Source organism: Bdellovibrio sp. HM001 (assembly GCF_055397275.1).
Genome location: NZ_AP029174.1, coordinates 1,028,504 through 1,085,583, shown reverse-complemented (window position 1 = coordinate 1,085,583; position 57,080 = coordinate 1,028,504). Strand labels below are relative to the sequence as shown.

The 57,080-nt window shown below is 48.3% G+C and carries 57 protein-coding genes and 1 tRNA gene (2 of these 58 running past the window's edge); 24 read left to right on the top strand and 34 right to left on the bottom strand.

The window, feature by feature from the left end:
• On the top strand, nt 1–3,225 hold the 3' portion of the coding sequence (locus ACZ5ZZ_RS05280; RefSeq protein ID WP_464141593.1) for a hypothetical protein. The gene continues 1,470 nt to the left of window position 1, outside the view; the window shows 3,225 of its 4,695 coding nt (coding positions 1,471–4,695); the start codon falls outside the window, past its left edge; the stop codon is at nt 3,223–3,225.
• A 294-nt stretch (nt 3,226–3,519) separates the two neighbouring features.
• Here the strand turns inward: ACZ5ZZ_RS05280 and ACZ5ZZ_RS05275 are convergent, their stop codons facing one another.
• From ACZ5ZZ_RS05275 to ACZ5ZZ_RS05250, 6 genes are all read right to left on the bottom strand, one after another.
• A complete protein-coding gene (locus ACZ5ZZ_RS05275) occupies nt 3,520–4,395 on the bottom strand; it encodes an endonuclease I family protein (RefSeq protein WP_464134109.1) in 876 nt (291 codons plus the stop codon).
• A 99-nt stretch (nt 4,396–4,494) separates the two neighbouring features.
• Nucleotides 4,495–5,433 carry a rhomboid family intramembrane serine protease gene (locus ACZ5ZZ_RS05270; protein WP_464141591.1) on the bottom strand — a complete coding sequence of 313 codons (939 nt, stop codon included), beginning with the start codon at nt 5,431–5,433 and terminating at the stop codon, nt 4,495–4,497.
• Nucleotides 5,430–6,647 (bottom strand): RDD family protein, encoded by a 1,218-nt coding sequence (locus tag ACZ5ZZ_RS05265; protein ID WP_464141589.1) that lies wholly within the window; start codon nt 6,645–6,647, stop codon nt 5,430–5,432. The genes ACZ5ZZ_RS05270 and ACZ5ZZ_RS05265 overlap by 4 nt, the downstream gene beginning before the upstream one ends.
• 39 nt (nt 6,648–6,686) lie before the next feature.
• The gene (locus tag ACZ5ZZ_RS05260; protein WP_464141587.1) at nt 6,687–7,304 is read right to left on the bottom strand and encodes a hypothetical protein; all 618 of its coding nucleotides are present in this window, start codon (nt 7,302–7,304) and stop codon (nt 6,687–6,689) included.
• A gap of 183 nt (nt 7,305–7,487) precedes the next feature.
• Nucleotides 7,488–8,696: a S41 family peptidase gene (locus tag ACZ5ZZ_RS05255; RefSeq protein WP_464117739.1), complete on the bottom strand. Its 1,209-nt coding sequence runs from the start codon at nt 8,694–8,696 to the stop codon at nt 7,488–7,490.
• Between the two features lie 68 nt (nt 8,697–8,764).
• Nucleotides 8,765–9,199 carry a helix-turn-helix domain-containing protein gene (locus ACZ5ZZ_RS05250; protein WP_464141585.1) on the bottom strand — a complete coding sequence of 145 codons (435 nt, stop codon included), beginning with the start codon at nt 9,197–9,199 and terminating at the stop codon, nt 8,765–8,767.
• 134 nt (nt 9,200–9,333) lie between these two features.
• On the opposite strand from ACZ5ZZ_RS05250, the gene ACZ5ZZ_RS05245 reads away from it, so the two are divergent.
• Entirely contained in the window at nt 9,334–10,188 is an 855-nt protein-coding gene (locus tag ACZ5ZZ_RS05245) for a substrate-binding periplasmic protein (protein ID WP_464141584.1), read from the top strand.
• A 51-nt stretch (nt 10,189–10,239) separates the two neighbouring features.
• Here ACZ5ZZ_RS05245 and ACZ5ZZ_RS05240 read toward each other — a convergent pair whose 3' ends face one another.
• On the bottom strand, nt 10,240–10,731 hold the full coding sequence (locus ACZ5ZZ_RS05240) for a Dps family protein (protein WP_464141583.1): 492 nt from the start codon (nt 10,729–10,731) through the stop codon (nt 10,240–10,242).
• Nucleotides 10,732–10,998: 267 nt separating this feature from the next.
• Between ACZ5ZZ_RS05240 and ACZ5ZZ_RS05235 the strand changes: the two genes are divergently transcribed.
• The 6 genes from ACZ5ZZ_RS05235 to ACZ5ZZ_RS05210 are packed head-to-tail and all read left to right on the top strand — an operon-like array spanning nt 10,999 to nt 19,188.
• The gene (locus tag ACZ5ZZ_RS05235) at nt 10,999–14,955 is read left to right on the top strand and encodes an NHL repeat-containing protein (RefSeq protein WP_464141581.1); all 3,957 of its coding nucleotides are present in this window, start codon (nt 10,999–11,001) and stop codon (nt 14,953–14,955) included.
• Between the two features lie 16 nt (nt 14,956–14,971).
• A complete protein-coding gene (locus tag ACZ5ZZ_RS05230; protein ID WP_464141580.1) occupies nt 14,972–15,574 on the top strand; it encodes a tetratricopeptide repeat protein in 603 nt (200 codons plus the stop codon).
• Entirely contained in the window at nt 15,571–16,341 is a 771-nt protein-coding gene (locus ACZ5ZZ_RS05225; protein ID WP_464141578.1) for a motility protein A, read from the top strand. The genes ACZ5ZZ_RS05230 and ACZ5ZZ_RS05225 overlap by 4 nt, the downstream gene beginning before the upstream one ends.
• Nucleotides 16,341–16,958, top strand: a complete 618-nt coding sequence (locus ACZ5ZZ_RS05220) for an OmpA/MotB family protein (RefSeq protein WP_464141576.1) — start codon at nt 16,341–16,343, stop codon at nt 16,956–16,958. The genes ACZ5ZZ_RS05225 and ACZ5ZZ_RS05220 overlap by 1 nt, the downstream gene beginning before the upstream one ends.
• Nucleotides 16,955–18,634, top strand: a complete 1,680-nt coding sequence (locus ACZ5ZZ_RS05215; RefSeq protein WP_464141574.1) for a hypothetical protein — start codon at nt 16,955–16,957, stop codon at nt 18,632–18,634. Before ACZ5ZZ_RS05220 ends, ACZ5ZZ_RS05215 begins: the two co-directional genes overlap by 4 nt.
• Entirely contained in the window at nt 18,631–19,188 is a 558-nt protein-coding gene (locus tag ACZ5ZZ_RS05210; protein ID WP_464134086.1) for a hypothetical protein, read from the top strand. The genes ACZ5ZZ_RS05215 and ACZ5ZZ_RS05210 overlap by 4 nt, the downstream gene beginning before the upstream one ends.
• A gap of 63 nt (nt 19,189–19,251) precedes the next feature.
• Here the strand turns inward: ACZ5ZZ_RS05210 and ACZ5ZZ_RS05205 are convergent, their stop codons facing one another.
• The 3 genes from ACZ5ZZ_RS05205 to ACZ5ZZ_RS05195 all read right to left on the bottom strand — a co-directional run bounded on the left by ACZ5ZZ_RS05205 (nt 19,252) and on the right by ACZ5ZZ_RS05195 (nt 21,321).
• Nucleotides 19,252–19,791 (bottom strand): hypothetical protein, encoded by a 540-nt coding sequence (locus ACZ5ZZ_RS05205; protein WP_464117745.1) that lies wholly within the window; start codon nt 19,789–19,791, stop codon nt 19,252–19,254.
• A gap of 191 nt (nt 19,792–19,982) precedes the next feature.
• On the bottom strand, nt 19,983–20,471 hold the full coding sequence (locus ACZ5ZZ_RS05200; protein ID WP_464141572.1) for a hypothetical protein: 489 nt from the start codon (nt 20,469–20,471) through the stop codon (nt 19,983–19,985).
• Between the two features lie 76 nt (nt 20,472–20,547).
• Nucleotides 20,548–21,321, bottom strand: coding sequence for an AMP nucleosidase (locus tag ACZ5ZZ_RS05195; protein ID WP_464117749.1), 774 nt, complete (start codon nt 21,319–21,321; stop codon nt 20,548–20,550).
• 79 nt (nt 21,322–21,400) lie between these two features.
• Between ACZ5ZZ_RS05195 and ACZ5ZZ_RS05190 the strand changes: the two genes are divergently transcribed.
• Both ACZ5ZZ_RS05190 and ACZ5ZZ_RS05185 read left to right on the top strand, forming a co-directional pair.
• Nucleotides 21,401–22,294 carry a pirin family protein gene (locus ACZ5ZZ_RS05190; RefSeq protein ID WP_464141570.1) on the top strand — a complete coding sequence of 298 codons (894 nt, stop codon included), beginning with the start codon at nt 21,401–21,403 and terminating at the stop codon, nt 22,292–22,294.
• A 16-nt stretch (nt 22,295–22,310) separates the two neighbouring features.
• A complete protein-coding gene (locus ACZ5ZZ_RS05185; protein WP_464141569.1) occupies nt 22,311–22,739 on the top strand; it encodes a hypothetical protein in 429 nt (142 codons plus the stop codon).
• Nucleotides 22,740–22,769: 30 nt separating this feature from the next.
• On the opposite strand, the gene ACZ5ZZ_RS05180 is transcribed toward ACZ5ZZ_RS05185, so the two are convergent.
• The gene (locus ACZ5ZZ_RS05180) at nt 22,770–24,476 is read right to left on the bottom strand and encodes an ABC transporter ATP-binding protein (RefSeq protein WP_464141567.1); all 1,707 of its coding nucleotides are present in this window, start codon (nt 24,474–24,476) and stop codon (nt 22,770–22,772) included.
• Nucleotides 24,477–24,752: 276 nt separating this feature from the next.
• Between ACZ5ZZ_RS05180 and ACZ5ZZ_RS05175 the strand changes: the two genes are divergently transcribed.
• From ACZ5ZZ_RS05175 to ACZ5ZZ_RS05160, 4 genes are all read left to right on the top strand, one after another.
• Nucleotides 24,753–25,562, top strand: a complete 810-nt coding sequence (locus ACZ5ZZ_RS05175) for a hypothetical protein (RefSeq protein WP_464117757.1) — start codon at nt 24,753–24,755, stop codon at nt 25,560–25,562.
• 114 nt (nt 25,563–25,676) lie between these two features.
• Nucleotides 25,677–25,982: a KH domain-containing protein gene (locus ACZ5ZZ_RS05170; RefSeq protein WP_464117759.1), complete on the top strand. Its 306-nt coding sequence runs from the start codon at nt 25,677–25,679 to the stop codon at nt 25,980–25,982.
• 149 nt (nt 25,983–26,131) lie between these two features.
• Nucleotides 26,132–26,896 carry a TIGR02147 family protein gene (locus ACZ5ZZ_RS05165; RefSeq protein ID WP_464141565.1) on the top strand — a complete coding sequence of 255 codons (765 nt, stop codon included), beginning with the start codon at nt 26,132–26,134 and terminating at the stop codon, nt 26,894–26,896.
• Entirely contained in the window at nt 26,893–27,498 is a 606-nt protein-coding gene (locus ACZ5ZZ_RS05160; protein WP_464141563.1) for a hypothetical protein, read from the top strand. The genes ACZ5ZZ_RS05165 and ACZ5ZZ_RS05160 overlap by 4 nt, the downstream gene beginning before the upstream one ends.
• On the opposite strand, the gene ACZ5ZZ_RS05155 is transcribed toward ACZ5ZZ_RS05160, so the two are convergent.
• Entirely contained in the window at nt 27,499–28,176 is a 678-nt protein-coding gene (locus tag ACZ5ZZ_RS05155) for a hypothetical protein (protein ID WP_464141561.1), read from the bottom strand. It abuts the gene before it with no gap.
• 179 nt (nt 28,177–28,355) lie between these two features.
• On the opposite strand from ACZ5ZZ_RS05155, the gene ACZ5ZZ_RS05150 reads away from it, so the two are divergent.
• A complete protein-coding gene (locus ACZ5ZZ_RS05150) occupies nt 28,356–28,745 on the top strand; it encodes a hypothetical protein (protein ID WP_464134063.1) in 390 nt (129 codons plus the stop codon).
• 144 nt (nt 28,746–28,889) lie between these two features.
• Here ACZ5ZZ_RS05150 and ACZ5ZZ_RS05145 read toward each other — a convergent pair whose 3' ends face one another.
• Nucleotides 28,890–30,338, bottom strand: coding sequence for an NADP-dependent isocitrate dehydrogenase (locus tag ACZ5ZZ_RS05145; RefSeq protein ID WP_464141560.1), 1,449 nt, complete (start codon nt 30,336–30,338; stop codon nt 28,890–28,892).
• A 101-nt stretch (nt 30,339–30,439) separates the two neighbouring features.
• Here ACZ5ZZ_RS05145 and ACZ5ZZ_RS05140 point away from each other — a divergent pair, with 101 nt between their 5' ends.
• The 3 genes from ACZ5ZZ_RS05140 to ACZ5ZZ_RS05130 all read left to right on the top strand — a co-directional run bounded on the left by ACZ5ZZ_RS05140 (nt 30,440) and on the right by ACZ5ZZ_RS05130 (nt 34,516).
• Entirely contained in the window at nt 30,440–31,330 is an 891-nt protein-coding gene (locus ACZ5ZZ_RS05140; protein WP_464141558.1) for a LysR family transcriptional regulator, read from the top strand.
• Between the two features lie 419 nt (nt 31,331–31,749).
• Entirely contained in the window at nt 31,750–32,955 is a 1,206-nt protein-coding gene (locus ACZ5ZZ_RS05135; RefSeq protein ID WP_464141556.1) for a tyrosine-type recombinase/integrase, read from the top strand.
• A 79-nt stretch (nt 32,956–33,034) separates the two neighbouring features.
• Nucleotides 33,035–34,516 (top strand): hypothetical protein, encoded by a 1,482-nt coding sequence (locus ACZ5ZZ_RS05130; RefSeq protein WP_464141554.1) that lies wholly within the window; start codon nt 33,035–33,037, stop codon nt 34,514–34,516.
• 82 nt (nt 34,517–34,598) lie between these two features.
• Here the strand turns inward: ACZ5ZZ_RS05130 and ACZ5ZZ_RS05125 are convergent, their stop codons facing one another.
• Both ACZ5ZZ_RS05125 and ACZ5ZZ_RS05120 read right to left on the bottom strand, forming a co-directional pair.
• Nucleotides 34,599–35,411, bottom strand: a complete 813-nt coding sequence (locus ACZ5ZZ_RS05125; protein ID WP_464141552.1) for a DUF5677 domain-containing protein — start codon at nt 35,409–35,411, stop codon at nt 34,599–34,601.
• 52 nt (nt 35,412–35,463) lie between these two features.
• Nucleotides 35,464–35,895, bottom strand: a complete 432-nt coding sequence (locus ACZ5ZZ_RS05120; RefSeq protein WP_464141551.1) for a Mov34/MPN/PAD-1 family protein — start codon at nt 35,893–35,895, stop codon at nt 35,464–35,466.
• A 512-nt stretch (nt 35,896–36,407) separates the two neighbouring features.
• Between ACZ5ZZ_RS05120 and ACZ5ZZ_RS05115 the strand changes: the two genes are divergently transcribed.
• A complete protein-coding gene (locus tag ACZ5ZZ_RS05115) occupies nt 36,408–37,169 on the top strand; it encodes a tyrosine-type recombinase/integrase (RefSeq protein WP_464141549.1) in 762 nt (253 codons plus the stop codon).
• Nucleotides 37,170–37,264: 95 nt separating this feature from the next.
• Nucleotides 37,265–37,567 carry a hypothetical protein gene (locus tag ACZ5ZZ_RS05110; RefSeq protein WP_464141547.1) on the top strand — a complete coding sequence of 101 codons (303 nt, stop codon included), beginning with the start codon at nt 37,265–37,267 and terminating at the stop codon, nt 37,565–37,567.
• 476 nt (nt 37,568–38,043) lie between these two features.
• On the opposite strand, the gene ACZ5ZZ_RS05105 is transcribed toward ACZ5ZZ_RS05110, so the two are convergent.
• From ACZ5ZZ_RS05105 to ACZ5ZZ_RS05070, 8 genes are all read right to left on the bottom strand, one after another.
• On the bottom strand, nt 38,044–38,649 hold the full coding sequence (locus ACZ5ZZ_RS05105) for a hypothetical protein (RefSeq protein ID WP_464141546.1): 606 nt from the start codon (nt 38,647–38,649) through the stop codon (nt 38,044–38,046).
• Nucleotides 38,650–38,693: 44 nt separating this feature from the next.
• Nucleotides 38,694–39,290, bottom strand: coding sequence for a hypothetical protein (locus tag ACZ5ZZ_RS05100; RefSeq protein ID WP_464141544.1), 597 nt, complete (start codon nt 39,288–39,290; stop codon nt 38,694–38,696).
• A 15-nt stretch (nt 39,291–39,305) separates the two neighbouring features.
• Nucleotides 39,306–39,674, bottom strand: coding sequence for a helix-turn-helix domain-containing protein (locus tag ACZ5ZZ_RS05095; RefSeq protein ID WP_464141542.1), 369 nt, complete (start codon nt 39,672–39,674; stop codon nt 39,306–39,308).
• 208 nt (nt 39,675–39,882) lie between these two features.
• Nucleotides 39,883–40,842 carry a hypothetical protein gene (locus tag ACZ5ZZ_RS05090; RefSeq protein WP_464141540.1) on the bottom strand — a complete coding sequence of 320 codons (960 nt, stop codon included), beginning with the start codon at nt 40,840–40,842 and terminating at the stop codon, nt 39,883–39,885.
• 64 nt (nt 40,843–40,906) lie between these two features.
• On the bottom strand, nt 40,907–41,668 hold the full coding sequence (locus ACZ5ZZ_RS05085) for a hypothetical protein (RefSeq protein WP_464141538.1): 762 nt from the start codon (nt 41,666–41,668) through the stop codon (nt 40,907–40,909).
• Nucleotides 41,665–41,913, bottom strand: a complete 249-nt coding sequence (locus ACZ5ZZ_RS05080; RefSeq protein WP_464141537.1) for a helix-turn-helix transcriptional regulator — start codon at nt 41,911–41,913, stop codon at nt 41,665–41,667. The genes ACZ5ZZ_RS05085 and ACZ5ZZ_RS05080 overlap by 4 nt, the downstream gene beginning before the upstream one ends.
• A 265-nt stretch (nt 41,914–42,178) precedes the next feature.
• Nucleotides 42,179–43,051 (bottom strand): IS3 family transposase, encoded by an 873-nt coding sequence (locus ACZ5ZZ_RS05075; RefSeq protein ID WP_464142365.1) that lies wholly within the window; start codon nt 43,049–43,051, stop codon nt 42,179–42,181.
• Nucleotides 43,030–43,422 (bottom strand): transposase, encoded by a 393-nt coding sequence (locus ACZ5ZZ_RS05070; RefSeq protein WP_464140406.1) that lies wholly within the window; start codon nt 43,420–43,422, stop codon nt 43,030–43,032. Before ACZ5ZZ_RS05070 ends, ACZ5ZZ_RS05075 begins: the two co-directional genes overlap by 22 nt.
• Nucleotides 43,423–44,205: 783 nt before the next feature.
• On the opposite strand from ACZ5ZZ_RS05070, the gene ACZ5ZZ_RS05065 reads away from it, so the two are divergent.
• Nucleotides 44,206–44,787 carry a hypothetical protein gene (locus tag ACZ5ZZ_RS05065; RefSeq protein WP_464141535.1) on the top strand — a complete coding sequence of 194 codons (582 nt, stop codon included), beginning with the start codon at nt 44,206–44,208 and terminating at the stop codon, nt 44,785–44,787.
• A complete protein-coding gene (locus ACZ5ZZ_RS05060; RefSeq protein ID WP_464141533.1) occupies nt 44,784–45,326 on the top strand; it encodes a hypothetical protein in 543 nt (180 codons plus the stop codon). Before ACZ5ZZ_RS05065 ends, ACZ5ZZ_RS05060 begins: the two co-directional genes overlap by 4 nt.
• Before the next feature lie 19 nt (nt 45,327–45,345).
• Here the strand turns inward: ACZ5ZZ_RS05060 and ACZ5ZZ_RS05055 are convergent.
• The 5 genes from ACZ5ZZ_RS05055 to ACZ5ZZ_RS05035 all read right to left on the bottom strand — a co-directional run bounded on the left by ACZ5ZZ_RS05055 (nt 45,346) and on the right by ACZ5ZZ_RS05035 (nt 50,145).
• Nucleotides 45,346–45,418: transfer RNA gene (locus tag ACZ5ZZ_RS05055), tRNA-Arg, on the bottom strand.
• Between the two features lie 254 nt (nt 45,419–45,672).
• Nucleotides 45,673–47,697: a hypothetical protein gene (locus tag ACZ5ZZ_RS05050; RefSeq protein ID WP_464141531.1), complete on the bottom strand. Its 2,025-nt coding sequence runs from the start codon at nt 47,695–47,697 to the stop codon at nt 45,673–45,675.
• Between the two features lie 176 nt (nt 47,698–47,873).
• Nucleotides 47,874–48,521 carry a TPM domain-containing protein gene (locus tag ACZ5ZZ_RS05045; RefSeq protein ID WP_464133951.1) on the bottom strand — a complete coding sequence of 216 codons (648 nt, stop codon included), beginning with the start codon at nt 48,519–48,521 and terminating at the stop codon, nt 47,874–47,876.
• A 270-nt stretch (nt 48,522–48,791) separates the two neighbouring features.
• Complete coding sequence (locus ACZ5ZZ_RS05040) at nt 48,792–49,547, bottom strand: TPM domain-containing protein (protein WP_464141529.1); 756 nt, start codon at nt 49,545–49,547, stop codon at nt 48,792–48,794.
• Nucleotides 49,548–49,554: 7 nt separating this feature from the next.
• Nucleotides 49,555–50,145 (bottom strand): LemA family protein, encoded by a 591-nt coding sequence (locus ACZ5ZZ_RS05035; protein WP_464133947.1) that lies wholly within the window; start codon nt 50,143–50,145, stop codon nt 49,555–49,557.
• A gap of 193 nt (nt 50,146–50,338) precedes the next feature.
• Between ACZ5ZZ_RS05035 and ACZ5ZZ_RS05030 the strand changes: the two genes are divergently transcribed.
• Nucleotides 50,339–51,904, top strand: a complete 1,566-nt coding sequence (locus ACZ5ZZ_RS05030) for a pseudouridine synthase (RefSeq protein ID WP_464141527.1) — start codon at nt 50,339–50,341, stop codon at nt 51,902–51,904.
• Here the strand turns inward: ACZ5ZZ_RS05030 and ACZ5ZZ_RS05025 are convergent.
• The 4 genes from ACZ5ZZ_RS05025 to ACZ5ZZ_RS05010 form a co-directional block, all read right to left on the bottom strand.
• Entirely contained in the window at nt 51,901–52,338 is a 438-nt protein-coding gene (locus tag ACZ5ZZ_RS05025) for a hypothetical protein (protein ID WP_464141525.1), read from the bottom strand. The two genes, ACZ5ZZ_RS05030 and ACZ5ZZ_RS05025, sit on opposite strands and share 4 nt — an antisense overlap.
• Nucleotides 52,335–53,213, bottom strand: coding sequence for a phosphatase domain-containing protein (locus ACZ5ZZ_RS05020; protein ID WP_464117782.1), 879 nt, complete (start codon nt 53,211–53,213; stop codon nt 52,335–52,337). The genes ACZ5ZZ_RS05025 and ACZ5ZZ_RS05020 overlap by 4 nt, the downstream gene beginning before the upstream one ends.
• Nucleotides 53,214–53,285: 72 nt before the next feature.
• Complete coding sequence (locus ACZ5ZZ_RS05015; protein WP_464117784.1) at nt 53,286–53,999, bottom strand: TrmH family RNA methyltransferase; 714 nt, start codon at nt 53,997–53,999, stop codon at nt 53,286–53,288.
• A gap of 21 nt (nt 54,000–54,020) precedes the next feature.
• On the bottom strand, nt 54,021–55,229 hold the full coding sequence (locus ACZ5ZZ_RS05010; RefSeq protein ID WP_464117786.1) for an acyl-CoA dehydrogenase family protein: 1,209 nt from the start codon (nt 55,227–55,229) through the stop codon (nt 54,021–54,023).
• 174 nt (nt 55,230–55,403) lie between these two features.
• Between ACZ5ZZ_RS05010 and ACZ5ZZ_RS05005 the strand changes: the two genes are divergently transcribed.
• Nucleotides 55,404–56,504, top strand: coding sequence for a competence/damage-inducible protein A (locus ACZ5ZZ_RS05005; protein ID WP_464117788.1), 1,101 nt, complete (start codon nt 55,404–55,406; stop codon nt 56,502–56,504).
• Between the two features lie 3 nt (nt 56,505–56,507).
• Here ACZ5ZZ_RS05005 and ACZ5ZZ_RS05000 read toward each other — a convergent pair whose 3' ends face one another.
• On the bottom strand, nt 56,508–56,873 hold the full coding sequence (locus ACZ5ZZ_RS05000; protein ID WP_464117790.1) for a hypothetical protein: 366 nt from the start codon (nt 56,871–56,873) through the stop codon (nt 56,508–56,510).
• 163 nt (nt 56,874–57,036) lie between these two features.
• Nucleotides 57,037–57,080 carry the 3' end of a S1 RNA-binding domain-containing protein gene (locus ACZ5ZZ_RS04995; protein WP_464141523.1) on the bottom strand. 1,150 nt of this gene lie beyond the right edge of the window, so the window shows 44 of its 1,194 coding nt (coding positions 1,151–1,194); its start codon lies off the right edge, out of view; it ends in the stop codon at nt 57,037–57,039.

The window sequence follows — 57,080 nt, the reverse complement described above, 5'->3', positions numbered from 1 at the left end:
GTGCCACCGGAAGTCTCAATTATAGCTCCAGTCACCGTGGCGGACATCACCAACTCCGTGGACCTAAGCGGAACCTGCAGCGATGGTGGCGCTACAGTTAAAATTTCTGGATCCTATTCCGGTGAAACCACTTGTACGGCACAAAGCACCTGGTCCAAATCCTTCGCGCTGGGAAATGTCCCAAACAACACAACCATCACCGTCACGGCTGAGCTGATGCTGGCAGGCACGGCTCAAGCTTCGGCAACAAGATCTTACACCATCAATCGCCATGTCACCCCGACATCCCCCGTGGCCAATGGCTATGTGGGCCCGACCTTCACCATGCGCGGGACCTGCTACCCGAACACTGCCACGATTAACATCACGGCTCCAAATCCTGCGACTGTCACTTGTACCAACGGGGAATGGCAGTCCGTTCAAACCGTGACCGGAAACAACGAAGACGTCATTAACATCGCCGGAAATCTTGTTTTCAATTCGACCCAGCAGGATTCCTTTGCCTTCACTGCCAAACTTTCCACCCAAGCAACGCTTGCCACCATCTTTGGGGCGCCTGTTGGGAAATCCTCTGAGGCCAGCCATGCCTTCACGGTCAGCGGAGTTGGCATCAGCGCCTTTAAATATAAATTCGGTAAAGATGCCGTCTGCTCGAATTCCTCGGGTTATAGCGCTGAAATCAGCTCCTCCACTGGCATCTTCGCCAGTCAAAGTACCAACGCCGACGGCGACAATATGGTGCTCTGTGTGGTGGGACTTAACGGACTCAATGGCCTCTGGCAGGACTATTCCATCGCCACCACCCGCACTTGGAAAAAAGCTTTACCAAAATCCGTGAACTTCAGTGCCTCCAGTAAAAAGTTTACGGAAGGTCAGACCGCCATCGCAGTGAGCGTGACTCTGGATGCCGTATCCACGGTTCCAGTCCGTGTTTACTACAATCTTTCCGGGGATGCGATCTACATGGTCGATCACAATCTGGGACTGGGTTACATCGAGGTTCCTGCAGGTCAGCTTTCAGCGCAAATCACCTTTGATACTCTGAACAACACAATGGATTCCAACGACAAGGATCTGGATGTCTATATCACGCACACAGACCAGCCAGACTTTGTCGTTGGCATTAACTCACGACAAAGATTCGTCATTAAAAATACAACCAACAGTTACAAAAAAATCCTCAGTTTCGCTCACGGCTCTGACTACACGCAGCCTTCTTTCCTGGCCCTGGCTGATGACGGTAAAATCCGCGTCTGGGGCGAGGCCAATGCGACCACCGCAGGAATCACAATCACCCAGGCGGGTACAAACTTTAAACAAGTCACTGGAACGCGAATGAATTTCTGCGCCCTGAGTGAGGCTAATCAAGTGTACTGCGGTGGCGTGGGCGGCCTCAGTGGCACCATTGTCGACTCCGGTGTGACTTACAAGTCCATCAGTCTGAAATACTACACAGCCTGTGGCATCACCTCCGACGACAGGGTTCGCTGCTGGGACGTTTCGGCGTCTCCTATCACGCCTTACTATATTGATGACGGTGTGGTGAAGTTTAAAAAAGTCGTGGCTGCTCAATCTTCCACGATCTGTGCGATTTCTCTGGCTGATGATTTGTACTGTTATGGCAATAACACCTATAAACAAATCGCCAACAATGGTACGGCCTCCTATAGCGTCCTGACCCAGGTCGACCCTGGGGTGAAATACAGTGATGTGACTTCTTATACCTATGTCTGCGGCATCACCCGCGACACTCAGCAAATCAAATGCTGGGGGCGCAACAATCTTTACCAACTGGGCAACGGCTCGACGATCAACAATCCAACGCCGACGGTTGTGAATTCAACTACGAAATACCTGCAAATCAGCGGATCTGACAATCACGTGTGTGCAATCACTGAAAACAATGAACTGAAATGCTGGGGTTCCGGAATCAAGGGTGGTTACAACAGCGCACAGACAGACCGGACCTATATGACACCGACTCTGCTGAATACGAACATCGTCTGGAAGACCATTCAGACCAACGATGGCTCCATCTGCGGCTTGTCGGACGATGATATGCCTTACTGTTTCGGCGATGGTACGAACTATGGGGATATCCCTAAAACGGCAACTCCAGTCCTTGAGGCTGTCGATCTTTACTCATCCTATCGCGACTTTGCCACGGCCTATGGCCGCGTCTGCGCCATCCGCAATGATGGAGGAGGCTACTGCTCTATGCTGGGTCATCCCCTCTTGCGAGCTCAGCCCAATGTGGACTTCAGCAGCGGCAAAGTCATATCCTCTCGAGGTGTGATCTGCCTGAGTCTTGCGGATTCTTCCTACTGCACAGGGGTGAATACCAATGGACTTTTGGGCGACAACGACACGACGAATACTAAATTGGATCTGGTACACACGGGAGGCCTGGCAATTCAAGCCCTGGCCACGGCGGAAAACTACTGTGTGCATGCCATCAACAGCGCTGGCAGCTTGTACCGATGGGGCTCTAGTTCCGCGCCTGTATGTGCCTCCGTCTCCAGTCAGATCCCGACATTGGTGGCCACCAGCGTGAAGTTCAAACCCATCATTCAAAGTACGACCTACGCCGCGTGCGCCCTGAGTTTAGACAATGAGGTGTATTGTTGGGGATCTGGCTCGATCATGCGCACAGGCGCAAGCTCAACCCCCATCAGCGTGGATCCAGGCTATAAATACACTGACATTAAACTGAGCGACGACCGCTTCTGCGGTATTCTGGAAAACGCTCAAGTGCGGTGCTGGGGTACGGGTTCAGCCGGGAAACTGGGACACAACAGCACTGCCAACTCCACAGGCACCCTGACCGATGGCGGTCGCACTTACAGCCAACTGGTGCTGGGCAACTCGATTGCCTGCGGGATTAGTGGAACCAATCTGGAATGTTGGGGCGGTGGCTTTAGCAATGTCCCTGTGGTGGTGAACAGTCCGACCAGCTATAAAGAAGTCGCTGTTGGCAACGGAGAACTGATCGCTCTGACAACGGATGGCGCCGTGCACTTCTGGCAACTGGGTGACTACTTGAATCCACCGACTGTGATTTCTGGCGGTGTGACCTTTGCAAAACTCAAAGCCACGAATTATTCCGGCACCACCAGGTCGATGTTCTGTGCGCTCACAACCGCAGACAAACTTTATTGCCGAACTCCAATGGGTGCGGGCACCTCGATCAATATGCTGCACCAGGTTCGCGCTTCCCGGTTCTAGAAAAAGAAAAAGGCCACTGTTTCCAGTGGCCTTTCTTAATCTAATTAAAATAGAGGTGAGAACATCATGCTCCCCGAGACCTTCCGTGGTATCACCCCTCCCGTAAAAATGATTGCAGCATAACAAAAACACGATTGCAAGAGTCTTATTACAGATTTTTTAAGAATTTCGCCCCTGCGCCAAAAAATCCACCCTATTTTGCAAAGAACTTAAGCAAACGGCCCCAAGCCTGCCCCGAAAACGAAAAAAGCCAGCTCAACGCTGGCTTTTGAAGCTCATCAACTTTAATGAGTCTTAGAAATCATTTAATCGGTCGGCCAATTCTGGGAAGTCCACGAACGGATTTCTGTTGCCCTGAACTTTGTAGATTTCGATATTACGTTTCATCTCGTCTTCATCAACAGGGTCTTCCTGATTCCATTTACGCAGAACTTGCTCCTGCTGAGGGTCGATCGGAAGATCATAGCGCAAAGAGAAGTAGAACAAGGCACGGGCCACGTTCCCACGGTGGTTTTGTGGTGGTTCAAACACCTCATCAGAACCCGAAGTTCCGATACCGAAGCGAGATTCCGGGCATTTCAAATCCATCAGATCTTTCGTCACTTCACCAAAAGGATGATTGCCGCGAATCGCATTGAGCTGGGAATCTGTCGGGAACAAGTGATGCAAGTCAGACTTTTGAACATCATCCGGGAAACGGCGTGTGAATTTACTTTGAGGCCAGGTGTGCTCAACATTGATCACCGTGTTATTCGGAATCTTGCCAGGAGAGGGTTGAGAGCTCTTGAAATCCTCAGGGCCACGTTCGGTGTTGCAATAAACATCGCGAACCGCGTACTGATTGCCTTCTTTCACCAAGTAGTAGTTCCCCATTAAAAACACTCTTGCGGCATTGTACCCGATCGCCGTGTGAGCATAGCAACGACCTTGTCCCTGTGGGCAGGCCTTCACGATTTGATCGTAAGAACCTTTCACCAGCATATGATAGTTGCGCATCACAGTTTTGATTCGATTTTGAAGGGTCTCACCGGAAGCCCCCGCTTTTAGATCGCGATAGAACTCTTCCCCGTAATATGGGACCAGTTGAGAAGACGGCGCCGCATTCGCAACACCAACAAAAGATAACAATGTAAAAACAATCACTGACTTAATGAGCAGCATTTGCTTCATTCAGGTCCACCATTCGGTTTGGGGGTGATCTACAGCCTCTGCGAAGTAAGATGTCCTAACCGTAACGATCCTGTCAACGGGTATATAGAAATTACAAGATCAATTTTGCGATGCAGGTTGAATCGAGCGCCCACGATAGGCCCAGCCAAGGACCGCTCCTAAAACACTGCCGCCGATATGAGCGGCGTAGGCCACGCCCCCGCCAATCCCCTCAGGGGTCGCCCAAAGATTCGCCACATCGACCACCAGGAATAAAGGGATAATCAACAAGGTCGGTAAAAAAATCGCGCCATAGTGCCCGGGCATGGGCGAGGCAAAGTATAGAAAACGAACTCGCGCTCGCATTTCCGCCAGACAATAAAATGCCAACAGCGCACTGATAGAAGCACTCGCCCCCACCATCGGCACAGTTCCATGCAGATCTGAAAGCAAAAAGCCCATGCCTCCAGCAAAGCCACCCAACATATAGACGATAAGCAAGACTCCACTGCCGGCCATCACTTCCACCGCCGCGCCAATAAGCACCAGGAAACCCAAGTTGGAAAGAAGGTGCATCCAGTTGGAATGAGAAAACTGATAGGTGAACCAGGACAGCGGCCCTTTGGCACCGGAGCTTAAGCCAAAGCGATACAACAGCTGCTCTTGATACTTCTTACGAAACTCAGAGATATCTTTACGCCACGAAGTCACTTGCACCTCGTCCCCGCGATAGGTCAATGCCTCAGCCTTTTGCAGAAAACGGGAATCCCGAAGCGCATAGGCTCCAAGAAGCCCCATGTGATCCGTGTTCGATGAACCCATCTGCAAGACCCATTCAGGTTTGGCATAAAGATCTTGGGCTGGCAGAGTTTGCAAATACTGATAATAAAGGCGTCCCGTCAAAATCAGCCCGTCTTTCTGCAACACGGGTGAAGAACTCAGACTTGAACCCACTCCGCTGAAAATCAAAATAAAAATGAAAACGTTCAGCACCGCCAGTGTGATAGTCAGCGGATAGCGGGAATAGTCCTTAAAATCTTCTGGACATGGAATGATCATGGAACCTCATAGCGCTCTTTAAAGTCATCGATCCAGGTTCCCGGATCAACACTGGCCGGAGCCCGGCCCTTTTGAGGTGTGAATTCAGTGTCGCGCAAAGCCCAGACCGAGCGCACATAGCGCTTTTCCAGTGCGGATTTCATGACTGGATTTTTCTGCATTTGTGCAATCGCTTTTAAGCTTCCCACATAGTCCTGGGCAGCAAAAAGATCCTCTGACTTCAGGAACTGCGTCACCAGCAAACTGGAATCCGCCATTTCAAGATCCTCAAGATCACCATCTTCTGCCATATAACGAGCCAAAGCGCAGGTTGCAGAAGAAGAGTCTTCACAAACCTTGGCAAAGTAGGCCTCCTGGGCTTTACCGTCTGCCAGTAAATATTTCGCCAGATAAGCCAGGGGCTGAGAATTCACCGGGTCTCCCCACAGGGCCACGTCGGCTTCTTTTTCCAGACACTCGCCCGAAATTTCATTGAGCAGGAATAACGACAAGGCGGTATCCAATCGCGCCGCCCCCTCTAAGCCCTCAGTCCCTTTGACTTCCCGACAGGCGGTCACCGTTGATTTTTCAACGGTGGATTTAAAGGCTCCAGTTTGCAGACCATGATAGGCCTTCATGAAGCCCAGAACTCCAAACAAAGCCAAAAACAAAAAGCTCATGCGCATCCACGAGGATATAAAACGAGACTCGATAGGCATCGGCCCGTCATCATGTTCTTTCTTAAGCGTGATGACCAGCGTGTCTGCTGCGCGGTCCGGAAAGGCCCGGCGGAACGGATGACTAAGGATTTCCAAAAACGGCAAGGCCAGAAGCAAGAATCCAAAGCTCCAGCACACGGAACGGATCAAACACTGTGCGTAAGTCAAACGAGGCTGATAGATCGGATAAGAAATCACCCTGATCTGCATGAACAACTGTCCTGGTGTCGCTTGCCAGAAGTACAAAAACACTGACTGCAGGATGGTGACCAGCACAACAATGCAACTGATAACCAGTGACGCTGCAATCACACCCTCCGCAGACTGCATATCCAACAAAAAGAATGTTTTTGTCTGACGAACCAAACCGGCAATCAACAGACTGATGATAGGAGAAAAAACTAAAAAATCCAGTATCAACGCCACAAACCTGTCCGCCACGAAAGCGACAGGCACGGAACTGGATTTCGGATAATGAGGCTTCACTTCAGGAGCCGATAGATCTGGAAACACCATAAGGATCGTATCGGCTTGAAACAGGAAACACTAAAGAGATTAGTGCGCGAAATGGATCGCCTGGACCCGGCCCTGATCGTCAGTCACGAACTGAGCTTTGCCGACGATCTCTTTGGAGGAGTCAATCAGACTATAGACTTGCTCCCCGGCTGAGTTCTGCGCCAAGCTGACTTCCGCAAACTGCACACCAAAGGCCTCGGAATACTTCTTCAGGAATTCCGCTTTATCCTGGATCTGCATGGGCTGTTCGCCGGCTTGAGCATCAATGAATTCAAGACTTTCAATACGGCCCTCGACGGTTTTCATGCCGTACTTGCCTTCCAGGAAACCAAATACCAGCTCATCACGCAAAGTCGGCGCTTCCGCCAGGCTTGCCGCCACGGTGGATTTTTCCCGCGCCATGCGCTTGGCAAGATCATGCTCCCACTTAACGTCTTTGGCAAAACTGGAAGGTGCGAAGCTTGCAACCCCACGATTTCCCGTCGTCGCCACACCCTGATCCGGACTGCGCACCAGCCATTGATTCAGGAAAACTGTCATAATCAAAACAGAGGCAATGGACAGAACCAGGACCGCTTTTTGTTCTTGCGCTTTGTCCTGCAATCTTTTTCTTACAGATTGTGCTTTTGGAAATTCGATCACGTTTGCGTTCCTCATTATTTCACCCCTCAGAAGTCACGACAGTTCGAGTCCTGATGACTTCCATTGCGAAGGGCATGCCGTTTAAAAACCGCACTTATTCATTCTAGCTGAACAAGGCCTGAACAGACGTACAAAAGATGTTAGACGTATCATTCTGATCATCTCATCCTGACACATAAAAATCCAAATTCCGAGGGTCTAGTCGAGGGCCTTTTTTTCCCAGGAATCAATCCCCGCCTGCATTTCCGGCAAATGATAATACAGGACCCGGTCCAACTCCACGCCCTGACCCTCAATGCGATGCTTCTTCTGGCTCAGGTAAACTGCTTCAGGAATGGAGACTTGCACCCCTGGAGCCACTTCATCCAGTGGATACCAAACTCCCACCAGAAGCTGCCCGCGACTGGGGCTTCCCAACAACGGCGCTTTTCTGAATTCTTTTAATGCCTGTGCAACCATTTCCGCCACGGAGGAACTCTTTCCATCCACCAAAACCCGCACATCCCCTTCATAGCAGTTTGTCCGAGCGAATGTTTTTAAAAGAACTTCGCTGTGCGCATCCAAAACCGCCAACTGCGCCTGATCATCCAGTTCATTGGGCAGTTCCGCAGAACTTTTCACCGTCACACGCGGACGTTCCAGACTTCCCACCAACTCGGGTCTGCACAAAAACAGGGATAAAAATCGAAGGCCCGCAACAAAGTTTCCTCCGGCATTTCCGCGCAAGTCCACAACCACTCGCTTGAAAGAGCGAAGATCTGCTTCAAGCTTTTGCATTTTTTCATCTGCGAAGAAGGCGGCACGGAATGACGGCACTTTCAAGACCGCCTGCCCTGGAGCCCTTGCTTCCAGAGTCATTTCTTCAGAACGGATAATCGACCGAGGTTTCATTTTCACGGAAAACTCTTTGTCTTTGCGAAGAATCAGGTAAGAGCCCGGCTCAGTCTGAGCGTCCCAGGGATTGGGTTGTTCCGCGTTGATTGTCTGAATAATATCCCCACGGCGCAGCCCCAAAGCCTCGGCTGGAGAGTTGGGATGCACCTTGAAGATCACGAGCTCTCCATCCACAAACTGGCTTTCAATGCCCGTTTCCAGACTTTCCCCCCGCCAGATACTGGCGACCTCTTTGGAATCATAAACTTCCAGATGGGACACTTTTAAAAGGGCCAGCACATTGTTCATGTCTTTGATGATCAGCTTTTTTTGAGAATAAGGCGTGACCAGACGACTGCGACGATGGCAGGTCTTTTTCCAGTTTTTTATTTTGGCATCATCCAGGAATATTTTTTGCGACACCAGATCGCAAAGCACCGGGTACGGGTTTACAAAACTCTTTTTTAGAGTGAAGTGGTAGGCCGCATAGGCACAGCCAAGTGCAAGTAGAATAGCGAAGAAAGTACGGGTCATCTTAGTCCTGTAAAAGCAAAGACCGAGTGTTTTATCACCCGGTCTTCGTTTTTCAATTCAAAAGGAGACTAAGCCGCCACTTTCTTCTTGCGAGCCGCAGAAGGATCAATGTGGTATTGCTTTACTTTACGATACAAGGTTGCTCGACCAATGCCCAAAGCTTTAGCAGCTTCAGTCAGGTTGCCTTTGTATTGAACAATCGCGTTTTCGATGGCTTGAGCTTCAAGCTCTTCCATTTTTTGTACGCTAGTTGCTGTTGCAGTCGGTGTTGGGAACTGAATAACGTTGCCGCCACCCACGTCAGAGTTGATCGGGCTTGTGCCAGAAGCCAAAGCCGGAACACCTGCTACCAGTTGCTGTCTGAAAAATGCATTATCAAGCCCTTCTCTGAACTGTGCAGAAGAATATGCTTGAACTGTCACATCGTAATTCTCCCAGTACTTCTTTGTGTTCTCGATGGTTTCCTGGTTATCGCTCACCACGATCATAACTGTACGTGACATTTAGTCCTCCCCTTTTGAAACATTATCAAAGCTTAATTGACTCACTTTGTACCTATCGGCGTATCACGCTGAGAATTAAGGGCCAGTTGCAAATATTTTTTGAGACACTTTAAACAGTCCAAAACACTGGACTTTTGTCGGTCTTCAAAATGCCTCTTGACCGCTATTTCTATTTAAAGGGTGTTATCGAAGTCCTCATTTACATCTGTCGGGGCTTTGATATAGTGTCCGGCACCAGACCGGGATACACCTTGAACAAAGTACTTCTAGTTTTTCTTACAATGGCCCTGATCGGCCCTGGAGCCTTTGCAGACACTCTGCGCGTGAATGTCTATGATTTCCCACCCCACATCTTTGTGGAAAAGGGCACCCCTCGGGGGCCGGGCATCATCTTTTTTCAGAAGTACTTAAATCCCCCACCGGGGGTGACAATCCAATGGATCCCAACTCCGTTTGCAAGGGTTCTGCAGGATCTGCAAAACAACAAAACCGATGCCGCCCTGTTTTTGGCACGCACCCCGGAGCGTGAAAAATTCCTGCGCTTTTCAAGCGTCGCCCTCTTCACAACCTCCTCGGCCATCATCGTTCGTCGAGACTCCCCTCTGGCCCGGGTCCGGTCCTTGGCGGACTTCCAAGGTCTGACGCTGGGGCACTCAAAAGACTCCATTACCCCCCATGAATTGATTGAACAGGGAATCAAGGTGGAATCCCTTAGTGGCGAAGATGTTATCGAACGGAACATTCAAAAGTTGCGTTCTCATCGACTGGATGGAATTTTTATCCCCACCGCCTCCAATGGAGAATACATTCTGCATAAACTTAAGGCGGAAAAAGAATTCCAGATCTTTGTGGTGCCGAACTCAAAACTGAATCTGCATATCGCTTTTCGCAAGAACATCGATGAGCAGACTTTTCAAAGAATTGAAAAGGCCCTGAAAAAGAATCAGACCGCTTACCCCAAGATCCTGGATCTGCAACTGGGAAAATAAAAAAGCCTCCGCTTGCGGAGGCTTTTGACCAAGTATGGTGATTTTAAAGAACTACTCCAGCAAACTGCGAAGCATCCAAGCCGTTTTTTCGTGAAGCTGCATTCTTTGGGTCAACAGATCCGCACTGACTTCATCCCCGGCCTTTTCAACCAGTGGGAAGATGGAGCGCGCCGTACGCACGACAGCTTCCTGTCCTTCCACGAGCTGTTCAATCATCTCCGTCGCAGAGGGAACACCAACGGGTTCTTCGATGCTGGTCAGTTTCGCAAATTCTTTATAAGTACCCGGAGCCGCGACACCCAAAGAGCGGATACGCTCAGCGATCAAATCCACGGCGGTTGCCAATTCTGTGTATTGGCCTTCGAACATCACGTGCAGTGTTTGGAAGTGAGGTCCCGTAACGTTCCAGTGAAAGTTATGGGTTTTAAGATAAAGAGTGTAGGAATCCGCCAGCAAACGGGACAAGCCATCAGCGATTTTCTTTCTGTCCTTTTCGTTGATGCCAATATTAATGCCTACACTGCTGCTATTTTTCTTTGCCATGGGATGTTCCTTTCACACGTTGAAACTTCTAGAGTTAGCTTTCCAAGAGTAAACTATTTTTTCCTGGGACTGTAGTGATGTGTGGACCTTTGGGAGGCATCCTCGACTTTTCCTGACAGCTTCCTCACGAAACTGATCCCCCAAATGTACTAAGCAAACCTAAGTTTAATTAAACGTTTGCAAGTCTCAGGACCTAGGTACCTGAAAATGTGAATTATCGTGTGTTGCTCTCTCAAGATGACACATTTTAGGTCCGATCTTCTTACTATGAGATCAAATTTTCTTTACACACACTTGAATATGGCTCGAATCTCGCTCACCCTGGCAATGGTCCTTCTCTCGGGCTGTACTGGCGGCGGCGGCAGCAAGTTCAGCGACCTCTTGGATGTGGATCCTCAGCAAGCCGGTGTGGTGGATATCACGGCATTAACTCCCACAGGCTCACCAGTTGTCATGAGCTCTACCAGCGAAACCACCTTCGCCATCACCGTGGACCCTCAAGCTGGCAACAATCTGACCTATGTCTGGACCTTGGACGGAGCCCAACTGAGCTCCACTAACTCGTTCCATATTCTGTCGGGGGCCTCGCTTCCGCCTGGAGATCACACCCTTGCAGTCTCGGTCACAAATGGAAAATCCACGGACAGCCACAGCTTTGTTATTCACAGAAATACGCCTCCGGTAATCACCGCACGAAGTCCTGCAGCCACCGGAGCCTCTGTCACCTGTGGCTCTGGAAGTCTTGCCCTGTCCGTGTCCACTTCTGATGCAGATAACGATGCCAGAACCTATACCTGGAAAGTCAACGGGATGGCGGGCACGACTTTCTTCGTCAATCAAAACTCCAACGGTGCTGGTGCCACGGCTGATTTCGTCCCGAACTGCACTTTGTCCGGCACTGCCACAATCAGTGTCGAGGTCCGAGACGGGCATGATGTCACCAGCATCTCTCCGGCCTGGACTGTTTCCATCATCAACTCCGGCGTGGCCAATATCGGTGGAGTTTCCCCCAACTCCAGTCCTTATGTCATTATCCCCTCCTCAGGATCGAAGGTTTTCAACATGCTGGATGTGACCGGAGTTCCACCGATCTCCTACAGTTGGGAACTGGAAGGCACCCCTCTTCCAGGAGAGGTCAGCACCTCTTTAACTTTGCATGCCTCGACTCTGGACCCTTTGCCGGGACTGGGGCCTTACACCCTGACCGCCAAGGTTTCTGACGGCACGGGGGCAGAATCAAGCTTCAACGTGCAGGTGTTGCTGAATAAAGCCCCGGTTCTTTCCGGCCCGGCTCCTTCCGCCACTTCTCTGGCACGCAACTATGACACTCCCAATATGACCTTCTCGGTGAACAGCACTGATGAAAATGCCGATGTCCTTCGCTACATCTGGATTATCGACGGTGCCACCTATGAACCTCCCTTCAGCGGACTCCCAAACTATCTGAGCATCAACAACGCAAGCCCGCACCAGCTGATCTTTAATCCGAATTTATCCCTGGTGGGAAGTCACACGATCTCGGTCCGTGCCAGAGAGGATCGCGCCACGGATTTTGAATTTTCCAACACCAACACCTGGACAGTTCAATTCAATCACTTCAGTGATGCCTGCAATCAGTTGCAGGCCGGACAAATCTGCACGCTGGTCGGCGCTCCCGGTATCATGACAGACACCAACAACGACGGCTGGATCAACGCCCTGACCGAACCCTACAAACTGCGCATCAACTACAGCCTGATTCACAAAGTTCTGAACAATGACGGACTGACGGTTGTGAACAACTTTTTCTTCTCTGATTCCTCCAATCACGCTGTCTGGTATTACAACAGATCCGACAAAGCCCAGTCGGTCCTGGGAAAAACCCTGCAGCCCGGGGAAATCAAGATGCTCGTCGGTAATGGTGCCAGCGGACGCTCTGTCGACAGCAGTCCGTCTTACAGCTACAATCTCTACAAGCTCAGTTCCCCCCAGGGAATGTATTATGATGGCACTGCCAACATGCTTTACATTGCCGATCGGGGAAATCACCGCATCGTTCGCATCGACAGCAACGGACAAGGTCTGCGCGTCTTTGGCAATGAAACCAACTTACAGTGTGCTGCAGGATTCACCAACTGCAATACCGATAATGAACTGGCCACAAATCATGTGTGCGGTGGCCCGGTTGAAATGGCCTTTGATAACACCGCAAAGCGCATGTACGTAACCTGTTCCAGTACTCATGCCATCAAAGAGGTCAACATCACCAACGCCAATCCGGCAACCTGGACGGCGCGAATTCTTGTCGGACGACTGAATGGTTCCAATCAATCCACCGCCGCGACTACCAATGGAACAACGCTGGCTGCTGGCACAGGTCAGGTTAACACACCCTGGGCTTTGGCTATGGACAGTCAGCGCAACCTTTACTTCACACAATCCAACGGCGGCGCTTGCTATGTTCGGGCCATCAACCTAAACAGTGCCGGTGGCATCACGCTGCCAAACTCTGCGGGTTCGGGCACTCAAGTGTTGGCACAGAATCAGGTGCTCAGTGTGTTTGGGCAAAGCACTTGTTCCGCCCCTGCGGGGGGCACACAAGTTCCCAACACAGTCCGATACTTCTATCCCCGGGGACTGGCCATTCATGAGGTGGCTGGAGTCCTTGAGGGCTTTTTCGTCACCTCCACCGATGCTCACCGTGTGATTTATTCCAATGCTCGCAACACCACCAAAACCTTTGGAAGCGTCGCTGTAGGGGCATATCTGTCACAAACGATCTGGGGTAACGGCACCGGAAACTACAGTGGAAACACGAAGCCCGCGAGTACCAATACCGTGTTTAACCCCTATGGCATTACCATCGACAACAACTCACTGATTCTGGTCGACTTTTCAAACAACCGCCTGCGCACTCTGGATATTGGTACAAACGACGGAAACATCGACACTCTTCTTACGATTACAGACCCCAAATCCAACTCGTCTCCAGACTCACCTGCGGTAGACGCTGCCAAAGCCCGTTTGAACTTTATTTCCGATCTTCTTTTCAGAAGCAGCGACAACAGTCTGCTGGTGGCTGATACAACAGAAGCGGGACTCAACATGCCAACCCATTTCCAACCCGACGGAAAGACAACCGAAAACAATCGCGTGCGCAAGCTGGATCTGAGCACTGGACTGCTCGACACAGTTCTGGGAATGGGCTACGGAACCTACACCAACATGCAAAGCGCCCACGAGGTTCTGCTGCATGGACTGCGCGGCCTGGGGCTGGTGGCCGACAATCTTCTTGTCCTGGACCGTCACTGGGTTCCGGGGGGCACAAGATCCTGTGGTTTCTATCTATACAATCAGAACAGCCCGTCTGGCACATTCTACGGCAGCCCTGTCGACAACGGAAAAGTCGGCTTGATTGCAGGGAACTACACCCAAGGTTGCGGCACGGAATCCGCCAATGGAACCGCAGCGGCCGCAGCTCGCATGGAACCCTTTTCGATGACCACAACCCAGGATGACACGATCTACTTCACCCAGTTCCGCCGACACTGCATCATGAAGGTGGATGTGACCGGAAATCTGACTGCGGTCGCAGGCCTTTGTGGCGCGGCCGGGAACGCCGAGGGCGCTCTGACCTCTGCCCGCTTCGAGTATCCTCTTTCCATCGTCAAAGACCCAAGATATCCGACGAACATGCTGGTGATTGACCAGTCCAACAAAACAACCAGCGAAATCAAATACATCAATCTGTCCGGCAGTGATGTTGAAATCGCCGGAGTCAGCGCCCTATCCAATGAGGTCAAAAGAATCATCACCATCAACGACGGCTATGCCATTGGTTTGACGGTCTATGCAGACCCCAGCGATCCCGGCAAAGACATGATCTGCTACACCAGTGGATCAGGCATGAATACGATTAATGCCACGAATACGAACACCACTAATTCGAACTTGCTGACGGTCGCTGAAAACCCTGACGGACAAGTGGGGTTCCATCGTGTCACCTGCGTGAAAAGATCTGATGGCGCCAAAGAAATCGTCATCGGGGCGGACAGCTCGGCCGTTCGCGCCGGCAGTCAGCTGACGACCGAACATGAGGGGTTGGGTATTGATTCCAGCTCTGGCATCAAAAAAATCAAGGCCTCTTTGTTCACCCCTTACGGCCTGACCTTCGACAGCGAGGGTAATCTGTACATCGGTGAACGCGACGGCAAAGTGATCAGAAAAGTTAAAAAATGGTGGTAATCAAGGAGTGTTTACAATGAGACGCGGAAATTTCGGAACAATCATCGCAACCATCCCACTGCTTTTGTCCTTCACCGGGTGCGCATCACCGGGACTGCACGTCCAATCAGAGCCAGGAGGCGCAGACGTGTACTTCAAGTCCTCAGAAGGCACCTTGACCAAGATCGGGACAACTCCGCTCAGCGTTGATGCGAACAGGCTGCCACCTTCGCGCAATGCCTTTCAGATCACTCTTTCAAAAGACGGCTACCTGTCCGAAAACTTTGTCATCCCTGCTGCGAAAGTGCCACAGGATACCCAGATCTCGGTGTCCTTGCGCGAAAACAATAAAAAAACCGAAGATCGCCTGGATCACGTCGCCAGCAACGTGGCCTTGATCCAACAGCAAATCCGCAACAAGGATCTGGAGCGCGCCGAGCAGACACTGCAACTGATGGTGACCCAGTATCCAGACGTGGCGACCTTCCATGAACTTCTGGGAAATGTGTTTTATCTAAAAAAAGATCTGACACAGGCCCTGAATTCTTACAAACGAGCGGCAAATCTCAATCCAAAAAACATCGAAACACGCAACATGATTCAGCGTCTGAGCCAGTACCAATCCGGAGGTGAACTGTGAGCATCTTCCCTCTTTCCATCCTGGTGGCCGTCGGCTTCTTTTCGGCAGCCATCATGTATCTGAAACAAAACGTCCATTCCTACCTGGATATCGTCGCGCTGCTGATGGTTCTGGGAGGCACCTTGTCCGTCGGTATGATGACCATGCCCTGGGATCTGCGCAAAGACCTGAAACTGGCACTGCAGAAACTTTGGAAAAAGACGGCCCCGAACTATCAGTCCGCTCTGGAGGACTGCCTGGCCACCCTGAAGGGGCAAGTGCCCACCACAACTGAGGGACAACTGCACCGTCGCATTCTTTTGGATGGGATGGAACTGCTGTCTCTGGGGGTGCCCTCGGAACGACTGCAAAAAATTCTTGAAGAACGTGTGCATCAATACGGTCGCCGCCAAAAGAAAATCGCCAATGCCCTGCGCAGTCTGGCGAAATATCCTCCGGCATTCGGCCTGATGGGAACAGTTCTTGGGCTGGTGAACGTGATGAATGGTGTATCAAAAGGACTTTCCGGAAAACAAACTGCCTTTGAAATGGCCCTGGCACTGGTCGCCACCATGTATGGACTGGTGCTGGCCAATCTGGTTCTGAATCCTGCGGGCGAACTGATTCAAAAGAAAGCCGCTGATGAGGAGGATCTGGGACATCTGGCAGTTCAGACACTGCTGCTGATGGCCGAGAACACACCTTTGCTGGAGGCCCAGGAAACATTGAATTCCTATGCTCCAGAGGAGCAGCAACTTCATTTGAACTCGACAGGATTGGAGAGCTAATGAGACGCACTGACGAAGTCGATGTGGATAGTGAAGGTACATGGGCGATCAGCTATGGTGACATGGTCACCCTGCTGCTGACCTTCTTCATCGTGTTCTTCTCTATCAATCCCAACGAACAAGAAACCGAATATCGCAACGGGGTGCGAATGGCTTTGCTAAAACATCTGCAGAGTCAGGAGGACCACAGCGTCGCTTATGACCAGGGAAATCACATTCTGGTGGAGTTCCCGGGCATCTCATTTTTTGATTCAGGAAAAATTGAAATGACGGACTCTGGTCGTCTGGTGCTGCAGGAATTCATCAAGACCTATCTGCCGTATGCGGGTCAGTACAAGGTCGGAATTCGGGCCTTTACAGACCATAAAAAAATCAATCCCCGGAAGAATCATCGCTTCAAAGACAATCTGGAACTCAGCGCTCTGCGCTCCATTGCGACAATGCGTATCCTTCAACGTTCTGGTGTGCCCCTTGAACGAATCCAGGTGGGTGGTTACGGAGAGCTGACCGTCACCGCCGAAGAACTGGCAAAAATCAGCCCTAACGTCAGAGCCCCGGCCTCAACGCTGGATCTGGCCCGCAAAATTGTTTTGGTAATCCAACCGGAGGTTCTATGAAACGTTTTATTCTCAGCAAGATGCTGATCCTTATTGCTGCGGTGCTAGGCTGTTTCCCGGCCGTGGCCCAGAATTACAAACACCCACGGGTGGTGGAGCTGGAAAAATCCCTTTCACAAGAGGCCCTAAGTCTTCTGAAAGGACGCTTCCCCCAACATCCCTTTATCGTGACCGTGGCCATCGATCCTCTGATGCGGGATGTGCAAAGAAAAACCTCGGACAAACTTCCTTACTATGACCTGCGCGACGAAGAAATTCTCGACGAATGGGATGACCCAAATCTGTCCAATGCCGCATTGTTAACACGAGTGAAAAAAACGATCGTCAGTGTCTCTGTCCCCAACACTCTTTCAGAAGATGAAGTTGGCGAACTGAAGTCGGCCCTGGCAAAAAATCTCAGCCTGGTGGAAGCCCGCGACACCGTCGAAATTCAGCGCCGTCAATGGAGCCGTCTTGAAGACAATCAGACTCTTTTCAATGTCTGGCTGCCCTTGGGCCTTGCGGCTCTGTTGTTAATTATGGCCGGCATCTGGGGAGCAACTTGGTTCGGCGCCAAGCGCCTTTCAGGCTCACTGCAAGAAGGCTTCCGCGAAGCAGGCAAGAATGCCTCTGCGTCTTCGACGGCTCAGACAATGCCAATGCCGACGCTTGAGACTGCTGAAAAAAATCCGGGCCCCTATCGCAGCGGCGACATCCGTTTCAACGATCCCATTAAGACACGCGAGACCCTGCACGCGGGCATTCAGATTCTAAAGGACAACGCCTCGTTCCCAAATCTGGAAGATATGATGTTACTGCAAAATTTTGCTGAAGAATACCCGGCCTCTTTCGGAGCCTTCCTGGTGGAGTTCCCTTTCGACTGCCGTCAGCAGATTTTCAGTCTTTCATTTGGGGACACTTGGCTGCGGGCTTTAAGCGAGCCCGGAGAAGTCGACAGCCACTGCATCGACATTCTGAACAAATGTCTGCGCATCACGCGCAATGAACTGCAAAAAGAATGGCAGAACCTGCTGATCATGATCTGGCGCCTGGACACTCGCCGCACTGAATTCTTTAAAGGCCTTCCTCGCACCGAAGCGTTCTCAATCCTGGCTCATCTGCCTCGTTCGTTCTCATTACAGGTGGCTCGTGAAGTTTACCCGGGAGCCTGGGGTGTTCTGTTGGATCCATCTCACACTCCGGCGCCCCTTAAAAGCGATCGCATCGCGGCTTTGTGCCAGCGTGCTTTGGAATTAGCCCCTTTGCAAAACGTGCAGATGCTTGAGCGCTACAAAAACCAGAAGGATCTTTTAAGCTACCTGAAGATCGTCGATCCGCAGATTGAAAAAGAGATCTATCAAGCTTCTGGCAATCTGAATCTGACAGAAATGCGCCCGGCATTCTATCCCGTCTTTGAATTGACTGAAGCACAGATGGATATTCTGGTTCCGCGAATCAAAGTGGAAGAATGGGCTCTGGCTATGTTCAACGTGTCTCGAATCGAACGCAAAAAAGTGGAAAGTCGTTTTTCAGATCGTCAGCGCATGCGCTATTTTGAACTGCTAAAACACTTCGATATGCAGACACCAGCCACACAACGTATTGGTGATGCCCGCGAGCGCGTGGCCCATGCGATGAAAACACTGCCCACAGAAATTGCAACGATCCCGACAAACGAGCAGGAACAGGCTGCATGAGAAAACTAAAAATCACCCTTATCTCTCTGGGCTTGTTACTGGGAGCCTCACAAAGTCTTGCCGAGGGGAAGCTGGATCTGATGTTTGGCGGATTTACCATCAATGCCAGCACCGACAACGGCTCTGGCAGCATGTCCGGCGTCGGCAGCTATCTGGTAGCATATCGCTATCCCCTATCTTCGTCCTTGGAGCTGGGGTTGGGATATTCCCTGAATGCCACAGAAACCTTTGGTGGTGATCTGGGCTACGGGCCGGATCTGGGACTTGCCTACTTCCCTTTAACCACCACGTCGACCACCGAGTTTCACAATAAGGACACAGCCATCAGAATCAGCCCCTTATGGCGACCGTACTTTTCTTTGTCCTTTCATCAGCGCCAGTTCCAGTCCACACAGACTTCTTATGGCGGATTTGGTTTGGCCGTCGGAGCAGAATACCAATGGCGACCGGATCTGAGCGTGAAAGCCGAAGTCCGGGGCTTGGGCCTTTCCGGCCCCTCCAATAGCAAGGCCACCGAGTTTGACGGTTTTGTCGGCCTCAGCCTGCCGCTGTAAACACAAAAAAACCCGTCTTGTTAAAGAGACGGGTTTTTAGTGGTTCAAATTTTAAGAAGAATACTAGCGACGGCCGGATTTGATCTTCACTTGAAGCTTGGAGATCAAGTGAACCGCCATTTTTTCCTGAACTTTACACATTTTAAGTTCGTCGCGGCGGTAAGATCTTTGAGAAGGAGTCAAAGTTCCTGTCTCAAGTTCCATCTCGTAATCCAACTTGGAAGAACGGATGCCTTCGAGCTCTTTCGTCTGAGTTTTGAAAAGCTTCGTCACGCCAGAAAGAGGAGCTACTTCGATCCACTCTTCTTTTCCACGGTACCAGCTGACCATTCTCAAAAAGCGAGCTTTATTCTTAGCCAATGTGAACTTCGGGAAACCTGTGTCTGGAAGTTCCAGGATGTTTTCCACTTCATCCAGATTCAGGTCATCTTCTTCACCTTCCATCAGAAGGTTGTCAGACAGGCTCGCCAGTAGAGCGGTTTCCTGTTCTTCATCGACATCTACGTCGAAGGCCGATTTTTTCACCTCTTTTTCGTTGTCTAGGTCAGAGTCCAAATCTGTGTCGATTTCGTCGGCGTGCATGTTAGTGCCTGGATTGATCAAAACGAGCCTCCCCAATAGTGCTTTTAAACGTCTAGGTGATTTAAAGTGGCCCAGTTATATCGCAACTTTTGAAATGACACAATATGTTAATTGCATGAAAAAAGGTGAATTTTGCAGAAATACGGACTCGAAATCGAGAGCTTTTTGCATTTTCATATCCAATTTTCATGCTGAAACTTTGGGCATCTTCTTTATCTCACCGCAATCACATCCACGCGAAAGCCTCCGGGCTTTTTCCAAAAATGTGAGTTCGACGCTTTAATCTGAATTCGATAAACAGGCCGTCCATTCAGCCATGTTTCGCGCACACCACCGGACTTTAATTCTCCGGGCAGTCGCTGCTCCGGCCACTCTCCGGTTCCATCCGCATACTGAATGACAACGTCTTTGATCTCGATATTATTTCGCGTTCCAACCAAACGAATACGAACAATACGATTCAAATCAACGCGAGGAAAAAAGTCGAAGGTGCGAGTACGAAACCGCCCCGTGTCCCCACCACCTAATGAATAAGGAATCTCCTGTCGAGGTGGAGGTTTCGGTGGAGGATTGGGATTCGGACTGGGCTCCCCAGGATAGGGTTCATCCGGCAACGGCAGAGGCAGATCCTGCTGCGCCTGCGCCCCCAGAGTGGCAAAAAGACTTATGACTGCAAACAAAACAAGAATCCATTTCCCCATCGCGGCCTCCTTAAGTCTTTGAACCTAGTCGAGCGCAACGGGGTTTGGAATGGAAGATGGGTGAAACTGTCTGAAATCAATCCCAGCGCATGTGTTTCACGGATTCGCCGGAATCACGCAGCTCACGCAAAGAATCAATGCCGATAGCCAAATGCTTCTCTACAAAGTTGGCGGTCACTTTCCTGTCACTTTCTTCGGTCTTAACTCCGTCTGGAATCATCGGGTTGTCAGACACTAGCAACAAAGCCCCGCGTGGGATCTCATTCACAAAGCCTGTCACAAAGATCGTGGCAGTTTCCATGTCCACGGCCATAGCACGTGTCTTGGTCAGATAGTCCTTGAAGTTTTCGTCATGTTCCCACACACGACGATTGGTTGTATAAACCGTACCCGTCCAATAATCACAGCTGTGTTTTGCAATCATGGTGGAAACGGCCTTTTGCAGACGGAAGGACGGCAATGCCGGGATTTCTGCCGGAAGGTATTCATTACTGGTTCCTTCGCCACGGATTGCCGCGATCGGAAGAATGAAGTCACCCAGTTGGTTCTTTTTCTTGATACCACCGCATTTACCCAGGAACAAAACGGCCTTGGGATTGATTGCAGACAACAAGTCCATGCAAGTCGCGGCCAGGGCGCTGCCCATGCCGAAATTCAGAATGGTGATGTTTTCAGCCGTAGCACTCTGCATTGGTTTGTCCAAACCACGCACGGGGACATTAAACTGCTCAGCAAACATTTTGACGTAGTTGCCGAAGTTCGTAAGCAAAATATACTGGCCAAATTCATTCAGTGGCACGCCTGTGTAGCGAGGCAACCAGTTATCAACGATTTCTTTTTTTGTTTTCATGCTACTCCCATTATTTTTCTTCAATTGGTAAATTGGTTTAAGCTAACATGATAATCCACAGAAGAAAAGGGGTCCGATTATGAGTTCTTCGCAAAATCACATTCTGATGGAGATTCCTCCCCGCCTGGTGTCCGTGGGCGGCCCGCAGGTTCACCGACTGATTCCCTATGCCAAGAAAAGAATGGTAGGCCCTTTCATCTTTTTTGATTATTTCCCGGCCACGGACTTTGCCGCAGGTGACGGACTCAATGTCCGCCCTCATCCCCATATCGGCCTTTCCACCCTGAGCTATCTGCTGGAAGGTCAGGTGCTTCACCATGACAGCCTGGGCAACAGGCAAGTTTTACTGCCTGGCGATGTCAACTGGATGACTGCAGGACGCGGCATTTCCCATTCCGAGCGCCTTCCTGAGTCCGTCCAGGGTAAAGCCCACCGTCTGCACCTGCTGCAGTTCTGGGTGGCCTTGCCACTGTCGGAAGAAGATCGCCAGCCCAGCTTCACCCATCATGAAAAGTCCCTTATTCCCAACTTCCAGGTCGATGGTGCCAACGTCACCCTGATTGCGGGCGAGGCCTTCGGCAAAAAATCCCCCGTCGATGTCTATTCCCCGCTGTTCTTCATGGATGTAAAGCTTGGGCAGTCTGACACCTTCACCTTTGATCCGGGCGATCAGGAACTGGCGTTCTATATCATCAAAGGCCGACTGGACATCGATGGCAAAGAGATCCCACCTGATGACTTTGTCGTCCTGGAGCAGGGCTCGTCCTTGAAGGTCACAGCCACCGAGGACACACAATTCATCGTTCTGGGAGGAAAACCCTTTCCGGAACCGCGTTATATCTATTGGAACTATGTTTCATCCTCGCGTGAAAAAATCGAAGAAGCCAAAAAGCAATGGCGAGAGTTGACCTTCCCCCAGGTTCCCGGGGAAGCTGACATTATACCACTTCCTCCCGAGCCCGCTGGCTCTTAAGATGAAGGAGAGTCGCTTGTTTAAATACGTTTTTATTTCCATCACACTTCTGGCCTTAGCAGGTTGTTCTTCGGCCCCCAAGGACTCCTCGGCACAAAATGAAGAAACCTTTGTGCCCAATTGGGAAACTCATGCGCGCGACGCTGAAGTGATGTCTGGCAAAGGGCCGGAGCCCACTTCAGATTCTTCGCTCAGCAGCCCCCAGAACCAGGTCAGCGAACAAGCTTTGGAAACCCAGCAATTTGCCACCATTCATTTTACCAAACTGGGAAAAGAACTAAAGGCGGGTCAGGGAAAATATTTGAATGAGCTCTTCAGGATTCTGAAAATTACAGGGGCCCAACAGGCCTCGGCTCTTCGCCAGATCCGCTCCCTGTATGAGGGCTCTTCCAGTCCCGCTCAATTCAGCCAGGATCTGTGGAGCTGGCACCAGCGACGCCACTAAAAAAGGCCGGTTTCTCAACCGGCCTTTTTCTTATAACACCAGCTCTTTGGGAACACCCTTGGGGATCGCTCCCAATAATTTTTTGGTATATTCATGCTGCGGATTTTCATAGATGCTTTGAGCCGTGTTGTGCTCGACAATCCTGCCTCCGAACATCACCGCCACCTCATCGGAAATAAATTTCACCACCGACAGATCGTGCGAAATAAAGATATAGGTCAGATTCATCTCATCCTGCAAATCCAGCAGAAGATTCAGAATCTGCGCCTGAATGGAGACATCCAAAGCCGAAACCGACTCGTCACAGACGATGAAATCCGGGCGCACCATCAAGGCGCGCGCAATACTGATGCGCTGTCTTTGTCCGCCGGAAAACTCATGAGGATAACGATTCATCATCGAAGGATTCATGCCGACTTTCTTCAACATCTCTGCAGCGATTTCACGGCGCTGGTTATTATTGTCCCCGATATTGTGAATCTGCATCGGCTCCATCAGAATGGTCCCAATTGTCATGCGCGGATTCAACGAAGCATATGGATCCTGAAAGATGATCTGCATTTTCTTACGAACAGGCATCAGTTGACGGGCATCCATCGCCGAAATGTCCTGGCCATCATAGATAATCTGTCCGCCTGTGGGTTCAATCAGCCGCAGGATCGTGCGCCCCAGCGTCGTCTTACCGCAACCAGATTCACCCACCAGTCCCAGCGTTTGGCCTTTTTTCACCTGGAAACTGACACCGTCCACGGCTCTGGTCCAAGACTGCACACGCCCCAGCAAACCACCAGTGTGAGGGAAGTGAGTTTGCAGATCCTTGACCTCCAAAAGAACCTTGTCTTCTCGAGCCACTGCCGGAGCCCTCACTTGCGCCTGAACCGGAGCTTTGATCTCCTCACCCTCGGCCGTCATAAAATCACTTAATGTCGGCAGACGTTCCGGGTTCTTTTCCAGGGACGGACGGCAAGCTAAAAGACCCTTGGTGTAGGGATGTTGGGGCTTTTCGAAGATGTCCTTCGAACGCCCGCGCTCCACGATTTCACCCTTATTCATGACGATCACTTCGTCGGCGATGTCCGCCACCACCCCCAGATCGTGGGTGATAAACAATAAACTCATGCCGGTTCTTTGCTGAATCTCTGCTAAAAGATCCAGGATCTGTTTTTGAATCGTCACATCCAACGCCGTCGTCGGTTCATCACAGATTAAAACATCCGGATTGCAGGCAATGGCCATGGCGATCATGATTCTTTGGCGCTGCCCGCCGCTGAACTTGTGAGGATAGAAATAAAGTCTTTCTTCAGGACGTGGAATGCCCACCTGCTTAAGCAGGTCCAGTGCTTTTTCCAGAGCCTGAGGCTTGCTCAGCCCTTGATGCAACATCAGGGTTTCTGTGATCTGGTCAGCCACGGTCAGGACCGGATTCAAACTGGTCATTGGCTCCTGGAAGATCATGGAAATACGCGCGCCACGGATGCTGCGCATTTTCTTTTCCGAACACTTCAACAGATCCTGACCTTCAAACAGGATCTCACCTTGGGTGATTTTACCGGGATTTCCAATCAGCTGCATGATGGCCAGCGACGTGATACTTTTACCCGAGCCGGATTCCCCTACCAACCCCACTGTTTTACCTTTGGGAATGGCAAAAGAGATGTCTTTCACGGCTTTGACCAGACCATCTTCGGTCTTAAATTCGACGGCCAGGTTGCGGACTTCAATGATATTTGTGCTCATAAATTTCGACCTCTGGATAGAGACTTTAGCACCACTCCGGTGGAAAAGGTCCACTGTTCCCCCATCCCTGAACTTTGGTCAATAAAAAGGAATCGTGAGTCTTAATTGGTTTTCAGTACCGTGTTTGACTCAGAATAGAACACCCTGTTGTTCGAACGTCCCTCCAACCTTGGAGGGAACAAAAAAACTCTCTTTTGGTACAGAAAGTCCAAGCATGAGCCGAAGAGGGACTTATCAACCACACCTTTAGAGGACAACTTAACTCGGAGACTGGACATGAAGTTTTCATCTAGAATCGCCGCACTGGTTGCAATCACTGTGCTTTATTCACCGACCGCCCCGGCCACGCGTGGCAATACCGAGGCTGGCATCTGCACGGATTGTTTTGTGAACACACCAGCAGGCCCTCGCATGAAAGACAACATGCAGTTTGTCGCGACAGTTATCACCGACATCAATAAGAACCTAAAATGGGGCCCGAAGTGCAACAACTTCGCCAGTGGAACTGAGTTGGGTCAGTGGGGGCACTATATCCGCGAGGACTATCTAAAGGGTTCTTACCCGAACCTTGAAAAGGGTTCACCGGACATTCACCGCGTCTGCCCGACTTATTCCAAAATGAAACCGACTGACAAAGCCAACTTCTGGGTGTTGGTCTTTAATGCCATGGCCAACTATGAAAGTACCTGCAACAAAAACGCACCCGCCAAGGGTCCCAATGGCAGTCTGTATGGTCTGATGCAGCTTCACGTTGGCAAGGAGGGTGCTTACGCCAAGGACTGTAGCAACGGCGACAGCAAATATCCTTCGGATACGTTCTCTTGCACCTTCAGTATGTTGGATGGCCAGCTTCGTCGCGACGATGCCCTGTTTAGCCGCAAATCCTATTGGGATGTCCTGCGCCCTCAAGCCAAAAGTGGAAAATCCAAGAAGATCGCTAAATCAATTTCAGCTTACACTCCTTGCCACGATGAGAAACGCTTGAACGCCAAGAAGCGCAGCGAGTTTGAAGACAATGAAGAAATCTTCCAAGCTCTTGATGTCATGGATGTGCCAGACACTGGCTTTGGCATCTACGACATCTAAACTTCTGAGCCCTGTTTGAACTTTCGCTTCAAACAGAATACGGTACTGGTTTTCACAAGCTCCTTGAGTTTCATTTTCTTGATCCAGAAAATGAACTTAAGGAGTATTTGACCAATGAATGATTCTGCTATTCCCGTATTTAAGATGCGTCCGCTACCGATCACGACCTCCCCTTTAGCCCGAGAAGAGATCCGCAGCCTGCTTCAGACCATCGCACAGAATCTATGTAACAACCAAAACAACATTCAGGTCAGCTACGTCGAAGGTGACAAAACCACAGTCTATCGTATCGAAGTCCCCGAGGATCTGCGTGGGCGTCTGATTGGCGCTAACGGAAAAACCATCAACGCTCTTCGCGTGCTTCTGGCTGCCGTCGCAGGCACTCACGGCTTTCGCGCTGTGATTGATCTGGTACTTTAAGGCTTAGCGCGCGCCGTCAAGGTCGCTCCCAGAGCGGCCTTGGTGTTCGATTATAATGTACGAACAATTATCCGAACATGTGTACTGACATCTTTGCAATCCCTCACATTTACCGTGTACTTGTGAAACACGAGTTGATAAGAGGTCAGATGCCCATGAAGACTTTGAATAAATTTTTCCACAAGAAGTTTGAAGAACGTCGAGCTGCCAACCCACGTTTTTCCCTACGCGCCCTCGCCCAACGGGTGGACATATCCCCAGGACATCTCTCTGAAATCTTCAATAACAAGCGCCCCGTATCATCTGCGAACTTTGAGAAGCTCATCACAGGATTGCGCTTAAGCCAGGAAGATCACGATGCGGCCCTGCAGCTGTTTGAGGCTGAGAAAAACCGCAAGAAAGCCACCTATTCGATTGAGCGCGTTCTGACAAAGACCGAGTTTTCGGAAGTGTCTGGCGTGGATTTCTTTTTGGTGCTTGCGGCAATGGATCTGCATGCAGACCTGTGTGACATTGAAAGTATTTCAAACGAAACCGGCGTCAGCATAGAAAAAACAGTTCTGATCATGGACAAGCTGGAACAACTGGGATTGGTTGAGCGCCACAGCGATGAAACTTTCTCCAAAGCCGTGCGCAGCCTGTCTTCTGAAAGCGACATCCCGAACTTCGATGTGCAAAAATTCCATATGGAAGCCATGCGAAGAAGTTCTGACATCTTCCATAAGGTTCCTACCGACCAGCGTGATATGGTTTATGTGACCATGGCGGTAAATCCAAAGAACCTGCCTGCTGCCAAGAAAGAACTTGAGAAGTGCTGGAAGAAGGTTTACAGCAAACTTTCCCAAGGTGAGTGCACCGAAGTTTATACTCTGGGAATGCAGCTGCTTCCCGCAACCTCCAAGGAGATGGCATGAGATATCTGATCGTTTTTGCTTTCCTTTTGGCAGCTCCCACGGCCTTTGCACAGTACGTGGTTCGTAACGGCGGTTACGTCGTCAGCTGCCGCAACCAGGTCCCTTTGGCCTTGGAAGTCGCTGAGGCTCAGGCGCAGGGTCTGACCATGGACTACTCTTCCGCTCGCTCTTTCCAGGCAAAAGTCAGTGATCTGATTGGGCGCATTCGCCCTGTGAATTCGGAAAAGGCCGCGAAGTACACCCGCTGGCTGCAACAGTGGCCACAACAAGTTCGCTGGCATGCTCGCATTGAGATGACAGGCCCGAACGATCAGGGGGCCATCCAATTAAAGCCCGGCTGTCGTATGCGTATTGCGATTGTTCAGACCAACGAAAGTCGTTTTGGTTTCCAGGAGTATGCGATTGATTCTCTGCTGTGGCAGTCTTTAGACGAAGATCAAAAAGCGGCTTTGGTCATGCACGAGTTCATCTATCGTGACATTCTCGAAGAAAACCCAGACTCCAATTCAAGCTGGGTTCGTCATATCAATACGCGAATTCACTCGCTGGACTTCCAGTTCCGTGATCGCCGAGCTTTCACAGATTTGATCAATTCCTTTTAATTATCGGCAGCTGGTGGAAACCAGCTTCTGAAATTCCGCGTCTGTCTTAAAGCGGAAGATCACATCCCCGTCACTCATATAACGGAAAAGATCCTTGTTACGCAAGGAACAGGTTCTTTGCCCATCACGCAGGACAGAATTTCCAGCGCTGTTCTGCGACGGATCCTGATTGAGCGCAAACCCCACATCCAGAATCTGCCCTCTGTAGCCGGTGATGGTAACGCCTCCGCCATTTTTCTTTGAGACCTTATCCACCGTCACCTTGCTCGCACCTGAAATCGACTTCAACACGGCTTTGTTCATATCAAAGACAAAGCGATCTCCGGTGACGTGCTCAATGATCAGCTCTTGGGTTTCCTCGTTCCATTGATAGTTCATTTTAGTTTGCTTGCGCGGGAACATGTAGAAATCACGCGCCCCGAACTGCCCGTCCGTGCCGTAAGCGTTAAACACCATGAACATACCGTCGGCGGTTAAAACATAATCACGGTAAACCATATCCTTGTAAGCATCGGTCGGTGACACCGACAGCATGCAGATTTCAGCCTGATCCAACCAGGCTCGCTGAAGCAAGGTGCCCCCTTTGGTTTCTGCCATGGGCTGACAACTTTCTGGGGCCGGGGCGGCTTGGGCCATCGCTGTAAGGAACAGTGCTGTCGCGAAAAGTACCACTTTCATCAAGACCTCCTGCAATCGGTGACTTTCAGATTACAAGTGTCACCCAAGCGGTCAACGAGCCAAGACCTTAAGATGTTTCTGAGAAAAACGTCGAACAGATAAAAAGCGCAGTTCCGGCCTAAAGTTTGACTGGCCCTGCTGCCAAAGGCCCAATTGATTTACCACCAAGGAGGTCATCCGTGAAATGCTTGAAAACTCTCGTGTTCTTAACTTTACTTGCTCCACTGGGCGCGGCCGCCCAGGTCGAATCGCGCATGGATTTTGGGATGCTTCCCGTGTCTGCAACACGCACCCGTGACATGCTTTTGACTAATTACAACTCCACCGTACTTCGTGGCATTTCACATACAATTTCTGGTGACAGCTTCTCGGTTCAAAGCGATTGCCCTGAACAACTTCGCTCTGGGTTGTCCTGCCGCTATCGTATCACCTTCTCATGTTATCGCGAAGGGTACCAGTCCGGGACCCTGGCCATCTTCACGTCCGATAAAGACTATGAAGTGCATCTATCCGGAGTCTGCAATCGCATCCACACTCCGGAACCTCGCCCACCGGCTCCTCGCCCTTAAAAGGGCCTCTTTGAAAGGCGACTGGGGCGACCACAGTCCCCACAGGGAAGCCCGCGAAGGCCCACTTTTTCAAGGGGCCCTCTCAGCGCGGTTTCTTTGGCATGTTTCGTGGCGAAATAGACCGTTTCGCCACTGTAGGAGTATTTATTGTCCCTGTCCAAGCGAGTAACCCTTTTCCCCGTCAAAAAGATAAAGATTCTCTGTCTTAATCACATCGATATTGGTGCGGCTCAATTCGCGCATCAACATCCACAAGACGGCATGGTTGCTGACTCCCTGCTCTTTTGCCACCAGACGACATCTCCAGTGGTCGGTTTTGAAGGTCTCTTTCATGCCCTGCGGAAACACCTTCACGCCTCTGTTGGTGATCATCTGCAACGACAGAGGAAGGCTTTCAATAGCTGATTGCAATCGCTGCGCCAGAAGGTCCGGGTCACGGTTGTCTTCTTGCACAAAGACATCGACACCGACAAGTTCTTTACGAGCGGCCGCTATATTCTTTTTTTCATACTTCAGATTCAAAGGGGCCTCATCGGAGTAGGCGGCTTTTTGCAGCTTCACCGGCTCCTCACCAAGGCGCTCCGCGACCGCACTGGAGAATTCCCTAGTCCCGACTTTCTTCTTACTGACGCCCTCTTGGTAGATGTCATAAGTATGAACACCATCTTCCATCGTCTTCAGCCATGCATTATGAATCTTTTGCGCCACTTTGCCCTGTCCCATGTGCACCAACATCTGAACCGATGCCAGGATAAGACCGCTGGGGTTGGCCAAATCCTGTCCTGCCCGTCGGGGGGCTGAGCCGTGAATAGCCTCAAACATGGCGCAGTTTTCACCGATGTTCGAAGAGCCCGCAAGCCCCACCGATCCGGCGATTTGCGCGGAGATATCGCTGAGAATATCGCCGTAAAGGTTCGGTGTGACGATCACGTCGAATACTTCTGGCGTATCGGCCATTTTTGCAGCGCCGATATCGACGATCCAGTGTTCTTTCTCCAGAGTCGGATACTCGGCTCCGATCTCATCAAACACCTTATGAAAAAGACCATCGGTCATTTTCATGATGTTGTCCTTGCTAAAGCAGGTCACTTTTTTGCGGCCCGAGCGTCTGGCATATTCAAAAGCATAGCGCACAATTTTTTCACAGCCCGGTCTGGTGATCAGCTTCAGGCATTGATAGACCTCATCCGTCTGACGGTGCTCGATACCGGCATACAGGTCTTCTTCGTTTTCTCGAATGATAACCAAATCCATACTGGGGTGTTTGGTCTTTACAAAAGGCGCATAGGAACGACAAGGCCGCACATTCGCATAAAGCCCCAGAGCCTTTCGAACAGTCACATTGAGACTTTTAAATCCCCCACCCTGAGGCGTCGTAATAGGAGCCTTTAGAAAAATCTTGTTATCAACCAGTTTGTTCCACGATGACTCTTCAATACCAGCATCAAGTCCGCGGCGATAAACCTTCTCCCCAATCTCAATGGTGTCAAAAGCCAGGTCGGCCCCTGCCAGCTCAAGTATACGAAGGGTCGCTGCCATAATCTCAGGTCCGATACCGTCGCCGTGGGCGACGGTAATTCTTGGCGTGCTCATTTGATGATCTCCTTTTCTGAGGCCATTTTGGAACATTTCAAACATTATTAAAAATAGATAATTTAGTTCATTGTTATCTATAAAATAGATATAATAACGGAATGCAAAGGCTCAACCATCATCACCTTTATGTCTTCTGGATCTTCTCACGAACCTCCAGTTTCACCCGAACAGCCGAAGCCCTGTCGATTGCCCAATCGGCAGTCACCTCGCAGATCAAGCTGCTCGAGGAGGCTTTGGAGCTAAATCTGATTGACCGAAAAAATCCCCGCCGTCCTCAGATTACAGAAGAAGGACGAAAGGTGCTGGAATACGCAAATTCAATTTTTGAATCCAGCCGCGAACTGATTAACTGGGCCACCAAGGGGTCCCTGCCCAACAAACGAACTCTTCGTATCGGGGCCATTTCCGGGCTGTCGAGAAACTTTCAGTTTGAATTTATTCAGCCGTTAATAAAAGACGCAAATTTGAAATTCGAGATAACAACAGGAGACCAGGAGAATCTGATACGCCTGCTGGTCGAGCACAAGCTCGACGTGGTTCTTTCCTCGCGCAACGCAGATCCGGACCACAAGATTCAGCTTCATTCGCATGTCATCACCAAGTCCCCTTTGCTGCTGGTCATGCGAAAGCAGTCGAACAACAAAAGAAAAAAAGATCTGAACTCGATCCTGACCACGCATGCGCTGTTTACACCCGGAAGCCACTTTGAAGCCAAGCCCGAGCTGGACGCCTATCTTGAAAAATTCAAACAACTGCGAATTGCCGGAGAGATCGACGATGTGGCCTTGTTAAGAATTCTGGCACTTCGATCAGGTGAAGTCGTGGCCATGCCAGAAATGGGCATCCAGAGCGACCTTGCCTCCGGAGAAGTTGAGGTTCTTCTAAAAATCTCCCAGATCGAGCAGAGATTCTACGCCATCACCAGACAAAAAAAAGAACCAAACGCCGACGTCCGCCATCTGATAGCCAAAATGAAAAAAGATCTATAAGCAAAGGCCTCCATCTAGGAATAAGCAGTCGGCAGTTGTGCCCGCGCTAAAAAGGGCCAGTGGCACTTTTTAGTGTCGAGCGCCTAGGAAAAGAGCGCTCGATCCGCGATTTTCCGCGTCCCGCCGGAGCAAGCATCCAAGATCGAAGCAGAATTAAAAGGAAAAAGAGAAGAAGGATGGTGCAGTCGGCAGGACTCGAACCTGCAACCCCTTGGTTCGAAGTCTCTGGTACGTTGAATAGTGCTGACAACACTTGAATACGTCTGAAGCACTATTCGTTCACAATTTCAATTACTTAGTTTATTTCAGCCAGGCTCAAGGCTATTCAAGTGACGTCTGCAAACTTCATCTTTTTGGACCCTCTATAGACCCTCAAGTCATTTAGAAGGTCAAAAAGTCAAATGGTTGAGGAGGTCACAATGCCCGTAGTTCTGTTCAATGCGAAGATGGTCGAAAGCATAAAACCACCGTCAGATAAAAAGGTCGAAGAATACTTTGATGAGAAAGTTACGGGTCTCTGTCTCCGCGTTTACTCAAGCGGCACTAAAACATGGACAATACGGATTAAGAGAGGCCAGGATAAGCGAAGGCTGTCGCTTGGTGATGCAAGAGTACTTCCCCTTGCTGACGCCAGAGAGCGAGCCTTAGAGCTCTTGCTGGCCACACTCAAAGGTGACGATCCCCTGAAAGAAGATATTCCCGTTCTTACATTTAAAGAACTTGGCATGGAATACATTGAAAAATACTCAAAGCCCAACAAACGTTCATGGAAAGAGGATCTTCGGAAGTTTGAAGTTGATCTGGTTCCGGTCTTTGGAAGTCGACCGATAGATCAGATCTCCCGTCGTGACGTCATTAACTATCTTGATCGCTTGGTTAAGGAAGGCTTTACGATCAAAGTGAATCGTAATCATGGTCTTTTACGAGAGATCCTGAACTTCGCAGTTGATCGTGAATATCTCAAATCTTCTCCTGCTTCCGGAATTAAGAAAAGAATCAAAGAGTTTTCTAGGGATCGTGTATTAAATGACGAGGAGCTAAAAAAAATATGGATTGCTATTGGCAAAATGAAGTCTCCGTCAAAGGAGTTCTTTCAGCTCTATATCATGACCGGACAACGAGGAACGGAGGTGAAGCAAATACTTCGAGAGAACATCGATATTGAAAGATTGACGATCGGAATTCCCAAGGAGGTTTCCAAGAACAAAAAACACCATATTCTACCCATCACACCTGAAATCAAATTGTTGATTGACGTAGCTATTAAAAACTGCAGAGAGTCTAAATGGCTAATACCAAGTCCCTTCACATATAGACGAGACAAAACATCAGGAGACTTTCCAATCAAGAACATCCAGAAAGCAATTCAAAGGCTTCGGAAGACCTCAGGGGTTGATTTCAATGGCCATGATTTCAGGCGGACAATGGCTACTTGGCTAGCAGCAAATGGAACAGAAAGGATGACTATTTCAAAGCTTTTGAACCACTCCGATCGCTCCATTACGGCAGTTTATGACAGGTACTCTTACGATAGAGAAAAGAGATCCGCTCTTGAGTCTTGGAGCAAGTTTTTATGGCATTTAGACGATCCAAAGAAATCGTTACCGCCATGCGTTGTTGATTAAAAATTCATCACTTAGGTGGATATTATGATACAAATTCGTGAAGTTGCAAATTTGCCCAGTGACAAAGATGGAGGGTTGAATGCCACAGGATTTGGTAAAAAATTATGATGCTGATCTAGCAAAATTGCCGATAGTCCAAGCCCAAGGCATTCAGCTTGGCTTCTTCTCAAAACGGAAGAAGCACTTCATTGATCTGCTTGGTGATAATTCAAATCCAGAGTTTAAACTTGATGCCAATGGACTCTATTATGAGTTTGATGAACCTATGTTTGTCACTGCAATCACAGTTGGAGCTGCCCAAGAAGACGGTATTCGCCTAAAATATGAGGTAAAAGATTTCGCAACTAGAGAATTCAAGCGCATTTCCGACAACTTTATTGAAGAACATGACGATCTTTCTCGCTGCACAATCAACCAATTTATTACTGGGTTTAAAGTGTCTGCGAACCGTATTGGCTTTTTCTCGTCGAGCGAAAAAGTAAGCAAAATCCAAGTTGACCTGGTATCGACGAAGGACCTTCTCGATCTCCCGGATATTTATGACCAATATCTAATCCTGCAGGGGAAGCTTACCTCTGACACAAAAAAGGCAGTTGCGGCTGTTGAGACTCAACGGCTGGAGTTAGAAAGTAAAATCACAGCACACAACGATGATGTTACTAAATCAAAATTAGCTCTAAAAAGAGAAAAGACGGCTCACGAGAATGAGATTTCTTTAGTAAAAGAGAAATTTGCGGCCCAGGAAGACGAACTTAAGGCTCTAAATGCTTCAGTTTCCAAAAGAGAAATAGATAAGAAGAACCTGGAGGAAGGCAATCGCGCGTTAACAGAAGCCAAGGCTTCTCTTGAATCTCAACTTAGAGACCTGCAAGCTAATTCACAGAATTTGTCAGCATTGATTGATGAGAGAGAAAGTAATCTTACACTCAAATCTCATCAAATCTCTCAATTGAATGACAGACTACAGGAGCTTCATAACGATGTATCTCTATTTGCTGACGATGTCGCAGGATTTGCAGCGCAAACTCAAAGTCAAAATACCAAGTACCTTTGGATCTTGGGTTGCTGTCTTTTAGTTAGCGCAGGCTTGGCATATATCTCCATCCAAAGTACAATTGAAGTATTCAATACATTTAAAGCTATGCCCCAACTCGGGGTCTTGAATCTCTTAGGAATCAAAGCCTTCCTTCTAATCTTTATGGGATTCGCCTTTGCATTTCTCTATAAGCTTGCGAAACCTTTTATGGACGAGATCATCACAAACAACCGCAAGCGTTTGAAAATGTCAGAAGTTTCGATCTTAGCACGAGACACATCTGATTCTGCATTGTATGGTTCAGATGTTTCACAAGAAGATAAAATTAAAATAAAAATGGCGACTCGAATGACTCTAATGCGCGAAGTCTTGTCTGGTGTTTATGACAGTCGATCTTTAACCAAGCCTGTCTTTCAACTTCAAGACACAGCCATAGTCGAGCGAGATGCCACCCCAACCAAATCCTTGTCGAACTCTAAAACTGAACCAAAAGTGAAAAAATCAGAGCCGGAACCAACCGCTTAGCTGAAGTGCAAATGATATGTAGTGACCCAGCCATGGGTCATACTTTTTGTAGCCAAATGCCTTTTCAGAAAGGATACAGAGTTCATCGCTCTGGCCAAGCTTCCTGCATTCTGTCCCAGCATTTTTCCATCTTAACCTCCAAAGGCTTTAAGTCCTCTTTCGGAATCGCTAACACTTTTATAAGACCATAAAATCCGGACAAAAGAGCAGTACCAAGAGTACTTATGTATAGCCCAATTTCCTCAAGATCTGGCTGCCACATAATACCAGTAATATTTCCGGAAGCATCTCTCTTTTGAATTTGCTTTAGTGACTCTGATGAAGAGTGTGAGTTTTGATTTGAAAGTAGTCTGTAAGCCGTATTGTAGACAGGCAGCATTTCGCAACTCTTGGCGACTTCTCTCAGATTTAACTCTTTAACTTTGCCAACTTTCTTGAGTCCTTCAATTTCTTCCTTAATTGCCAATAAGGTTGCTTTGTTCTCTTCTGTAACAGGTATAGCTCCATCTTCACCATTGAGAGAAATATTGATCATCTTCAGCCTGAATATTTCCTTTGAATAATGATAGCTATCAACGAATTCGGTATTCGTCGCACAAGCATTCAAGTAAATGCTACTTTCAACTGCGCTTCTAATCACATTTCCGGCATCCAATGATAAGCCGTATTCAAGAAGTTTAATTGCGGAAGAATACGAACTCATAATTCTGATATATAGCGAAACGCAAGTCAGCTGCTGTATGTCGTCCGATTTTATCGCTAGAAGAGGGATAAAGCCTTGCGCAATTTCATTTAACTCATCTGCAATCTTAAAAAGCTCTGCATGTTCAGATCTATGTTTCGAAATGTACTGCTGTGCGGTTTGCCCCAAAAATCCAAACTGTTGAAATGGCATTTTTTCCTCCCAAAAGTTAGGATAAGGTATTTTTCAAACAACATACAATTATCTATTTATATTTGATTGCAATTTCATTCGTCCGCGTAGTCCGTGTGTCTGATCCTAAATACCATCCCTTTACTTCGCCCGATATTGGAAACGCTATTAAGTGAGGATAAGTGCAATCGAAATAGGCAAGATCTTCCGTCGATGGCGATCTTAAATGACGCGCATTCGGATGCGAATGCCCTTCCGCAATTAGCCTCAGTCCTCTCTTTGTAATTTCATTTCTAATTTTGTCCCGTTGCCGAAGATCCCACTTAAAGCGATGAAGAGGCGTTCTAGACTTATTCCGAATTTTAAATACGTGGGTGATCTTCTTCCTTTTTCCTGCACAAAGAAATCCAATCTCGTTTTTCGACTTGGCCCAATTCAGAATTCTCTTCTTGCACTTTTCCCGAATTTTTAGCTTCTTAATCTGCTTCTTCTGTTGAATGCCCATAACGATACTCGGATCTAGCTAGGCAAAATTCTTAAAGATCATCAGATCTGATTTTCGACGTTCTCGACAAATCCTGAACAAAGATAGGAATAATTCCCTCGCCAGTAGTAACTCAATTTTCATCATAAAAATTTCCCGTAGCTTTCAGTGATGTTCGACTACTGAGTGTGACTTGAATAACATCAATATCGCACAATGCAACGCATTATATCAAGCATAACTATTTGTTTTTATTGATTATTTTTGCGTTTTTACTGATTGTTTTGGTACTTACTTCCGTTTAAAATGATATACATAAGTTAAAACTGTGTGTGACTGTGATTTGACGATCAATTTTATGACCAAATCGCGAGCTGTTTCAAAATATACCAGCTCATTCTCGAATTCCCTTCGAAGTTTGAATCACGCCGATCCGCGAATCTTAATAACTTTAAAAAAGCTTATTCCTACAAAAAAGCCACTTCGCAGAACTATACAGTGTGCGAAGCAGAACCATTTCTTCAGGAGACTACATGTCCTCAGATGCCAATAAAGCCATTTCCAACAAAGCCAGATACGGAGATTTCGCACACGAGACCATATCTGCGAAACAGCGCCCTTATGTTAGCAATGCAACTGACCAGCTCGTTAAGGTGATCGCGAAGGAAGTAAATCGTCACAAGCTATCTTACGAGCAACTTAAAAGAGTCTTCCGCGAAGTCCGAACTCGGTGTCACCTGGAAACTCCGAAACAAGGAACTAAACTCATCGAGCTTCCCTCTGATGCGGACCTTGAGAAATTCTTTTCGGTGATCAACGACCCAGTTCACAAGCTGATATTCAAGTTCCTTCTTGGCACAGGGCTGAGAATTGCAGAACTCTGTGCTCTTGAGGTTCGGAGAATTGATTTCACTCAAAATACGGCCTTTATCAAAGAGGGTAAGGGCCGCAAGGACAGGGTAATTGTATTTGGGAACAATCTAAAATCAAAACTTGAACTGTACTTGGCCGGACGCAACAACAGATACCTGTTCGAGTCAACTCTACAATCAAAATATACACCACGAAGAATCCAGCAGCTTGCAGTTCAGTACAGTAAAGCATCGGAGGTAAGAATTCATCCACACCTATTAAGACATATATTCGCTACTAAGCTTGCCGAGGCTGGCTTATCGGAGGATCAAAGAGCTGTGCTCTGCGGCCACTCGAAGAGTTCCAATGCGCAGCAAATTTACACTCACTTGTCTCTAGCTGGAGTTAAAAATCAGGCAATTGATGCTTTAGACAAAATATAAAGGAAAATGAAATGCCTATATCCGCAAAAACAACATGGGAAGACCCTCTTACTTTCAAAACGATGTCCAAGGGGGACCGCGTAACGGTCTCCACAATGAACGGCATCGCTACTGATTTCATTTTACAGGAAATAAATGAAGGAGGACTTTTCCTTGTCCCACCAAGCGAATACCATAGATCCAGTAAGACACACGCTACGCCTTTGATTTTGGCTTCATCAATAAATCTCAAGAACTTTAAAGCCAAACCAAAAGAAGAAGTTACTGTCTACAACAAAGATGGCCAATCAACGAAGCTTAAGATTCTTTTTGTTCCTTATGGCAGGGGGCTCATCCTTTACGACCCAAAGCTATCTGCACCTTGGCCCTTACGATACTTGTTCAAACTGCTTAAATAATCCAGGAGACAGGTATTACTAAATATTAGAACTTCGCCGAAAGGACTTATCAGCCGTCATGAGCGCTTCGATAAACTCGGGTGCAGAATTCGCTCCGGGCAACAATTGTTCAATCCACCGAAATCTCGCCCGTACCCATTCCACTTTCTGATCCTCTGTCATATTATGCCAGTTTTGTCTCAACCACTGACTATTGACTGCAATCAGTGATGCATTAGCATTGCGGTCAATATAATCAACAAGACCCAAGATATCATCAGACCTAAACAGGATCTTGGGCGATACCGACACACGTGGCCCAGCAAGCATGTACCACAATCCTACCACGGATCCAACTGGTGGAAAAACTACTCCACATATCGCCATAATTGATAGCGGCAATCGAGCACTAACTACTTTTAAGAAGAATGACCAACAGCCAATATAGCCAACAATTCCTACGATCAGAATCAAATAGAAACTAAGTGAAGTCGGCACTAAAACAACCTCAGTATATCCTTTTGACCGTCGGAACCATATGAAACTTGCGGTAAGTACTTATTCAAAGATCCCCCGATTCGCTTGTATACCAAGTTATCTGAAACTTCATTTACCATAACTTCATGTACCCAAATATCTTCCCAATTATCTTCAGTATTCGGGATGATTTTAGTCATCAATTCGGCGAATCCCTTTTTTACCACATCGATTCTAGCCTTTTTATGTGCCACAAAATATATGGCCGTTTTGCTTCCGATTTCGATCTCTACGCAAGCTTCATATGCTTTATAATTTTGGATTGTATCCCCGACGGGAATCTCTCTTTGCTCAACTATTTTCCCAAAACAAATATTGTGACCAACAAAACCTTGCCCATCTCTTTTCTCTACATGAGACACGGAAGATCCATCTTGATTTAAGCTGTCACTCAGTTTATCAGCAAGTCCCTGAGCTATTCCCGCAATAGCACCTTGACCATACGATACCATTTCTTCTTTCTTACCCTGCACGATAGGAGATCTATCTCTCTTTAGGAGAAGCCGAAACGATGTTCCCGCAATCACAATAGACACTACCAAAATAATCCAATACTTACTTGTCATTATCCCCATCCTCAGCCGACACACAAAATTTCTACTGATTAAAATCAGTACTCAAGTTTCGATTTTCCAGTAACTTGAGGCGGCATCTTCAAATTGCCATATCTATAGATTCTCGCATCACTCACAAAGCAATCTCTTACCTTTGACGTAACTTTAGTTGCTCCGGCAACTTGCTCCAACGGACATAATGCCAAACCAGTCGAAAATCCTTTCTCAAGCTTCCACACAAGGAATAGACTATGATATCCAGAGTATCTCGAACTAAAGTCATACATCTCGGTCGGTTTGACATCCCCAAAAAATGATTTCGCAGTTCCGAGAACTTTATCTAGTCCAAAAGTACCTCGCACGGTAGAGACATCAACATAGCCAAGCACACTTCCATTACCAATATAGAAACCCAACATGCGTCCAAATGTAGGACCTGAAGCAAGATTCAATTGGCGGCATTCACACTTAAGTCCAGTCTCCTTGCAGTACGCTGAAAACTCCTTACCACATGGAGTTTCCCATGGTGCATTTTTATACTTCTTTGCTGCTTCAGTGTAAGGCCTATCAATGAAATGATTGCTCACGAAATCAGATTCTGCGAAGACGGGACCACCAAGGATTATTGATACTATGAAAAGGGTAAGCTTCACCACATCTCCTTTTGTTTATATCTTACTTTGCTTTCTTGGCACCAAGCGGTCAATACGAATTCTTGCGTATCCATCAAAGTAGGGCACAGCTTGAAATATCTCTGAAACCGTACCACCGACGCCCGTCTCCGCTTCGCCAGTCAGCAACCAAGAGAATGAACAATCAACATAATCTGACAGCTTCTTGACAGCCTTTAAATCGTTCGGGGTAGCCCCACGGACCCATGAGTCTATCACAGACGGAGCAACTCCTATTGACTTAGCCAGACTTCTCCGACTTACCCCCTTTTCAGCCAGCACTGAACGCAGACGATCACCCCAATGCTCGCAATCGGCACCAATATTCTCTCTTCTTCCTTTTTTTCTGAGCGCTTGCTTATTCACCGATCACCAACCTACAAACATATTTTTATGTTCTAAGTTTCACGATGCAAGCAGCGAGTTCTGGTCCTGCACGAACTATCGAGTACTGCCCGAAACTCTGTACACCTTGCAAATCTGCTTCAGGACAGCCAACCCAAGTAAATTCTTCTATAATTTTTTCGCCGAATATTTTTATATACAGCTTATTGTGCAGGACTTATATCAAGACCTAGTGAATGGAATCAGCCCCGCACCATTGAAGAAAGCTTTTCTTAAAGGACTTAGCAAGAAAGCCTCGTAAAGACTCTTGTCCCGCTCCAACGCGGAACACGCGGAGCACTCCTCTGTAGTTTCTATTAAAATTCCTTCCACACTCTTTATTCAACCTAATCCTGGCATTGTGATAGCCTCCATCCAACAGATCCTGTTGAACTCTGACAAACTTCTCACGCCGCTCTGGCAGAATCGAGGCCTTATACTCAATTGTATTCACAAAGGAAAGTCTCTTAAAGAGGTCTGTATTTGTCATTTTAGGCAGATCACCAATCATCCTGATACCATTCTTTTTTAGAAAATTAACTCGCGCCTGGAGCTCGAAGTTGGTTTGCCTATAGTCCGTTACTTTCCCATATAGCTGCCTATTCTTGATATCGACATCATAGATAGACACCCTAAGTGTTTTGCTCTTTCCACTATAATAGCCACTAAGATACCCATTGCTATATTTAGATCCTTTTTCAACTATTCCACGTTTCCATCTAAAGTATGTTGTCGCTCTGAATAAATGGATTGGAAACAGGTCACGTGGAAGCCTAATAGATACGTCAACACGAGTTAAATGGTGCGCCTCAAATCCCCTCCTACCCATAATCAATCTTAAAAATCCAACGAGCTCCTCGTAGCTACCAAATTGACTTGGATTTATTTGAATAAAATAGGGGTGCTCTACATTCTTAAAAAATGGCCCACTCAATAGGAAGAAGACCTTCCCACTTTCTCTATGCTCGTACTGACTCCCTTCCATATAGTGAGAATCCTCTTCCTTTTGGTCAAAATAGTTATGCTTGAAATTCGTCTTTATAAAATTATGCCGAATAGAATGTGTATGAATAAATAGCTTATCAATAAAGCCATTCGCAAAAATTCTTTCACGAGACATCAACTCATCATAAAGCGGCAACTGACGCATTATGACTGATGATATATATGTGTACGACTGAGTTGAGTCTTAGAGTGCTCCGTACGCTTATAAATCATAGACATGTTTTCTTCTCCAGATATACATATAATCGATCCAAAATCTCTACTAACTCGTTTCGCATTCCCGTTGCTTTCTCTACGGACTTTTCAGAGGAAAATGATTGTATTATTTCATTTACAGTATCACCTAGCTCGTCGATTTGCCCTTCCAAGCGCTCTAACATTATTAGATTAGATTTCTTCTTCGAGTTCACAGACTCAGCCCGATATAATTTTTCTCGTTCATTCTGCAGATTTAGCTTAGCCATTCTCAATACGTTACGCAGAAGTTTCGTCTTCCCCACAGACACTCCATCAAAGGATCTTGTTAGGTTTATCTCTCTAATGCATTTATTCTGAATTTTCACAGTGTCCGTACCGCCCTTAATGCCACGGATGTATTGCATAATTTTGCGGTAAGAATCTATTGGGATATCTGCTGCCAATCTCGGCCCTTTCCTAATTGAAAATTTGTAGATAGCTTTGCAGTCTTGCAGCTCCCTCTCTACTGACGAGTAATCGCGACCATCTTGGAGCCAATAAGTTTCTACAATTTTACGATACTCACTTTCCGTAAAAGTAGCTTGAAGCTTATGGCAAAAGCATCCCACTGCAATTTTATCCTCCACTGCCGGCTTTCCCAAAACCCCTCGAAATGCAATAGCGCCATCTTCAATCAGTCTCAAAAACTTCACCTGATCTTTTGGCTGATACCTATCTAATATTTTGTCCCCGACGGGGGCGCCCCCGCTTACGGTCGTCCATGTTTTTGTCATTTCACTCTTCCCTTATCCGTGCGCCATGTCTTTACGTGCGGAAGAGCCGACTCTTTTTGAGGAGCCCTGATTTGCTCTAGATACTGATTGATCTGATTGAGGCTCCACCCCTTTCTCGTGGTACCTGGTATTGCTATCGGACCAGGGAAGCTTCCTTTCCGTATCAACCTCCGAATTGTCGATGCCGAAATACCGACAATTTCACAGACTGGCTTTAGTTTAATAATTTTATCTTGCTGGTTCATATATCTCCTTAGTTGGAGGCATTTATACGATCATTAAAATCAGAATCCAACAAACTGCTGTCCCTACGCCAAAGAGGACAAGAATTAGGCTTGCTATATATACTACGCCTGCCCATACCTTCATTTATAGTTGAAATACATGTCCTCTTTGGCGTATTATTAGCTATGCTCAGAAATGATATTAATAGAAAGTTTCGTCATTTATCTTTTATCTGGAAGCGTAACGAGCCCGATCTTGCTGAGCCATTTTGGAGTGCGGGCGTTTTTATGGAGTCGAACCACCTATCTTGACGACATAGCGACTTGCTGATTTTTTGTTCTTGTATCTGACTTTGATCTCGTTTTCAAACTCTTCCGGCGATTGATAATCCAGTGCAGAATGCAATCGCTTCTTATTGTATACCTCTTCAATAAAATAGGGTACTCGCTCTAGGACATCGAGAATTGTCTCATAGCTCCAAAGGTGCACCTCGTTGTCCTTGAGAGTCTTCATAAAACTCTCAGCAAAGGCATTGTCGTAAGGATTCCCTTTTCTTGAACAAGAAACTTGAAACCCAGAATCAACAAGCAGCTTCACATAGTCATCGCAGAGATATTGCACACCACGGTCCGAGTGATGAATAATTCCCTCCTTTGGGGCCCTTTGCTTGATCGCCATCTGAAGTGCCGCCAGAGTCAAGTGACGATCAATCTTCTTTGAAATGGCCCAACCTACAACTTTGCGCGAGTAGATATCCATGACCACTGCCAGGTACACAAAGCCGTTGGTGATCCGAATGTAAGTGATGTCAGACACCCACAGCTGATTGATCTTGGTAACCTCCATACCTTTGATTAAATTCTCATGCACAGGGTGATCATGATCGCTCTGCGTGGTTCGTACAAATCTTCTGCGTGGCTTTATGTGTAGAGAGAACTTCTTCATAATTCTGCGAAGCCTTCTTTCGCCAATGACAACGCCACTCTTCTTTAACTCTGCCAAGAGGGGGCGATACCCAGTTCGAGGCTGCTCAACGCGAATCTGTTCAATCTTACCTCGAATGTCGGCTTCACGTTCTTCTTTTTCTCTTCTTGAAATCTTAGGATCTGAATAATACGTCGACATAGAAACACCTATTACTTTGCAGGCTTCTTTGATCGTGCCGACTCTTTGATGATTTCGCTTAACCCAATCACATCGCTCTCTGATACTGAGCCCTTCGTTGCCCGGAGTTTTTTTAAAAGGTCCACCATAAGGGCCTTTTCACCCAAGGCCTTTTTTAGCTCTTCGTTTTCTCGCTCTAAATCTAATATTCTTTTTACCGCTTGTGGTGACAGACCATCAGATTGGAGATCTTCTGCTCTTAAAGCTTTTGATTTCTCTTCCAGATCTGTTTTCCACTTGTAAATGACTTGAGGATGAATGCCATAGCTGGCGGCGACCTCAGAGGCTTTCTTTCTTCCGCTCAGATAGAGCTCAACCGCTTCTCTCTTTTGTTCCTCTGTAAAAACTCTTCTCGACTTTCGCATAGACTAGCTCCTTCTTTATTATCGGCAGCTAATCGCTTTGTCTCAAATTGATAGTTTGCTAAGCTCCAGTTTTATGCCCGCAGTCCATTTAAGAGGCTAAGGGATAGCGTTTGCCGAAATAACTCAGCACCCGATAGTCTAAAAATATGGAAATTCTACGAAATAGAAGTACAGCCAGAAGAAGCTCATCTTTTTTATAGAGAGCCCAAGACTCCGAGAATAGTAGATGACAAGCTAAAGCCAAAAAGATCCAAAAAGAATGGTTATCGACTACGTAGCAATGGAAGCTGGTACTCACATACAGCAGGAACTTTGTTACAAGGGCATGTCGTGAATTTGGAAAGGATGTGGATGATAGCGCTGTCTGCTTTATATGTTGCAAATGTCAAAAAACCAAATGCCTCAAGAATGGCGAAACTTTCGAAGCTCACGCGTTCAAATGCTTACAAGCTCTTTAAAATCATTAACCTAAGAAAAATGACTCTCGAAAGAACCGACTTATCCTTTTTCGGAACTCCCCCCTTAGAGCGCTCCATAATTTTAGTGAAAGACCTTTTCCGAAAAAATGAGCCGGCTCCACGAAAAAGCTCTTCTAAAAAGAGACGTACTGCCGCTGCCAATAAGAACAAATAGCCTCGAATGAACGCGTCTCACAACTTCAAGTAATTTTACTCTTTTTTTGTGTAAAACAAATATTAATTTACAATATCGCCGAATATTTTGTACAGTAACTAGGATAAGAGTATCACCACCTAATCGATGAGTTCGGAAAAGGACGAAGTTGTGAGCTACATTTCAAAACAGTCAATTAAGATTTCAACCTTGACGTCCCCATCTCCGTCGCTCACTTCCGCATATTATAAATCGCTAGAAGAAAACGGATTTTATCCTGCATATTCAGCAAATTTGGATGCCTCAAAGGCTCTAGCATCGCAAGCACCCCCTCTTTATCAGGATGCTTGGTTAAGTCTAAACATCTCCGTTGAATGCTTCTTCAAGTATTTATTCTGCCTTGTTCGTCATAAAATTGAAACGCAGGCCCCTGCTGCCGGTCACAATCTGATAGATTTAAATGTAAATAAGCTCTTTCTCTATGGCACCTACACTTTTACAAAGAGAAGTGACCTCCTTTGCAAAGACTTTGGACATAATGTGAGAGATCTGTGGACCTTAATTGACACGCTCACGGATGCTTCTTCTAACTCCGCAGAGTTTGCTTCTTTAAAACATATTATCCCGACGCAACAGGACTGGGTCGATGCTAGATATAAAGCCCGAGACCATATATCATACGAGAGCAAATACGTATCATACTCAACCGCATTTAACGCCTGCCTAACTGGTATTTTTGGAGCAATAAAGTGAGCCAAGATAACTCTCTTCTAATTGAATCTATCGAAACAAAAATTCCGGGCTCTAAAGTGCGGGTCCACATGGCGTCGGGCATGTGGATTATTGAGCTAGTTAGCACTTCACTCACGGAAGAAAGTCGTATAAAATATTACGATGATATCTCCTCTTGCGTGAATACTGTCACTCCTGGAGAAAATATCTGGAAGATCTTCCTGTATAAAAAGAGTGAGGAACGTTTTTTAATTGAAGCGACTCTTCACACTACCCCGAGGAAATCTTCTACCCATGGATTTGTAACTATCACATTAGCGGCTAGAGATTGTTTTCTTCTGATTACTGAATTCGACTTAGAGGTACTTCAGATGGACAGACCCAAACCCTACAATATTCTCGGCGTGGAATATAAGAATCCATCTGGTCAAATTATCATGCCCCTACAAACATCAGACATCGGCTCATATCAAAATATCGAATTTATGGGGATGATGTTTAACTTAGACGGTTCAAAGATAAAAAAGGACGCCGCGGGACTTGTAGATATCGAAATCTAAAAATTTGCTGATCGCATTCTGCAGTCGGCAGGACTCGAACCTGCAACCCCTTGGTTCGAAGCCAAGTGCTCTATCCATTGAACTACGACTGCAGAATACGATCACCTAAGATCCATCTGCCTTTATACTCTGCCATTTGGACCCTCTGGGGACCCTTTGGCAACAATGCAACTTTAGCAGTCTCATAACACATTGGAAACAATACTTTTTTTCGATCAAGAACTTTTCGGTTTACTTGATTCGAAGCCAAGTGCTCTATCCATTGAACTACGACTGCACAGAGAACCTCAGACTACCAATGAAGCCTTTCAGAACGCAAGGATTGGACCGGCGCAACGTAGCGTCATTAATCTTCAAGCCACGCGGGCACGCCATAGAGACCTCGGGGGTCTACAGTCTGACTGCCCGTCACCGGATCCAACACCAGAGTACCGTCATTGTATTTCGCACCTTCGACCGCATTAATGTGAGCCATGATGATGAGTTTGTCAGAAACCTCTCTTAGAGCACGGTGCGCCCAGAATGTGACGTTCGGTGCCCAACCAGTCACAGTGCCATCGGTATAACTAAAAGCCGCCAGCCCGGAACGAGCCAAACCATCCACATTCGAGAACTGCCCGTAGAGGTAAACGTTCCCATTCAAAATGGCCAGTCCGTTCACCCAACTGTCAACGGAAGGAGTTCCTCCCAAAAGGGCCCCTGTGTCCAAATGGATCTTGGCCAAATTACTGGCTGCCTGCCCATCGACATTCGAAAAACCTCCACCGATGATCAAATCAGTGCCTTCGATATCAAAGGCATACACACGTCCATCGACTTGAGAGGTCCAAGGCAATCCCGAAGCATCGATAAAGCTAAGCTTTGCCAAAAATGCCGCCCCCATGCCGTCACTGCCGATATTGGTAAACTCCCCGGCCACCAGCAGACTTCCCTGCACGCTTCGCATGTCGGTGATTTCATCATTGGCACTAGCATCCCATGAAGTCACTTCACCATTCATATCAAGCTCGACCAGATAGTCTCTGCCTGACGGAGTGGTCCCAATATCCCGGAACCTGCCGCCCACAAATATTCTTCCGTCCTGAACCACGACAGCCTTCACATAGTCATCCGGGTTGGGGTGCCAAGGCATCAGCTCCCCTTCCGCATCGTACATGGCCAGGTAACGAGTTTCAGGAAGTCCCAGAGTTTTCGAAGAGTGTGCAAAAAGAAGATCTTCACCCTGAACCAGAGCCGAAATGAAGACACTATCGCTCACCGGACTTGGCGAGTTCGGATTAAACTGAGTTCCATCGGATTTATTCCAATATCCAACAGTCCCGTTTGTGAACGACATAATGTGACTGTCCGTGACTTTCATCAAGGACACCCAACCCTCGGGCTCATAGGTTGTAGACCAGGATGTCACCAGCACAGGAGTCACACCGCTAAAATCAAATCTAACCAGATTGCTGGAGGTATGACCATTGATGGAATCAAACATTCCTCCCACCCAGAGCTCATCACCATGAAGCTCATAGTCACTCAAACCACCCCAAATCGGCGCGATCGTCAAACCACTCACGAACCCGGCGTCAGCCCCTGTCGTCGCATTCAACATCACAAAGGCCCCGCCATCTGTTGCCAGCAAAGAGCCATTATGCAGTTTCAGTTTTCCAGAGTACGCAGAAGTGGCGGCAGTGAAAGAGACATCCGCATTGTTATCAGCAGAATTAAGTTTTGCAATTCCAACAGACACATGGGCATTGGCTCCGACAGTCCCGAATGCTCCGGCTATATAAACAGATCCGGCCGTGGTTTCAATAGAGCGCACAAGCAGCTCGGGAGTGGCATCGGCGGTCAGAGTGGGCGCCCACGAAGTCAGCTCTCCAGTTGCCAGATCAAAAGACGCCAACGCTGTTCGCGGCTGTGAGGGACTGCCTGCTGCGGAAAACTCGCCACCGACATACAAGATGCCATCTTGAATTTTCAAAGCCATGACAGTCGGAGCAAGACTGCCGTAACTGAGATGAGGATCCCAGTCCGACAACGTGCCGTCGGGTAAGATATGAATCAGAGCCTTGGCACCATTTTTTCCATCAAACTTTCCCCCGATAAAAAAACCACCGGCCCCATCAGCAACAATGACCTGTGCTTCTCCAACCGCGGCATCCACCGGACCGAGGGCCGAAACCACCCCCGTTGCCGGATTGTATTTAATAAAGGGACTGCTGCAAGGACCGATTCTAGAAAAGTCTCCGGCAAGGATGGTTCCTCCGTCCGGCATTTGAGCCTGAGAAAAGACCGGCCCATTGGAACAGATTTTCTGACTGATTGAAGGAGCATCCACGATGTCATCAGCCCCATCAGGACCCAACAACGAGGGCAACATTTGCTCAGAGATATTAGCTTCCAGGGTACACCCGGAAGACAGAAGCGCGACAGCTAAAATTGAGACGTACAGAATAAGGACTCGCATACCTAACTTTTCGGGATCCGAGTCTGCAGAATTGAATTACAACACCGATTATTACTGCGAATTAACGTGGGCGTACCACTCCAAAACAATCAAATGTCTTTGACGATCAGATGGTTTTTAAGCTCATTGGAATTACCTGCTGTTAGCGGGAAGTGCGTTTGCAAATCTTTGCCACAAGCCTCTATCGCGGCAACGAACCCATCCGCCCACTTGCCGTCATGCAGATGTTTACCAAGCATACCCAGAATCTCATCCCAGTGCTCTTTTGGCAGCTTCTTGGAAATGCCTTCATCAGCAAGAACCACGGCTTTTTTCTCCATCACAGAAACAAAGATCAAAACCCCCGTCCCATTTTCAGTGCGATGAATCCGGTTCAGATAGAATTCCAACTGCGCACGACGGTGAACGGAATCGAGCTCATCCTTTTCAGGAACAAACACCTTCTGAATCCACTTGGACTTGGCCAACACTTGCGAAAGACCAAAAAAGACCACAACAATCACCGGCCACAGATAAACCCAAGGAGTCACCCACAACCAGTCACTGAATGGAAACTCAACAATGACCAAAAGCAGAGTTAAAAGCAAAGTCAGCGTCAAAGGCACATGCCCCACCGCTGAAGAACGACGAACAATTACAGGAACAATCTCTCCGGAAGTGGTTTCTTCCACTTTGGAAATAGCCGACTCAATCCGCGCAAGATCCGCTTCAGAAAGATATTTATTAATCCAAGCCATAAAGTTCCCTCAAAAAATCAATTACCGCTGCCCAAAACCAGCCAAAACGACTTCAACACCCAAGGCTAGGCTTTAAGCAAAAAGGAGAATCCTAGGTTGTCAGCCAGGCCTCGTCTGCGACTTGGGGAAAGGCTCTTTGCCTTACTCGCAAGTTCCGCAAGCGAACACCAAAAACCCAGCGGCAGCCACCACAGAAAACCAAGAGCGAGGACTGTCCGAAGCGGGTAAGGCAAAGAGCCTTTCCCCAAGACGCAGCCCGGAGAGCTTGGTTTACCAACTGCCGGATGAGCCCCCGCCGCTGAAGCCGCCGCCACCACCGGACCAGCCGCCTCCGCCCCCACCAGAACTCCATCCCCCACCGCCGCCGTAGCCACCGCCCCAGCCGCCACCACCACGGTAGTAACGTCCACGACCACCACCAAAGCGACCCAAGATCGAAATAATGATGAACAGAATGATGATCACACCAATTGGAATATCGCCACCGGCACCGTCACGGTCACTTTTCGCCGGAACACCTTCCTGCAGGCCGTTTTGCTCCGCAAATTCCTTATCAGCAAGACGCAGAATTTCGTGTGTGCCCAGAACGACACCGGCAGAAAACTGACGAGCCCGGAACAACGGCACAACCTGATCACGAATGATCCGGCTGGCGATAACATCAGGGATGGCCCCTTCAAGGCCTTGACCCACTTCAATGCGCAGCTTGCGATCATTGGCAGCAATCAGGAACAAGACACCGTTGTCTTTCTTTTCGTCGCCCAGCTTCCACTTGTCAGTGACAGCAATGGACGCCATTTCGATAGGCATGCCATCCAAAGTGGGAACGATCAAGACCTGAACCTGAGCGACCCCGCGCTTGTTGAAGTCATACAGAAGCTGCATCAGCTCTTGACGGTCGTTGCGGGATAGGTAGCCGACCTCGTCCATCACCGGCCCGGTCAAAGTCGGAACTTTGAATTCAGCCTGAGCAGTAAGACTCAGGCTGAAAAAGATAGAAAAAAGAGAAAGTGTCAGAAAACGCATGAGCGAATTAGAACTTCACGTCTGGAGCTTTTTCCGCTGCCGCTTTTTCTTCCGGTGCCATATCCCACTGAGGCATCTTTTCGAAGTGATACATGATCGCATTCGTCCAGCTTGTTGGCGGGACGCTGACAAGATTATTAAAGCCATTGATGGATTCAATGTATCTTTGACGGGCAATCGTAATGCGATTTTCTGTGCCTTCCAACTGGGCCTGAAGATCACGGAAGTTTTGGTCGGCTTTCAACTGTGGATATTGTTCAGACACCACCATCAAACGGCCCAAAGCCTGGGACAAACCGGATTGAGCCTGTTGGAACTTCGCCAACTGCTCTGGAGTCACCTTGGACGGATCAATCTGCATCGCGGTTGCTTTTGCGCGGGCCTCGGTCACAGCCGTCAAAGTCGCTTCTTCGTGTTTGGCATAACCTTTAACGACATTTACCAAATTCGGGATCAAGTCAGCTCGACGTTTGTATTGGTTGTTCACTTCGGCCAAAGCCGCTTCAGTTGCATTCTTAGCCTGTGGCAAGGATTGAATTCCACAGCCCACCATAAAAGGCATCAGCATCAACATAAAAACTAAAACACGGTTTTTCATAAACAAAAGCCTCCAATAGATTCGTTAGAACTTATAGCTGGACTCCGACGCAAGTTCCGCAGTGAGCCATATTCAGCCAGCGGAGCCACCCGCAAAAAACACGAGCGAGGACTGTCCGAAGCGGCGGGGTCCAGCTATAAGTTCTAACGAATCTCCCAGTGACCCACAATGAAAACCGGATTATATTAGTCGGATGACACGGATTATTAAGCTTCACCACACCGAGACAGCCGGCTGCATTTTCGTTGACAAGATTGCCGGCCTTAACACGCATACGCCCGAATACGGGCAGCGTGGCTGTGTGGAAATTTACGAAGACGAACTGGATCGCAAGCTCTACACCGTGCACCGCCTGGACAAGGCTACATCCGGTGCCCTGGTCTTCGCGACCTCTTCCGAAATCGCGGCAGAGCTGACTCAGCTTTTTGAGCAGCACAAGGTTGAAAAAAAGTATCTCTTCCTGACAGATAAAAAAATCACGCGCACCGAGTTCACTTACGAATCTTATATCAACAAAGAAAAGAATATCTTTGTCAGCCGCGAAACGACAGAGCCCAACTCTAAGACCAGCTTCAAGTGGGTGAAGTCCTTGGGAGGCTATGAATTGTGGGAGGCCGTTCCCCACACCGGCAAACCCCATCAGATCCGCCTGCATGCCGAAGCCAATGGCATCGCCATCCTGGGAGACAGCGAACACGGTGGTTCCAGTCACTTCAGACTGTGTCTGCATTCCCTGCTTTTGGCTTTTGAGCTTAAAGGTCAGAAGATCCGTTTCGAAACAGCACTTCCCATTTGGGCTCAGGACAATGCCCCTACCGATCCTGAAGAACGGATTCTGGCCGAGGCCTTTCAGCGTCGCGAAAGAATGTTCAACTTCACTCAACTTCAGGATGAGTGCCTGCGCTTGAGCCATCGTGAACTGGACACCTATCGAATTGACCAGTACGGGGACTTTCTGTGGGTTTATTGGTATAAAGAATCCGATCCAACCGTTCAGGATCTTTTGCGCTTTGAAAAGGTCTCAAAGCAATATCACAAAAAGATTTTGATTCGAAAAATGCTCAATCGTGGTGAGGACCCCAATGCCCAGCTTTTATGGAGCATCGGCAACACAGCACCCCGCTGGCAAGCCAAAGAAAATGGCGTGATTTATGATCTTCGCAGTGACACTGGCCTGTCACCAGGCTTGTTCCTGGATCAACGTGAAAATCGCCTGTGGGTGAAAGAACATGCCAAGGACCGCAGTGTTTTGAATTTATTCTCTTATACCAGTGGATTCAGTGCCGTGGCCGCCCTGGGTGGCGCCCGCGAAGTCTGTACGGTGGATGTGTCAGCGAACTTTATTGAGTGGAGCAAAAACAATTTCAAACTCAATGGCCTTGATCCTGAGGCTGAAAATCACGAGTTCTGGGTTCAGGATTGTCTTTTGTTCCTTAAGGGCACCATTCGCCGCAAGCGCAAATTTGGTTTGATCATCTGTGATCCCCCCTCCTTTGGGCGCTCCAAGAGCGGCGTCTTTTCTATCAGCAAGACCTTTGATGAACTGATGATCAACTGCCTTTACTGCCTGCAAAAAGACGGCTTGTTGCTGTTCTGTACCAACTATGAAAAATGGAACACCGGAGATCTGCATTTGCGCCTGAACAAACTAAAGCGCGAATTTTCCTTCAAGATTCTGCCGGCACCAGCTCAAGGGTTGGACTTTGAGCTCCCGGATCAGGAGCCCTTGATGAAGTCCATTATCCTGCGTAAAAACTAAGGATAAAACTCGTAACGAACCTGGACTCGCTCTTCCCCTTGCAAGCCCATCTTAGATCCGCTGGCATAAGGGGGAACCGCACGAGTGGTTTTCTTTTTCTTTGCCGGGAAGAACTTATCAGCCACATAGCAGTCAAAGCGCTTGTCCTTACATAGAGCTGAGAACTCTTTCTTGTCACCCTTATGGACATACAGCTCAACCGCTTTTGTCATGCGCTCCAAAGCCGCCAAATCCTGAGGGTCCACAACGATTCCCGAATGGCGCGCCAGCTCCGCCGGGGAGGCCTCGGACTTTGCTCCGGATTTGTCGGTCTTTTTCGCCGCAGAAGTTTTCTTCGTCGCCGGCGCATCATCAAAATCCAAATCCTGAGTTCTCTTATGCGCGCAAGAGGCCATCATCAGCATCAACGAAATCAGCACCAGGATCTTTTTCATTTCAACACCCACTCACCCCAAAGAGCGCCCTCTCCGTTTGGATGGGCTTTAGCATAATTGTAGAACTCCTGAACAAAGGCCGCACGTTCTTTTTGATAAACATGCTTCCAGTCCCCAGGTTCAGCCACCGCCAGAACATCATAGTCATTACTCAGTTCGGTATTTCGTTTGATGATTTCATCAAACGAGGTGTCTTTGGCATTTTTAAGCATATCAAATAGGATCATAAAGGTGGTCGTTCGCCCCTTCCCTGCGCGGCAATGAAAGTGCACCCAGGCATCAGGTGGCAACGCACGTACTTTTTCAATAAAGCGATCCACTTCCGAATCCACCGGGCGCACATGATCCGTCACCGTCAGACGCACATACTGATGCCCCGAGGTGCGCACCATGCTTTCTTCCGTCTCCAGGCTTTTGATAACGGTGCCGCCGATCTTGTCCCCCACATGTAGATCCCCCAACAAACGACGTTCACGACGAACGGCTTCATCGTGATTCAAGTCGGCATTGGCCCAGTCGCGTTCCGCGTACCATGTGACAGGAATATCGTTGATCAGACCGTGGGACTCCTGGCGAAGATCAAAAACGTATAATGCCGCCTTATTCTTTTTAACCGGCTTCGCAACCGTCTTCATCGCCTTGGGCGAAAACGTCGCACTGCCAGACATTCGAAGCGCATCACTTTTTCGGTAGTTCACAGGCTGAGCGCCCTCGCGATTGTGATCAAACACCAGCTGCACCGGAGTGGTGGGCTGAGGACGAGTCATAAAAAATGGAACTTTTGTATTCGCAGAAGGTTGGGAATCTGTTGTGACCGCTTTTTCTGCACAAGCACCCAACATCAAAAAAATGGGAAGCAACGCTGCTTTCTTCATAAGGACCCCCTTCACCCAAAATTCTAGGGGAAGGGTCCGCTCATGTCCACCCACTATCTGACTTTTAAAAGGCTATGCCAAAATGCCCCGACTGAACATTTCTTCCAGATACTTCGCCGCACTGTCTTGTGTGCGCATATAGTAGTGAGCACGCAGGATTCCCTGCTCTTCTTCCGTCAAAGAGGCATTGGCCCCCAGACGCTTCAGACGATCCTGAGAGATATGGTATAAAGCCAAAGCACCGGCGACAGAGATATTAAAGCTCTGTACAAAACCGGTCATGGGAATAATCACAGTTTCATCAGCGGCCGCAACCATTTCTGGAGTCACACCGTCGCGCTCATTGCCAAGCACCAGCGCGGTTTTGCCACTGAAATCAATTTCATGCAGAGGTTTGGATTTGGCATCCAGATGGGTCACATAGATCTTGCAGCCCTGGTCTTTAAGAGCCTTCACACAGTCGGCGGTCTTTTTCCATTTTTTGACCTCGACCCACTTATCAGCCCCTTGGGTGACACGATTGGCTTCTTTGAATTTTTCCTGGGTTTCAATCACATGGAAGTTACCAAAACCCAAGCCTTCCGCACTTCTCATCACCGCGGAAATATTCCCACGGTCATAAATCCCCTCAAGCACGACTGCGGTGTCGAAGTTGCGCAAGGACACAACTTTTTCGATTTTTTCGCGACGCTCGTCCGTCAACAGGGGCCCGATCTTATCAAGAACGATTTTGTAGTTCACAAGCAGATCGGATTTGATTTCAAGTTCGGGCCCGTAAGGGAACATGCTGACCTCGTCGATGCAGGACTATTTGTAAAGTGCTTCCGGATTTTTTGCCAAGTCGCGAGTGATGTTCTTTTGGTGTGCTTCCAAAGTACCGCCACCGATTTCAAGCAGCTTCGCGTCTCTCCAAAGTCTTTCCACCACGTACTCACCCACATAACCGTATCCGCCCAGAACCTGGATTGCACGGTCAGCCACGTTTTTCGCCATGGTTGTCGCCACCAGCTTAACGCCGTCAGAATCCAGACGGTTGCCTTCTTTGTTCAAATCCATGCGACGTGCTGTTTCGTAAACATAAGCACGCGCCGCTTTGTATTCCGCATAGGAATCAGCGATGTAGCGTTGCATTTGACCGAAGTGGTTCAGGGATTTTCCGAATGCTTCACGCTCTTGTGCGTAGCGGTTCATAATCTCGATTGAACGTCTTGCAATACCCAAGCTCATCGCCGCCAAAGTCAGGCGCTCGATTTCCAGGTTGCGCATCATGTGCAGCATGGAATCACCTTCGTGACCAATCAACGCACTGGCTGGCACATGGCAATCCTGGAAAACCAGTTCTGCGGTGTTGGAACCACGCATACCCAATTTGTCTTTGATCTTCTGGCCCACGGAGAAGCCCTTGTGATCTTTTTCAACCAAGAAAGTGGAAATCAAAGCACGACCGTGTTTTTCACCTGTGCGCGCATAAACCAGAACCAGGTCACATGGAGTGTTGTTTTCATCAATGGTCCCGTTGGTGATCCACATCTTGCGGCCGTTGATCACGTACTCGTTGCCTTTTTTCACGGCTGTCGTTTGCATGCCCAGAACGTCAGTTCCGACTGCGGGCTCAGACATCGCCATAGCGCCCACCCATTCACCAGAGCAAAGCTTTGGCAAAATACGCAAGCGTTGTTCATCACTGCCGTTCACCGCGATGTTGTTCACACACAGCATGGAGTGCGCCAGATAAGCCAGACAGAAACCTGGGTCAGCAGCAGAGAATTCCTCATGCACGATGGTTGCTGCAGTGGCATCCATTCCCGCACCACCAAATTGTTCGGGAACTGTGATGCCCAAAAGTCCTAGCTCGCCCACTTTTTTGAACAAAGCCAGATTGAATTTTTCGCTGCGATCATATTCATGCGCCTGCGGTTCAATTTCCGCTTCAGTGAAAGCCTTCAAAGTTTCACGCAACATAGCGTGTTCAGGTGTTGGATTGTAAAGATCAAATTCTTTCCAATTGAAAGACATAAAGCGACTCCTTGAATCGAGATGCATACTGTCAGGCGAATCTATGAAGAGACCGCCTTCGGGGCAAGGGTTAGACCACAATAATGCGCCGCATTTCAAGCATTTAGCAAGAGGTACTAGACGCTGATTATGCCTTGGAATAGTTTTTTAGGTGCGCCTTAAGGAGAATCACAAATGAAAGCCGTCGTTTTGGGTATTGGAACAGAGCTGACCGATGGGCAGATTGTAAACAAAAATGCTTCTTGGATCTCCAAAAAACTCAAAGACCTGGGGCTGACGACCCAAGCTCATTTAGTGGTGCCCGACGAACGCGATCTGATGCTAGAGGGGATTGAGTTTTGCGCACAAAAAGCAGATTTGATCTTTATCACCGGGGGACTGGGCCCAACTTCAGATGACTTCACCCGGGATGTGGTGGCGGACTGGGCTAACAAGAAACTCGTCTTCGATGAAAGCTCCTGGCAGCATGTGAAAGACCGCCTGACATCGCGTGGGTATGTTGTTAAAGAAATCCAGAAACAGCAATGCTTCTTCCCCGAAGGGGCCCAGGTGCTTCCCAACAAAGAAGGCACGGCCAATGGTTTCTTCCTGGAGGCTCATAGCAAAAAAGTCTTTGTCCTGCCGGGACCTCCCCGAGAAATCGAAGCTGTCTGGAATGCGAGCATCACCCAGTGGCTGCAGCAGAACACCCAAGGTCTGGATCCTTACATCACACGCAAATGGGATACGATCGGCATTGGCGAATCCGATGTGGCTATGATCGTGGAAGAGGTTTTGCGCGGGATCAAGGTGGACAAGGGCTATCGCGTTCACCTGCCGTATGTCGAAATCAAGGCCTCGTTTCACCGCACTCGAGAGCAGGAGCTGCAAGCACCGCTGGAGCATCTGACGGAAGCCCTGCAGTTTTGTACGATCGCCCGTGATGGTGACGACGTGGCCGAACTTTTCGCCGAAAAACTTCGAGAGATCAAATCCATTTGCGTGATCGATGAGGTCACGGGTCAGTTTCTGATGAACCGTCTGATGCCGGTCTTACGCGGATTTATGACAGATCAACTGTGGAGCTTTTCAAAATCCCGGGAAGTCAAAAGCCCTGCGGACCTTCATCTGCACCTGCTTCCCAAGGACGAACACAGTTGCGAGGTCAGTCTGGATTACCGCGGACGAAAGGTGAAAGACTTCATCACAAGTCCCTATAAAACCATGAACATGAAAGAACGAAGACACCAGTACTTTGCCGAAATGGCGGTGATCTTCTGGCTGAAAAACCTATGAGGATCAGCCCGCCCTGCGGAAGCCACTGAAAAGCTTTTCGATAAATCCCTGCTTGGTCCAGTTTTCTGGTGCCTCGATCAGACGAAGATAGTTCTGATCTGCATAACGAAGATGATCATAGATCATGGCACAGGCATCTTGAGCCGAGGCATATTCCGAGGCCTTGATGCTGTTTTTATAAAAGTCCCCGACGATGTCGATACTGCCGTTGGGATTCAGAAAGACCTCGATCACACCAAAATCGAAGTACATCTTGCGCTCCAGCGGACGCAGCTTATGACCTTCAAACTTAAAATGTTGAAAAACCCATTTTTCTTTGGCTGCCTCAAGCAGCTTGCCCTCGATATAGGCTGTGATCTTGTTGCTCATAATCAATCCCTCAGTGGTACGTTCAAGCGAGGTCTCCGACTGATACACTTATCGGCTCACCCAGCAGTTTTATTGAGGGGGTGGGCCCAAATATGAGAAAAACCCCTGTATATTCCTATACAGGGGTTTTTTCGCGGGAAAATCTTAAGTTTTTTTAAGCGTTTTACTTTTTTAGATTCAGCCCTTTCAGAGCTTCCGCCATAGCCC

Coding starts and splice junctions, on each gene's coding strand:
- ACZ5ZZ_RS05275 (WP_464134109.1), bottom strand. CDS start 4,395: ATGAAGCAAATGCTGCTCATTAAGTCAGTGATTGTTTTTACATTGTTA.
- ACZ5ZZ_RS05270 (WP_464141591.1), bottom strand. CDS start 5,433: ATGATCATTCCATGTCCAGAAGATTTTAAGGACTATTCCCGCTATCCG.
- ACZ5ZZ_RS05265 (WP_464141589.1), bottom strand. CDS start 6,647: ATGGTGTTTCCAGATCTATCGGCTCCTGAAGTGAAGCCTCATTATCCG.
- ACZ5ZZ_RS05260 (WP_464141587.1), bottom strand. CDS start 7,304: ATGAGGAACGCAAACGTGATCGAATTTCCAAAAGCACAATCTGTAAGA.
- ACZ5ZZ_RS05255 (WP_464117739.1), bottom strand. CDS start 8,696: ATGACCCGTACTTTCTTCGCTATTCTACTTGCACTTGGCTGTGCCTAT.
- ACZ5ZZ_RS05250 (WP_464141585.1), bottom strand. CDS start 9,199: ATGTCACGTACAGTTATGATCGTGGTGAGCGATAACCAGGAAACCATC.
- ACZ5ZZ_RS05240 (WP_464141583.1), bottom strand. CDS start 10,731: ATGGCAAAGAAAAATAGCAGCAGTGTAGGCATTAATATTGGCATCAAC.
- ACZ5ZZ_RS05235 (WP_464141581.1), top strand. CDS start 10,999: ATGAGATCAAATTTTCTTTACACACACTTGAATATGGCTCGAATCTCG.
- ACZ5ZZ_RS05230 (WP_464141580.1), top strand. CDS start 14,972: ATGAGACGCGGAAATTTCGGAACAATCATCGCAACCATCCCACTGCTT.
- ACZ5ZZ_RS05220 (WP_464141576.1), top strand. CDS start 16,341: ATGAGACGCACTGACGAAGTCGATGTGGATAGTGAAGGTACATGGGCG.
- ACZ5ZZ_RS05215 (WP_464141574.1), top strand. CDS start 16,955: ATGAAACGTTTTATTCTCAGCAAGATGCTGATCCTTATTGCTGCGGTG.
- ACZ5ZZ_RS05210 (WP_464134086.1), top strand. CDS start 18,631: ATGAGAAAACTAAAAATCACCCTTATCTCTCTGGGCTTGTTACTGGGA.
- ACZ5ZZ_RS05200 (WP_464141572.1), bottom strand. CDS start 20,471: ATGGGGAAATGGATTCTTGTTTTGTTTGCAGTCATAAGTCTTTTTGCC.
- ACZ5ZZ_RS05195 (WP_464117749.1), bottom strand. CDS start 21,321: ATGAAAACAAAAAAAGAAATCGTTGATAACTGGTTGCCTCGCTACACA.
- ACZ5ZZ_RS05190 (WP_464141570.1), top strand. CDS start 21,401: ATGAGTTCTTCGCAAAATCACATTCTGATGGAGATTCCTCCCCGCCTG.
- ACZ5ZZ_RS05180 (WP_464141567.1), bottom strand. CDS start 24,476: ATGAGCACAAATATCATTGAAGTCCGCAACCTGGCCGTCGAATTTAAG.
- ACZ5ZZ_RS05175 (WP_464117757.1), top strand. CDS start 24,753: ATGAAGTTTTCATCTAGAATCGCCGCACTGGTTGCAATCACTGTGCTT.
- ACZ5ZZ_RS05170 (WP_464117759.1), top strand. CDS start 25,677: ATGAATGATTCTGCTATTCCCGTATTTAAGATGCGTCCGCTACCGATC.
- ACZ5ZZ_RS05165 (WP_464141565.1), top strand. CDS start 26,132: ATGCCCATGAAGACTTTGAATAAATTTTTCCACAAGAAGTTTGAAGAA.
- ACZ5ZZ_RS05160 (WP_464141563.1), top strand. CDS start 26,893: ATGAGATATCTGATCGTTTTTGCTTTCCTTTTGGCAGCTCCCACGGCC.
- ACZ5ZZ_RS05155 (WP_464141561.1), bottom strand. CDS start 28,176: ATGAAAGTGGTACTTTTCGCGACAGCACTGTTCCTTACAGCGATGGCC.
- ACZ5ZZ_RS05145 (WP_464141560.1), bottom strand. CDS start 30,338: ATGAGCACGCCAAGAATTACCGTCGCCCACGGCGACGGTATCGGACCT.
- ACZ5ZZ_RS05140 (WP_464141558.1), top strand. CDS start 30,440: ATGCAAAGGCTCAACCATCATCACCTTTATGTCTTCTGGATCTTCTCA.
- ACZ5ZZ_RS05135 (WP_464141556.1), top strand. CDS start 31,750: ATGCCCGTAGTTCTGTTCAATGCGAAGATGGTCGAAAGCATAAAACCA.
- ACZ5ZZ_RS05130 (WP_464141554.1), top strand. CDS start 33,035: ATGCCACAGGATTTGGTAAAAAATTATGATGCTGATCTAGCAAAATTG.
- ACZ5ZZ_RS05125 (WP_464141552.1), bottom strand. CDS start 35,411: ATGCCATTTCAACAGTTTGGATTTTTGGGGCAAACCGCACAGCAGTAC.
- ACZ5ZZ_RS05120 (WP_464141551.1), bottom strand. CDS start 35,895: ATGGGCATTCAACAGAAGAAGCAGATTAAGAAGCTAAAAATTCGGGAA.
- ACZ5ZZ_RS05115 (WP_464141549.1), top strand. CDS start 36,408: ATGTCCTCAGATGCCAATAAAGCCATTTCCAACAAAGCCAGATACGGA.
- ACZ5ZZ_RS05110 (WP_464141547.1), top strand. CDS start 37,265: ATGAACGGCATCGCTACTGATTTCATTTTACAGGAAATAAATGAAGGA.
- ACZ5ZZ_RS05105 (WP_464141546.1), bottom strand. CDS start 38,649: ATGACAAGTAAGTATTGGATTATTTTGGTAGTGTCTATTGTGATTGCG.
- ACZ5ZZ_RS05090 (WP_464141540.1), bottom strand. CDS start 40,842: ATGCGTCAGTTGCCGCTTTATGATGAGTTGATGTCTCGTGAAAGAATT.
- ACZ5ZZ_RS05085 (WP_464141538.1), bottom strand. CDS start 41,668: ATGACAAAAACATGGACGACCGTAAGCGGGGGCGCCCCCGTCGGGGAC.
- ACZ5ZZ_RS05080 (WP_464141537.1), bottom strand. CDS start 41,913: ATGAACCAGCAAGATAAAATTATTAAACTAAAGCCAGTCTGTGAAATT.
- ACZ5ZZ_RS05070 (WP_464140406.1), bottom strand. CDS start 43,422: ATGCGAAAGTCGAGAAGAGTTTTTACAGAGGAACAAAAGAGAGAAGCG.
- ACZ5ZZ_RS05050 (WP_464141531.1), bottom strand. CDS start 47,697: ATGTTGCCCTCGTTGTTGGGTCCTGATGGGGCTGATGACATCGTGGAT.
- ACZ5ZZ_RS05045 (WP_464133951.1), bottom strand. CDS start 48,521: ATGGCTTGGATTAATAAATATCTTTCTGAAGCGGATCTTGCGCGGATT.
- ACZ5ZZ_RS05040 (WP_464141529.1), bottom strand. CDS start 49,547: ATGCGTTTTCTGACACTTTCTCTTTTTTCTATCTTTTTCAGCCTGAGT.
- ACZ5ZZ_RS05035 (WP_464133947.1), bottom strand. CDS start 50,145: ATGAAAAACCGTGTTTTAGTTTTTATGTTGATGCTGATGCCTTTTATG.
- ACZ5ZZ_RS05030 (WP_464141527.1), top strand. CDS start 50,339: ATGACACGGATTATTAAGCTTCACCACACCGAGACAGCCGGCTGCATT.
- ACZ5ZZ_RS05025 (WP_464141525.1), bottom strand. CDS start 52,338: ATGAAAAAGATCCTGGTGCTGATTTCGTTGATGCTGATGATGGCCTCT.
- ACZ5ZZ_RS05020 (WP_464117782.1), bottom strand. CDS start 53,213: ATGAAGAAAGCAGCGTTGCTTCCCATTTTTTTGATGTTGGGTGCTTGT.
- ACZ5ZZ_RS05015 (WP_464117784.1), bottom strand. CDS start 53,999: ATGTTCCCTTACGGGCCCGAACTTGAAATCAAATCCGATCTGCTTGTG.
- ACZ5ZZ_RS05010 (WP_464117786.1), bottom strand. CDS start 55,229: ATGTCTTTCAATTGGAAAGAATTTGATCTTTACAATCCAACACCTGAA.
- ACZ5ZZ_RS05005 (WP_464117788.1), top strand. CDS start 55,404: ATGAAAGCCGTCGTTTTGGGTATTGGAACAGAGCTGACCGATGGGCAG.
- ACZ5ZZ_RS05000 (WP_464117790.1), bottom strand. CDS start 56,873: ATGAGCAACAAGATCACAGCCTATATCGAGGGCAAGCTGCTTGAGGCA.